Origin of the sequence: Streptomyces sp. NPDC102437, from assembly GCF_044765565.1 — a bacterium.
In the GTDB taxonomy this organism is placed as follows: Bacteria; Actinomycetota; Actinomycetes; order Streptomycetales; family Streptomycetaceae; genus Streptomyces.
Genome location: NZ_JBIWKI010000015.1, coordinates 56608 through 112567, shown reverse-complemented (window position 1 = coordinate 112567; position 55960 = coordinate 56608). Strand labels below are relative to the sequence as shown.

General features: G+C 70.2%; 54 protein-coding genes, 1 tRNA gene and 1 pseudogene (1 of these 56 cut by a window edge). 26 read left to right on the top strand and 30 right to left on the bottom strand.

Features of this window, described 5'->3' with window-relative positions; genetic code table 11:
* From ACIRJP_RS20950 to ACIRJP_RS20935, 4 genes are all read left to right on the top strand, one after another.
* Positions 1-987: the 3' portion of an NAD(P)/FAD-dependent oxidoreductase gene (locus ACIRJP_RS20950; protein ID WP_404176107.1), read on the top strand. 408 nt of this gene lie to the left of the window's left edge; 987 of the gene's 1395 nt are visible here — the last part of the coding sequence; the start codon falls outside the window, past its left edge; it ends in the stop codon at positions 985-987.
* Positions 988-1009: 22 nt separating this feature from the next.
* On the top strand, positions 1010-2245 hold the full coding sequence (locus ACIRJP_RS20945) for a cytochrome P450 (RefSeq protein ID WP_404176104.1): 1236 nt from the start codon (positions 1010-1012) through the stop codon (positions 2243-2245).
* A gap of 55 nt (positions 2246-2300) precedes the next feature.
* The gene (locus ACIRJP_RS20940; RefSeq protein WP_404176102.1) at positions 2301-4031 is read left to right on the top strand and encodes a PucR family transcriptional regulator; all 1731 of its coding nucleotides are present in this window, start codon (positions 2301-2303) and stop codon (positions 4029-4031) included.
* A 133-nt stretch (positions 4032-4164) separates the two neighbouring features.
* Positions 4165-5523, top strand: a complete 1359-nt coding sequence (locus ACIRJP_RS20935) for a diaminopimelate decarboxylase (protein WP_404176099.1) — start codon at positions 4165-4167, stop codon at positions 5521-5523.
* Positions 5524-5558: 35 nt separating this feature from the next.
* On the opposite strand, the gene ACIRJP_RS20930 is transcribed toward ACIRJP_RS20935, so the two are convergent.
* From ACIRJP_RS20930 to ACIRJP_RS20870, 13 genes are all read right to left on the bottom strand, one after another.
* Positions 5559-6374: a discoidin domain-containing protein gene (locus ACIRJP_RS20930; protein WP_404176096.1), complete on the bottom strand. Its 816-nt coding sequence runs from the start codon at positions 6372-6374 to the stop codon at positions 5559-5561.
* Between the two features lie 299 nt (positions 6375-6673).
* Positions 6674-7207: a phage tail protein gene (locus tag ACIRJP_RS20925; RefSeq protein WP_404176093.1), complete on the bottom strand. Its 534-nt coding sequence runs from the start codon at positions 7205-7207 to the stop codon at positions 6674-6676.
* Between the two features lie 5 nt (positions 7208-7212).
* A complete protein-coding gene (locus ACIRJP_RS20920) occupies positions 7213-9174 on the bottom strand; it encodes a putative baseplate assembly protein (RefSeq protein WP_404176090.1) in 1962 nt (653 codons plus the stop codon).
* A complete protein-coding gene (locus ACIRJP_RS20915) occupies positions 9171-9584 on the bottom strand; it encodes a GPW/gp25 family protein (RefSeq protein WP_124720016.1) in 414 nt (137 codons plus the stop codon). Before ACIRJP_RS20915 ends, ACIRJP_RS20920 begins: the two co-directional genes overlap by 4 nt.
* Before the next feature lie 6 nt (positions 9585-9590).
* Positions 9591-9872: a PAAR domain-containing protein gene (locus tag ACIRJP_RS20910; protein ID WP_404176087.1), complete on the bottom strand. Its 282-nt coding sequence runs from the start codon at positions 9870-9872 to the stop codon at positions 9591-9593.
* Positions 9873-9908: 36 nt separating this feature from the next.
* Positions 9909-11906 carry a VgrG-related protein gene (locus tag ACIRJP_RS20905; protein ID WP_404176085.1) on the bottom strand — a complete coding sequence of 666 codons (1998 nt, stop codon included), beginning with the start codon at positions 11904-11906 and terminating at the stop codon, positions 9909-9911.
* Positions 11906-12712, bottom strand: coding sequence for a peptidase M23 (locus ACIRJP_RS20900; RefSeq protein WP_404176082.1), 807 nt, complete (start codon positions 12710-12712; stop codon positions 11906-11908). The genes ACIRJP_RS20905 and ACIRJP_RS20900 overlap by 1 nt, the downstream gene beginning before the upstream one ends.
* Positions 12713-12717: 5 nt before the next feature.
* Entirely contained in the window at positions 12718-13155 is a 438-nt protein-coding gene (locus ACIRJP_RS20895; protein ID WP_266731122.1) for a phage tail protein, read from the bottom strand.
* Positions 13156-13211: 56 nt separating this feature from the next.
* Positions 13212-14978 (bottom strand): hypothetical protein, encoded by a 1767-nt coding sequence (locus tag ACIRJP_RS20890; protein ID WP_404176079.1) that lies wholly within the window; start codon positions 14976-14978, stop codon positions 13212-13214.
* 29 nt (positions 14979-15007) lie between these two features.
* Positions 15008-15151, bottom strand: coding sequence for a DUF6760 family protein (locus tag ACIRJP_RS20885; RefSeq protein WP_093549683.1), 144 nt, complete (start codon positions 15149-15151; stop codon positions 15008-15010).
* A complete protein-coding gene (locus ACIRJP_RS20880) occupies positions 15148-15603 on the bottom strand; it encodes a hypothetical protein (protein ID WP_404176076.1) in 456 nt (151 codons plus the stop codon). The genes ACIRJP_RS20885 and ACIRJP_RS20880 overlap by 4 nt, the downstream gene beginning before the upstream one ends.
* Positions 15603-16046: a phage tail protein gene (locus tag ACIRJP_RS20875; RefSeq protein ID WP_072488539.1), complete on the bottom strand. Its 444-nt coding sequence runs from the start codon at positions 16044-16046 to the stop codon at positions 15603-15605. Before ACIRJP_RS20875 ends, ACIRJP_RS20880 begins: the two co-directional genes overlap by 1 nt.
* Before the next feature lie 55 nt (positions 16047-16101).
* A complete protein-coding gene (locus ACIRJP_RS20870; RefSeq protein WP_404176073.1) occupies positions 16102-17652 on the bottom strand; it encodes a phage tail sheath family protein in 1551 nt (516 codons plus the stop codon).
* Between the two features lie 233 nt (positions 17653-17885).
* Here ACIRJP_RS20870 and ACIRJP_RS20865 point away from each other — a divergent pair, with 233 nt between their 5' ends.
* Together ACIRJP_RS20865 and ACIRJP_RS20860 are read left to right on the top strand one after the other, a co-directional pair.
* Positions 17886-21260: a hypothetical protein gene (locus tag ACIRJP_RS20865; RefSeq protein WP_404176070.1), complete on the top strand. Its 3375-nt coding sequence runs from the start codon at positions 17886-17888 to the stop codon at positions 21258-21260.
* 65 nt (positions 21261-21325) lie between these two features.
* Positions 21326-21955 carry a hypothetical protein gene (locus tag ACIRJP_RS20860; RefSeq protein ID WP_404176067.1) on the top strand — a complete coding sequence of 210 codons (630 nt, stop codon included), beginning with the start codon at positions 21326-21328 and terminating at the stop codon, positions 21953-21955.
* Between the two features lie 173 nt (positions 21956-22128).
* On the opposite strand, the gene ACIRJP_RS20855 is transcribed toward ACIRJP_RS20860, so the two are convergent.
* Positions 22129-23463: a hypothetical protein gene (locus ACIRJP_RS20855; protein WP_404176064.1), complete on the bottom strand. Its 1335-nt coding sequence runs from the start codon at positions 23461-23463 to the stop codon at positions 22129-22131.
* A 25-nt stretch (positions 23464-23488) separates the two neighbouring features.
* Positions 23489-23881 carry a hypothetical protein gene (locus tag ACIRJP_RS20850; RefSeq protein ID WP_404176061.1) on the bottom strand — a complete coding sequence of 131 codons (393 nt, stop codon included), beginning with the start codon at positions 23879-23881 and terminating at the stop codon, positions 23489-23491.
* 314 nt (positions 23882-24195) lie between these two features.
* Here ACIRJP_RS20850 and ACIRJP_RS20845 point away from each other — a divergent pair, with 314 nt between their 5' ends.
* Positions 24196-24417 carry a hypothetical protein gene (locus ACIRJP_RS20845; RefSeq protein WP_404176059.1) on the top strand — a complete coding sequence of 74 codons (222 nt, stop codon included), beginning with the start codon at positions 24196-24198 and terminating at the stop codon, positions 24415-24417.
* A 1510-nt stretch (positions 24418-25927) separates the two neighbouring features.
* On the opposite strand, the gene ACIRJP_RS20840 is transcribed toward ACIRJP_RS20845, so the two are convergent.
* The 4 genes from ACIRJP_RS20840 to ACIRJP_RS20825 form a co-directional block, all read right to left on the bottom strand.
* Positions 25928-26272 (bottom strand): toxin-antitoxin system, toxin component, PIN family protein, encoded by a 345-nt coding sequence (locus ACIRJP_RS20840; RefSeq protein WP_404176056.1) that lies wholly within the window; start codon positions 26270-26272, stop codon positions 25928-25930.
* A 31-nt stretch (positions 26273-26303) separates the two neighbouring features.
* Positions 26304-26951: a DUF433 domain-containing protein gene (locus ACIRJP_RS20835; RefSeq protein WP_404176053.1), complete on the bottom strand. Its 648-nt coding sequence runs from the start codon at positions 26949-26951 to the stop codon at positions 26304-26306.
* A gap of 149 nt (positions 26952-27100) precedes the next feature.
* Complete coding sequence (locus tag ACIRJP_RS20830) at positions 27101-28381, bottom strand: cytochrome P450 (RefSeq protein ID WP_404176050.1); 1281 nt, start codon at positions 28379-28381, stop codon at positions 27101-27103.
* On the bottom strand, positions 28378-29157 hold the full coding sequence (locus tag ACIRJP_RS20825) for an alpha/beta fold hydrolase (protein WP_404176047.1): 780 nt from the start codon (positions 29155-29157) through the stop codon (positions 28378-28380). Before ACIRJP_RS20825 ends, ACIRJP_RS20830 begins: the two co-directional genes overlap by 4 nt.
* Before the next feature lie 245 nt (positions 29158-29402).
* Here ACIRJP_RS20825 and ACIRJP_RS20820 point away from each other — a divergent pair, with 245 nt between their 5' ends.
* Entirely contained in the window at positions 29403-29768 is a 366-nt protein-coding gene (locus tag ACIRJP_RS20820; protein WP_404176044.1) for a type II toxin-antitoxin system RelE/ParE family toxin, read from the top strand.
* Positions 29765-30082: a helix-turn-helix domain-containing protein gene (locus ACIRJP_RS20815; protein ID WP_404176041.1), complete on the top strand. Its 318-nt coding sequence runs from the start codon at positions 29765-29767 to the stop codon at positions 30080-30082. Before ACIRJP_RS20820 ends, ACIRJP_RS20815 begins: the two co-directional genes overlap by 4 nt.
* A 69-nt stretch (positions 30083-30151) precedes the next feature.
* Here ACIRJP_RS20815 and ACIRJP_RS20810 read toward each other — a convergent pair whose 3' ends face one another.
* From ACIRJP_RS20810 to ACIRJP_RS20795, 4 genes are all read right to left on the bottom strand, one after another.
* Entirely contained in the window at positions 30152-32185 is a 2034-nt protein-coding gene (locus ACIRJP_RS20810) for an ATP-binding protein (RefSeq protein ID WP_404176038.1), read from the bottom strand.
* Positions 32182-33009, bottom strand: a complete 828-nt coding sequence (locus ACIRJP_RS20805) for a DUF4255 domain-containing protein (protein WP_404176035.1) — start codon at positions 33007-33009, stop codon at positions 32182-32184. The genes ACIRJP_RS20810 and ACIRJP_RS20805 overlap by 4 nt, the downstream gene beginning before the upstream one ends.
* Positions 33010-33109: 100 nt before the next feature.
* Positions 33110-35194, bottom strand: coding sequence for a VWA domain-containing protein (locus ACIRJP_RS20800; protein ID WP_404176031.1), 2085 nt, complete (start codon positions 35192-35194; stop codon positions 33110-33112).
* A gap of 152 nt (positions 35195-35346) precedes the next feature.
* Positions 35347-35973 carry a response regulator transcription factor gene (locus ACIRJP_RS20795; RefSeq protein ID WP_266731142.1) on the bottom strand — a complete coding sequence of 209 codons (627 nt, stop codon included), beginning with the start codon at positions 35971-35973 and terminating at the stop codon, positions 35347-35349.
* A gap of 210 nt (positions 35974-36183) precedes the next feature.
* Between ACIRJP_RS20795 and ACIRJP_RS20790 the strand changes: the two genes are divergently transcribed.
* On the top strand, positions 36184-37506 hold the full coding sequence (locus tag ACIRJP_RS20790; RefSeq protein WP_404176028.1) for a hypothetical protein: 1323 nt from the start codon (positions 36184-36186) through the stop codon (positions 37504-37506).
* A gap of 139 nt (positions 37507-37645) precedes the next feature.
* Here ACIRJP_RS20790 and ACIRJP_RS20785 read toward each other — a convergent pair whose 3' ends face one another.
* Positions 37646-38464 (bottom strand): DUF4157 domain-containing protein, encoded by an 819-nt coding sequence (locus ACIRJP_RS20785; RefSeq protein WP_404176025.1) that lies wholly within the window; start codon positions 38462-38464, stop codon positions 37646-37648.
* Between the two features lie 210 nt (positions 38465-38674).
* On the opposite strand from ACIRJP_RS20785, the gene ACIRJP_RS20780 reads away from it, so the two are divergent.
* Positions 38675-39343, top strand: coding sequence for an HhH-GPD-type base excision DNA repair protein (locus tag ACIRJP_RS20780; RefSeq protein ID WP_404176022.1), 669 nt, complete (start codon positions 38675-38677; stop codon positions 39341-39343).
* A gap of 16 nt (positions 39344-39359) precedes the next feature.
* On the opposite strand, the pseudogene ACIRJP_RS20775 reads toward ACIRJP_RS20780, so the two are convergent.
* Positions 39360-39911, bottom strand: a pseudogene (locus ACIRJP_RS20775) (helicase HerA-like domain-containing protein).
* On the bottom strand, positions 39851-40216 hold the full coding sequence (locus ACIRJP_RS20770; protein WP_404176019.1) for a helicase HerA-like domain-containing protein: 366 nt from the start codon (positions 40214-40216) through the stop codon (positions 39851-39853). Before ACIRJP_RS20770 ends, ACIRJP_RS20775 begins: the two are co-directional and overlap by 61 nt.
* A gap of 161 nt (positions 40217-40377) precedes the next feature.
* On the opposite strand from ACIRJP_RS20770, the gene ACIRJP_RS20765 reads away from it, so the two are divergent.
* A complete protein-coding gene (locus tag ACIRJP_RS20765; RefSeq protein ID WP_072488263.1) occupies positions 40378-40674 on the top strand; it encodes a type II toxin-antitoxin system VapB family antitoxin in 297 nt (98 codons plus the stop codon).
* Between the two features lie 219 nt (positions 40675-40893).
* Positions 40894-41490 carry a LytR C-terminal domain-containing protein gene (locus tag ACIRJP_RS20760; RefSeq protein WP_404176282.1) on the top strand — a complete coding sequence of 199 codons (597 nt, stop codon included), beginning with the start codon at positions 40894-40896 and terminating at the stop codon, positions 41488-41490.
* Between the two features lie 72 nt (positions 41491-41562).
* On the opposite strand, the gene upp is transcribed toward ACIRJP_RS20760, so the two are convergent.
* Complete coding sequence (upp, locus tag ACIRJP_RS20755) at positions 41563-42198, bottom strand: uracil phosphoribosyltransferase (RefSeq protein ID WP_266731152.1); 636 nt, start codon at positions 42196-42198, stop codon at positions 41563-41565.
* 103 nt (positions 42199-42301) lie between these two features.
* On the opposite strand from upp, the gene ACIRJP_RS20750 reads away from it, so the two are divergent.
* The 9 genes from ACIRJP_RS20750 (at position 42302) to ACIRJP_RS20710 (ending at position 48041) form a co-directional block, all read left to right on the top strand.
* On the top strand, positions 42302-42565 hold the full coding sequence (locus tag ACIRJP_RS20750) for a hypothetical protein (protein WP_404176015.1): 264 nt from the start codon (positions 42302-42304) through the stop codon (positions 42563-42565).
* Between the two features lie 256 nt (positions 42566-42821).
* The gene (locus tag ACIRJP_RS20745) at positions 42822-43400 is read left to right on the top strand and encodes a hypothetical protein (protein WP_404176012.1); all 579 of its coding nucleotides are present in this window, start codon (positions 42822-42824) and stop codon (positions 43398-43400) included.
* A gap of 81 nt (positions 43401-43481) precedes the next feature.
* Positions 43482-43910 carry a tRNA adenosine(34) deaminase TadA gene (tadA, locus tag ACIRJP_RS20740; RefSeq protein WP_376417833.1) on the top strand — a complete coding sequence of 143 codons (429 nt, stop codon included), beginning with the start codon at positions 43482-43484 and terminating at the stop codon, positions 43908-43910.
* A 45-nt stretch (positions 43911-43955) separates the two neighbouring features.
* Positions 43956-44043 (top strand) — tRNA-Ser (locus ACIRJP_RS20735).
* Between the two features lie 519 nt (positions 44044-44562).
* Positions 44563-44727 carry a hypothetical protein gene (locus ACIRJP_RS20730; RefSeq protein WP_356089745.1) on the top strand — a complete coding sequence of 55 codons (165 nt, stop codon included), beginning with the start codon at positions 44563-44565 and terminating at the stop codon, positions 44725-44727.
* 9 nt (positions 44728-44736) lie between these two features.
* Entirely contained in the window at positions 44737-45030 is a 294-nt protein-coding gene (locus ACIRJP_RS20725; protein WP_404176007.1) for a Dabb family protein, read from the top strand.
* Between the two features lie 204 nt (positions 45031-45234).
* A complete protein-coding gene (locus ACIRJP_RS20720; RefSeq protein WP_266914311.1) occupies positions 45235-46080 on the top strand; it encodes an RNA polymerase sigma factor SigF in 846 nt (281 codons plus the stop codon).
* A gap of 236 nt (positions 46081-46316) precedes the next feature.
* Positions 46317-47183 (top strand): RNA polymerase sigma factor SigF, encoded by an 867-nt coding sequence (locus tag ACIRJP_RS20715; protein WP_404176003.1) that lies wholly within the window; start codon positions 46317-46319, stop codon positions 47181-47183.
* A gap of 66 nt (positions 47184-47249) precedes the next feature.
* Positions 47250-48041, top strand: a complete 792-nt coding sequence (locus ACIRJP_RS20710; RefSeq protein ID WP_404176000.1) for a hypothetical protein — start codon at positions 47250-47252, stop codon at positions 48039-48041.
* 40 nt (positions 48042-48081) lie between these two features.
* Here ACIRJP_RS20710 and ACIRJP_RS20705 read toward each other — a convergent pair whose 3' ends face one another.
* Positions 48082-48294, bottom strand: coding sequence for a hypothetical protein (locus ACIRJP_RS20705; RefSeq protein ID WP_351260271.1), 213 nt, complete (start codon positions 48292-48294; stop codon positions 48082-48084).
* 518 nt (positions 48295-48812) lie between these two features.
* Here ACIRJP_RS20705 and ACIRJP_RS20700 point away from each other — a divergent pair.
* The 4 genes from ACIRJP_RS20700 to ACIRJP_RS20685 all read left to right on the top strand — a co-directional run bounded on the left by ACIRJP_RS20700 (position 48813) and on the right by ACIRJP_RS20685 (position 53401).
* A complete protein-coding gene (locus ACIRJP_RS20700; protein ID WP_404175997.1) occupies positions 48813-49334 on the top strand; it encodes a MarR family winged helix-turn-helix transcriptional regulator in 522 nt (173 codons plus the stop codon).
* 23 nt (positions 49335-49357) lie between these two features.
* Positions 49358-51844, top strand: coding sequence for an MFS transporter (locus tag ACIRJP_RS20695; RefSeq protein ID WP_404175994.1), 2487 nt, complete (start codon positions 49358-49360; stop codon positions 51842-51844).
* A gap of 165 nt (positions 51845-52009) precedes the next feature.
* Positions 52010-52825 (top strand): YceI family protein, encoded by an 816-nt coding sequence (locus tag ACIRJP_RS20690; RefSeq protein ID WP_404175991.1) that lies wholly within the window; start codon positions 52010-52012, stop codon positions 52823-52825.
* A 105-nt stretch (positions 52826-52930) separates the two neighbouring features.
* Positions 52931-53401, top strand: coding sequence for a PPOX class F420-dependent oxidoreductase (locus tag ACIRJP_RS20685; protein ID WP_404175988.1), 471 nt, complete (start codon positions 52931-52933; stop codon positions 53399-53401).
* An 84-nt stretch (positions 53402-53485) separates the two neighbouring features.
* Here the strand turns inward: ACIRJP_RS20685 and ACIRJP_RS20680 are convergent, their stop codons facing one another.
* The gene (locus ACIRJP_RS20680) at positions 53486-54244 is read right to left on the bottom strand and encodes a TetR/AcrR family transcriptional regulator (RefSeq protein WP_404175985.1); all 759 of its coding nucleotides are present in this window, start codon (positions 54242-54244) and stop codon (positions 53486-53488) included.
* A 100-nt stretch (positions 54245-54344) separates the two neighbouring features.
* On the bottom strand, positions 54345-55874 hold the full coding sequence (locus ACIRJP_RS20675) for an MFS transporter (RefSeq protein ID WP_404175982.1): 1530 nt from the start codon (positions 55872-55874) through the stop codon (positions 54345-54347).
* Positions 55875-55960 lie beyond the last annotated feature (86 nt).

The window sequence follows — 55960 nt, the reverse complement described above, 5'->3', positions numbered from 1 at the left end:
CTGCGCACCCGCGACGACGCGGCCCGGCTCCATCGGCGGCTGGCCGCGTCGCCGCGCCGGGTGCTGGTCATCGGCGCGGGCTTCACCGGCTCGGAGATCGCTTCGGCCTGCCGCGAGCGCGGGCTGGCGGTGACCGTCGCCGAACGCGGGGCGGCGCCCCTGGTGGGCGCGCTCGGCGGGGTGGTCGGCCAGGTGGCCGCGGAACTCCAGCGCTCACACGGGGTGGACCTGCGCTGCGGAATCATGGTCACCGGTCTTGAGGGCGACTCGGCGGGCCGGCTGCGGCGCGCCCACCTGTCCGACGGCACCACCCTCGACACGGATGTCGCCGTCGTCTCGCTCGGCGCGACCCGGAACACCGAGTGGCTGGCCGGATCCGGGGTCGGCGCCGGTCCACGCGGAATCGCCTGCGACGCGGGGTGCCGGGCCTTCGACATCCGGGGCATCGTGACCGACGACATCTTCGTCGCCGGTGATGTCGCCCGGTCCCCGCACGCGATCTTCGGATACCAGTTCCTCTCCCTGGAGCACTGGGGCAACGCCGTCGCGCAGGCCGAGACCGCCGCGCACAACATGATCAGCAGCAGTTCCGAACGCCGCCCCCATCTGTGGGTACCGGCCTTCTGGTCCTCCCAGTTCGGCGTCAACATCAAGTCGGTCGGCGTCCCCTCGCTGGGCGAGGAGGTAATCGTCGCCCAGGGCTCACTCGCCGACCACCGCTTCACCGGCGTGTACGGGTACCAGGGCCGGGTCATCGCCGCGGTCTCCTTCGACCAGACGAAGTGGCTGGAGTTCTACCAGCGGCAGATCGAAACGGCCGCCCCGTTCCCGCCCGAGTACCCCTCGGTGGACCGCCGCCCCGAAGGCCTGCGGCCGGTCCCGGCCGACTTCCCGGACCCCTCCCTGCCCACCCACGGGCCCTCCGTCACCGTCAGCGGCTACTCACCGACCGACCAGCGGATCACCTTCACCCCCGCCCGGGCCTGACCCCAGCAAGGACCCCGCCACCATGACGCAAGACACACTCCTGCGGCAGATCACCGACTACGCCAACCGTGCCGACCCGTACCCGCTCTACACCGAGCTGCGCAAGAAGCCGGTACGGCAGGAGGGGGACGAGCTGTTCGTCGTCAGCACGTACTGGGAGATCAAGAGTCTGCTGCACGACCCCCGGATCAGCTCGGACGCCCGCAACCTCTCCCCCGGCGCCGCGGGCACCCTGCTCCAGGAGGAGGAGGCCTCACCGCTGCCGCCCGCCTTCCTGCGGCTGGACCCTCCGGAGCACGACCGGCTGCGCCGGATGACGATGCGCCCGTTCGGGCCGCCGGAGACGCCCCGGCGCGTGGACGGCATGCGCGGCGAACTGACCCGGATCGTCGACGGCCTCATCGACGGGTTCGGGGACCGGAAGCAGGTCGACATCGTCGACGACTTCTCGTACCCCTTCCCCGTCACCGTGATCTGCCGGCTGCTGGGCATTCCGCGCGAGGACGAGGCACGCTTCCACGCCTGGGCCGACACCATCGCCGCCGGACTCGACCCGGACCCGGGCGGGGACCCCGGTGAGCAGCGCCGCGCCACCCACGAGGCCCGCACCGAACTGGGGATGTACCTCTCCGGGCTCATCGACGAACGCAGCGGCGCCCCCGGCGACGACATGCTCTCCGCGCTGGTCACCCAGCACGGCCCGGACGGGCAGATGACCCGGATGGAGGTGCTCAGCACCGCCGCGCTGCTCCTGATCGCCGGTCACGAGACCACGGTCAACCTCATCACCAACGGGACGCTCACCCTGCTGCGCAACCCCGACGTCCTCGAACGGCTGCGCGACGACCCGCGGTTGGCCGTCCGGCTCGTGGAGGAGCTGCTGCGCTTCGAGCCGCCCGTGCAGTTGCTCCCGCAGCGCACCACCCTGGCGGACATCGACATCGGCGGCACCACCATCCCCAAGGGCGCCTCCGTCTGGCTCGTCCTGGCCGCCGGGAACCGGGACCCGAAACGGTTCCCCGACCCCGACCGCTTCGACCCCGACCGCCCGGACATCCAGCACCTCGGCTTCGGAAGCGGCATCCACAACTGCTTCGGCGCACCCCTCGCCCGGCTGGAGGCCCAACTCGCCCTGACCGCGCTCGCCCGGCGGCTCGACGCCCCACGGCTGGTGGAGGACCCGCCCCCGTACCGGCAGAACGCCGTGCTGCGCGGGCCCCGTCATCTGAACGTCTCGTTCGACGGGCTCCGTTCCTGAAGCCGGCCCGACGGGCTCCGTTCCTGAAGCCGGTCGTCCGGACGATGATGAGCGGATGCCGACACACGGACCGGACCGGCACGAGACCGGGCCCTCGCTGGAGCAGATCCTCGGGCTGATCGACCCCGGAATGCTCGATGTCGTCGTGGCGCCGCGCGGTACCGGTGTGCCGGTGACCGATGTGGTGCTGCTCGACCCGGGCGAGGTGCGGGAGGACGAAGACGGCGCGGAGTGCGAGGACGGTGACCCGGAAGGGCTCGACGACGCGTGGGCGGCGGCCGGGCCGGTCCTGCTCGCGGTCGGTGTGGAGGTCGCCTCGCCCGAGGCGGTCGACGTGCTGCGCGCCGCCGACCGGGCCGGGGCGGCAGCTGTGGTGATGCGGCGGGGCGCCCGGGGGCCGCGGGCCGCGCTGCTGGAGGCGGCGGGCCGGGGGCGTACGGCGTTGCTGGCCCGGCGGCCGGGGCAGGGCTGGACGGAGGTGCTCGGCCGGCTGCGGACCGCCCTGGTGCACAGCGCCCCGGCCGGGGCCGCCGGAAGTGCCGGGGTGGGGGCGCTGCGGCTCGGCGACCTGTCCGGGCTGGCCAATACGGTGGCGGACCTGGTCGGCGGGGCCATCACCATCGAGGACCCGCAGTCGCGGGTGCTGGCCTATTCGCGGCTGGACCACGAACCCGATCCGATGCGCCGGCTGACGATCCTCGGGCAGGAGGTCCCGCGCTGGCGGGTCGTCGAGCTCCGCGAGAGCGGCTTCTTCCGGGCGCTGTGGAGCACCGAGGACGTGGTGCGGCTGCCCGCCGACGCGCGGTACGCCGAACGGCTGGCCATCGCGGTCCGCCATGGGCCCGAAGTGCTCGGGTCCATCTGGGCCGCCGCCGACGGACGGCCGCTCGCCGGGGACGCGGTGGCGGCGCTGCGCACCGCGGCGAGGGCCGCCGTGCCCCATCTGTCCCACCACCAGACCTGGGGCCGGGCGGCGGCCAGGGCCCGGGAAGGGGCGGTGCACGCGCTGCTGAAGGGCAACGTCCGGGCCGCGCACGAGGCCGGAATCACGGCGGACCGGCCGTACGCGGTGGTGGTCGCGGAGGCGTACGACGCGCACGGAGAGCAGGCCCTCTCCACTGTCACCGCAGGGCAGCGGGTGCTGGACGTGCTCGCGCTCCAGGCCGCCGCGTACCGGCCGGGGTGTGTGACCGCGCGGTCCGGGCGGCAGCTGTACGTGCTGGTCCCGGCCGGGGACGGGGAGGCCGACCCGTCGCGTTCCTTGCTGGCGACCGTACGGTCGGTGCCGCGCGAGGTGGTCCTCGCGGGTGCCGGGCCGGTGGCGGCCGGGCTGTCGGGGCTGCCCGCCTCGCGGGAGGCCGCGGAGCTGGTGGTGCGGGTGCTGCGGGACCGTGCCGCGGGGCGGCCGGCCGGGGAGGTGGTGTCGGCGGTGGCGGCGTACGACGATGTGGTCCCCGAGGCGACGGTGCTCCGGCTGCTCGACCGGGTGGAGCCGTTGTGGGGGTCGCTGTCGGGGCCGGTGCACGCGATGGTGGAGCACGACCGGGCGCACGGTTCGGCGTACGGCGACTCGGTCACCGCGTACCTGGACGCGTCCTGCGACACGGGCGCGGCGGCGCGGCGTCTCAATGTGCACCCCAACACCCTGCGGTACCGGCTGCGCCGGGCCCGGGAGCTGTTCGGCGTCGATCCCGCCGACCCCGCCGTGCGGCTGCTGGCGGACATCGGGCTGCGGCTCGCGGCCCGCCGAGGGCCGCTCCGTACGGACCGTGCGCGCCGCGGTTGATCGTTCGGTTGTCCGGCAGGGCAAAGGCTCCGGACAGGCGTCGTCGTGTCGGTCGAAGACGCTCCGGGCCCCGCGCGCCGAAGCTGTCCGTAGGTGACGGCGAGACAGACGGAGGGGCGTTGTGATGGTGGGCATGACTTCAGGCTCGGCGGCCGGGCGGCGCGGTGACCGCCGCACGGTGGCACTGGCGCGTGCCGTCGAGGACGGGCTGCTCGGTCCGCACTCGCCCGTGGTCGGTCTGCTCGACGTGGACGGTGTGCTCGCCGCGGTGGAGGCGCTGAACGAGGCGTTCGAGGGGCCGTTCGAGGGCCCCGCCCCGGTGCAGCACACGTTCGCGGCCAAGGCGTGCGGCCTGGTGCCGGTGCTGCGGCTGCTCGCGGACGCGGGGATGGGGTGCGAGGTGGCCTCGCCCGGTGAGCTGGAGCAGGCCCTCGCCGCCGGGTTCCCGTACGAGCGGCTGGTCTTCGACAGCCCCGCGAAGACGGTCGAGGAGCTGGTGTTCGCGCTCGCCCATGGCATCGCGGTCAACCTGGACAACTTCCAGGAACTGGCCCGGGTGGACCGCCTGCTGGCCGGCCGGGAAGCCGCCGGACCCATCGGTATCCGGGTGAACCCGCAGGTCGGGGCCGGGGCCATCGGCGCCATGAGCACCGCGACCGCGACCTCGAAATTCGGCGTCGCGCTGCGTGACGCGGGGGCCGAGGACGCGGTGATCGAGGCGTTCGAGCGCCGCCCGTGGCTCAACCGGCTGCACGCGCACGTCGGTTCACAGGGCTGTCCGCTGCCGCTCGTCGCCGAGGGCATCCGCACGGCGTACGAGCTGGCCGAGCGGATCAACACCCGGCTGGGCCGAGCCCGGATCACCGGGATCGACATCGGCGGCGGCCTGCCCGTCAACTTCGACGGCGAGGAGGACCGGCCCACGTATGCCGATTACGTCGCCGGACTCCGCGAGGCCGTACCCGGGCTCTTCGACGGCCGCTACACCCTCGTCACCGAGTTCGGCCGCTCGCTGCTCGCCAAGAGCGGAACGATCGGCACCGTCGTCGAGTACACCAAGTCCGCGGGCGGCCGGCGGATCGCGGTCACGCACGCGGGCGCCCAGGTCGCCACCCGTACCGTGTTCATGCCCGGCTCCTGGCCGCTGCGCGTCGGGGTCTTCGACGCCGCGGGCCGCCCCAAGCAGGGTCCGGCCGAGACCGTCGACATCGCGGGCCCCTGCTGCTTCGCCGGGGACCTCACCGCGACCGCGCGCGAACTCCCCGCCGTCGAACCCGGCGACGTGGTGGCGCTGTACGACACCGGGGCGTACTACTTCTCCTCGCACTTCTCGTACAACTCGCTGCCCCGGACCGCGGTGTACGGCTACCGCACCGACGCCGAGGGGCGGGTGCGGTTCGCGCTGGTGCGCGAGGCTCAGAGCGTGCGCGAGGTCGTCGAGGAGAGCGGTCTCGCGCAGGCCGACAACCTGGTGACGCTGTCCGCTGGATGAGCCCGCGTCAGGGCCTGCGGCTCAGGACTGCGGCCTCAGGGCCTCCGGCCGAAGAACTCGATCTCGGCGACGGCGAGCCGCCGGCCGGGGCCCGCTCCGTACGTGGTGTCGGTCGTGAGCCGGGCCCTGACGATCTCCGAACCACGCAGGTCGAAGGTCTGCTGGCCCGGCTGGTCCTTGACCCGCAGCTTCTTGCTGACGCTGGTTCCGTCGGCGGAGGTCAGCACAACGGTGACCTTGGCCGGACGGGCCTGGGTGAGGAACTCGTCCATCTTGGCCGACGTGCCCGAGAAGACCACCAGCTTCAGTACGCGCACCGGCTGCTCGAAGTCGCACTCCACGTACTGGCCCGCCCCGGTGTCGGGTCCGGCGGCCGAGGGCGCCCAGTAACGGTTGTTGAAGCCGTCGAACGCCGCACCCGCCCCGTGCCCCGGAGCTGTGCTGGAGGCCCGGAACCGGGTCGGCGGCACCGCCTCGGGCGTACCGGTCTCGTCCTTGGCGAAGCCGAACCAGGCGGACAGGTGCGGAAGGGCGAACCAGACTCCGCACGCCAGCACGATCAGCACGATCGGCAGGGCCAGACCGGGGCGGCGCCACAGCCGGCGCCTCGGCCGGGTGCCCGCGGTGGGCGCCTGACGCGGTCGCCGCCGGAAGATCCGGCGCCACCAGGGCGGCCGCACATCGGGCGGCGGGCCCGGGTCCAGGAGCAGCGCGCAGCGGATGCACAGGGTGCGGTCCGGTGCATTCTCCGCACGGCAGTTGGGGCAGCGGACGGGCACGACGGGTGACGGGCCCGGGGGTGTGTTCGCGGTCTCGGGCGGTACGTCGGGCAGCGCCTCGGGCCCCGGCACGGGCTCGCTCGTCTCGTCACCGGGGCGCCGCGGGGCGGCGGTCGCGGCAACGGGGGGCTGGGGTGAGGGCTGCGGCGCCGGTTGCGGCTGAGGCTGCGGGGACGGCTGAGGCTGCGGGGACGGCTGGGGCTGCGGGGACGGGGCGACCGGAGGAACGTGGGGAGCCCAATGTGCCCGGGGCGGCCGAGTGGTGGAAGGCGCCGGGGTCCCGCTCTCCGGCTCCTCCCACTCCAGGAACGCCTGGCACGACGTACAGAACTGCGTCCCCGGCGCGTTGTTCTGCCCGCACGACTCGCAGATCACAGGACCTCCAGGTCGAAGCCCACATGTGCCGGGATCTCCGTACGGATCAGCTCCTCCAGCCGCACCCGGTCCACCTGGTACGGCTGCGCGGCCCGGACCCGGACCGTCACCCACGGCAGCGGGCCGCCCGGGAACCGGGTCTCCGGTGTCGTCGACCACGCCGTGCCGCCGCTCTCCACGATCTCCGGCTCGATCCCGGTCTCCAGGAACACCGCCTCCGCGAGACCGCGCCGGGTGCCCCGCCTGCTGTGCCGCTCGACCGCGCCGCGCACCGTCGCACGCCGCTGCTCGACGGGATGGTCCGAGCGGGTGTCGACGGCCACCCACTGGGCCAGCCAGGCGAGGAAGTCCTCGGGCGCGCTGCGGGGGTCGAGGTGGGCGGGCAGGTTGTCGATGGAGAGCAGGACCGGGGCGAGCACGTCGTCGAGCGCCGCGAGGAACCGCTGGAGGAAGTCCTGCTCCAGGTAGACCGCCGGGAGCTGTTCGATCAGCGGGTGCGGTGTCGGCAGGCCGGTCACGGCTGTGCGCATGGCGTTCAGGCCTCCCGTACCCGGAGCTGGTGCTCGTAGCTGAAGACCAGCGCGTGCCGGTCCAGCGCGATCTTGGTGGTGGGCTCGCCGCGCTGCCCGTTCACCGGGTCGGCGGGGAAGAGGCGTACGTCCTCCACCAGGTCCACGCCCGCCACCTGCTGCAGCACGGCGAACGCCTCGCCCGACTGGATGGGCCGCCCGAACGGCCAGCCGTCGCGGCCCGGTCCGCCGCTCAGCGGGTTGAAGTAGCTGTAGAGCGCGGTCAGCGCCTCCTCGCGCACCCGCTCCAGCACGACACCCCTGCGGGCCTGGACCGTGGCGACCACCGTGACCCCCTGGTAGAAGGGCCGCTCGACCACCAACCGGGCTCCGATCGGCCTCCGTTCGTCCAGATGGCCCGCGATCAGGGCGAGGGTGTGCTGCGGCGGGACGAGTTCGTCGAACCGGATCCGGCCCTGCTCGTCGCTGCGCCCGGCCGGTACGACGAGCAGCCGCACCCCGCCCGCCTCGACGGCCGAGTCCTCGCCGGCCGGGATGCACTGCACCCGGGCCGCGTCGGGTGCGACCTCGCGGGCCAGCAGTTCGTAGTCGTGCGGTACGACGGCCCGGTGCAGGGTCCGCAGCGTCATCGGTCCGCGCACCCGGGCGCTCTCCACCGTCTCGCCGTCGACCCCGCCCAGCGCCGGGCTGCGGTTCTCCACCCGGGCCACGTACGGGATGGCGCTGCGCAGCACCCGGAGGGTGGAGCGGGCCACATTGCCGCGCACGCCGCCGCCGGTGCGGTACGAGCGCACGCGTACGGTGGCGCCCTTCGGCGGCACCTTCCCGTAGTAGCGGATCGAGCCGTCCCGCTCCCGTACCGCCGGACCGAACTCGACCCGCCCCGAGTTGGGGTCGAGCGTGATGTGCCGGTCCTCGGGGCCGGAGTGCGCGAAGTCGTCGACCCGGGTCCATTCCGTGTCCTGCGGGCCACTCCCCGCCGGATCCGCCACCTCGACGACGAACTCGCCGGGTACGACGGGCGGGCGGCTGATCGTGAAGGTCTGGCCGGGTACGCCCTCGGCCGGGCCGAGCACCTCGTCGGTGACGGTCTCGGCGTGCACCGCGCCGACGGTCGCGCCGATCGTGAACGCGGTGATCCGGCGGACCACCGGGGGCGCCATGTACGTGGGCTGGCCCGGGTCCGCCTCCACCAGGCGGCAGCGCAGCCAGCCACCCGTCCGGCGCACGACGACGGCGGGCGTGTGGCCCTGCGGCAGATGCAGGATCAGCTCACCGGACCGGTTGAAGCCGCCGGTGTCGTCCTTCTCGACCTCGCAGGCCGCCCAGGTGCTGCCGTCCCACGCCTCCCAGATCAGCGGCGGCCGCAGCGGGTCCACGCCGACGCCCTCGACGGCGCAGTCCAGCCGGAGCACGACGACCCCCGAGGGGACGGCCGCGGACAGCCCCACGTAGAGCGCGTCGCCGGGCGCGGGCGTGGTGCCGAAGCAGGGTACGGACCGGCCGAGCGCGAGCTCCTCGGTACGGTCCAGGGCGTCGCCGGACGTCGGCCAGGTGGCGAGGTGCGCGAACTCGCAGGGCACGATGGACAGTTCCCCGACGGTCGTGAAGACGACCGCCTCCTCGGTCTCGGTGCGTACGGTCGCGACCTCTGTGCCGGCCCGCACCCGTACCGGATCGGGCTGCGGCGCGGAGAGCCGGAACGTCACATCGGTGTGGGCGGCCGTGGGCGGGTGGAGGCGGACCCCGATCAGGTCGAGGAAGGTCAGATAGCTCTTCTCCGGGACACGGTTCACCCGGTAGACGAGCTGGTCGACCATGGTCGCGAAGGCCTCGATGAGGGTCACCCCGGGGTCCGACACGTTGTGGTCGGTCCACTCGGGGCAGCGCTGCTGGACGAGCCGTTTCGCCTCGTCGACCAGGCCCTGGAAGCGGCGGTCGTCCAGATACGGGCTGGGCAGCGTCACGCGCCGTCCACCTCCTCGTGCTGCGGGATCACATAGAACGGGAAGACCAGGTTCCGGGGGTCGTTGGCGCCCCGCACGGTGTAGCCGATGTCGATGTACAGGACGCCGTTGTCCGCCTCGTCGAACCGGACGACGACCTCGGTGACCTCGATCCGGGGCTCCCACCGGTCCAGCGCGAGCCGCACCTCGTACGCGAGCTGCCCGGCCGTGCCCGCGTCCGCCGGGGCGAACACGTAGTCGTTGACGGCGCAGCCGAACTCGGGCCGCATCGGCCGCTCGCCCGGTGACGTCGCAAGGATCAGCCGGATCGACTCCTCCAGCTCGTGCTCGCCGCGCACCAGGGCGATGGACCCGGTGGCGTCGGTGCGCGGCGGGAAGGCCCAGCCCGCGCCGATGAACTCCTGTCCCATGGCCGCTCAGCCTCCGATCAGCACCGTCGGACACCCGGACACGATCGGTGCGCCGCAGGCGGCCCGGTCCCCGACCCGGGCGGCGGGCCGCCCGCCGATCAGCACCGTGGTGCTGCCGGACGGGGCGATCGCGGACGGGGCGTGCACCGCGGGCGGCGGCGACGCGCACAGGTGCGGGGTGCCGACCGTGGCGGCGGGGAGCCCGCCGATCAGCACGGACGGGACGCCGGGAGGCCCGACCGTGCCGGGGTGTCCGGTGGGGTCACCGACCCGTGCGGCTGCTGACATGGCAGTGCGTTCCTCTCGATCGGCGCGTCCGCGCGGTCAATTGATCTTCACCATGGGTGCGTTGATGGACAGGGACGAGCCGCCCTTGATCTCGGTGCGCTGCGTTCCGTCGACCGCGACCTGGGCGCCCCGGACCGCCACCGTGCCGCCGGTGGCGAGCTTGACCTCGCCGTTCCCGCCGTCGACGCTCACTCCGCTGCGGGACTTCAACGTGACGCTGTCGCCGCTCAGTTCGAGGACTCCCTGGCCGCCGTCCAGCGCGACCCCGCGGGCCGCCTTGATGGACACCTGCTGCTTGGCCTCGATGTTCACGCTGCCGTCGCTGTTGATCACGATCACGGTGCCCTTGCGGTCCAGATCGATCTTCAGCTTTCCGTCGCCGGTGAGCAGGCGCACGCCCTGCGGGCCGTTGGCGTCGTCCAGGATCTCCAGCTGGTTGCCGCTCTTGGAGGCGATCGAGCGACGGTTGACGGCCCCGCTGGTCGGGTCGACGAGCGGGGCTCCCGGGGCCGGTTCCGAAGCGGGTCCCGAGTCGGACGACTCGCCGGTCACGGCTCCGGCCACGGCCCCGGCCGCGCCGCCCGGCCCACCGCCGGCCGGTCCCCCGCCACCGCCTCCGCCTCCGCTGCCGCTTCCCTGGGACGGCCGGTCCTTCCCGTTGTACAGACCGGCGAGGACGTACGGGCGGTCCAGGTGCCCGTGCTCGAACCCCACCAGCACCTCGTCGCCCACCTCGGGGATGAACGCCTCGCCGCCGCTCGTCCCGCCGGACTGCGCCGTGCGCGCCCAGTCGCTCGCGTACTCGTCCGACAGCCAGGGGAACCGCACCTTGACCCGGCCGGAGCCCTCCGGGTCGTGGGTGTCCGTGACCGTCCCGCTGACCAGCCCCGCGCACCGCGAACCGCCCCCGCCACCGGCCCCGCCGGAGCCCGGCCCACCGCCGGTCAGCCCGAACAGCGAACGCTCCTGCTGACCGGAGACGGTGAGCCAGGTCTCGTACCCGCGCACCGGGTCGAAGACGTGCCGGGACGACGTGACCGTGTACCGCCCCTCGAACGGCGCCCCCACCGCGTTGAGCGCCACCGCGCTGCCGGCCCGCACCTCAGGATTCCCCCGGATCACCGCCTCCAGCTCCGCGAACGACCCGGCGATCCGCTCCGCCAAGGCCTTCGCCGCCTGGTCCACCTGCGCCTGGGCCCCGTACGCCGCGTCCGTGACCACGAAGCGCGCCTCGCCGAACGGGGCGGTCACCTCGGCCGCGCTCACCCCCAGCTCCAGCGTCGCCGATTTCCCGGCGGGCGCCCGCCCGACGAGCGGCTGCTTGGCCTTGACGTCCCAGCCGCGCACCTCGACCTCGGAGACCTGCTCGGCACAGGACACCCCGGCCCGGCAGCGCAGCAGGTTGCTGCCCATCTCCAGGACCAGCGGATCTCGGTCGGCGCGCGCCGAACCGTCCGGGGCGCCGCTCGCCTCCGCGGGCCGGGTGATGTGCAGCCGGCCGTCGAGCACATACGCCTGGGCGCCCGCCTCCTCGGCCAGGTCCCGGATGAACTCCCAGTCAGTGACGTTGGGCTGGGCGATGTGTTCGAGCACCGGACCGGCCACGTCGACCGTGCCCGGCCTGAGGCCGGCACGCTGGGCGACCTGGGCGCAGATGTCGGCGAGCGTCATGTTCTGGTAGCTGGCCACCCGGCGCCCGCGGAACAGCCGGTGCGACTCGTCGAGCCCGCGTACGACGGTGAACGTGCCGGTCTCGTCGAGCTCCACCTCCAAGGCGGTGACGACCCCCTTGAGCAGCGGTTTCGGTGCCGAGTCGCCGCCCGCGCGGGCCAGCAGCCGGGCCTCGCTGCCGATCTTCAGCCCGGTCTGCTCCAGCAGCACCCGGTCCGGGTCGCGGAACCGCAGGAGAAACAGGTCGGGCAGCGTCCGGCTGTCGTCGACGTACCCCTCGACCAGCGTGTTCACGAACTTGGGCGGCAGCGGGCTGCCGCCGAACTCCACCACCAGCGCCGTCGCGACGCCCGGCTGCGCCATCAGGACCGCCCTCCGTCCCTGGCAGCCTCTTCGAGCCGGTTCAGCTCGTCGAGCGCGGGGAGCAGCAGCTGCCGTCCGGGGGCCAGCCGCAGCGGGTCGTCGATCCCGTTCGCCTCCGCGATCACCCGCCAGGCCGCCGGGTCGCCGTACTCGCGCTGGGCGAGCGAGGGCAGCGAGTCCCCGGCGCCCAGCCGGTGCACCCGGCGGGCCGCGAGCGCGCCCGAGGTCGGGTTCTGGCCCGGGGTGTCGCCGCTGATCTCCTCCATCGTCACCTGGCAGACGGCCCGGATCGGCACGCCCGACGTGGTGAACAGGGTGTACTTCGCCTGTACTTGGCTGACGTAGCCGGGGAACCCGGTCAGCCCGCCCCAGTGGAAGACCACCCACGGCGGCGAGGACCGCTGCTGCTGCCGGGTCTCGTTGGTCGGCACGCAGCAGGCGAAGAGCTGCTCCACGGAGGTCACCACCCGGGTGTCCTGGGTGTCGCTGGCGTCGAAGAACATCTCCACGGTGAGCTTGCTGGGCTGCGAGCCCTGGTACTCCGGCGGGCCGGAGCTCTTCGCGCCCTTGGCCGGACTCCGTTTCCAGGAAGCGGCCTTGGTGAGGCTGAGCTCCTTGGGGTTGAACTGGAAGTCGATCCGCCCGCACGGGCCGCCGGGGGTGAGGCCGCCGCCGGTCGGCGGGGTCCGCAGTTCCAGATAGGCGTGCTCCAGCTTGGGCCGGGCCGAACCTCCCCTGCCCGCCTTCGCGGCCGATGCCCCCGACGTACCGGCGGCGCTGAAGGCGATGGGACCCGCACCGCTCACGACGCTCAGCCCTCCATCACATAGCCGTGATGGGCGATCTCGATCGTCTCCATCGCGACCTTGGGCGATTCGGGGGAGAAGGAGGGCCCGGTCCAGCGGACCGGCACGACCTCCAGCAGCCCCCACTGGGCCACCTTCTGCCCGTCCCCGGTCCGCGCCTCGATGTGCGCCGTCTTGCGGCTGAACCCTGTGGTCATGGTGGCGAACCAGCGCGCGACCTTCTCGGTCTCCTTGGTGAGCGGCCTGGACAGCTTGACGTTCGAGTACTTCAGGCGGGTCGGCAGCTGCCACAGATGCCCGTTGTTGCCGCCCTCCTCCCGTGTTTCGAGCACCACTTCACAGCCCAGCCCGTCGCATGTGTTGAACGATCCGAGCTCGATGTCGTCGATCGTGACGACGAAGCAGACACTGACGGCGGGGTCGTTCTCCTGGGCGGTGGCCATGGTCCGTACCTCTCGATCTCAGTGCCTGGTGTGGGTCCCAGTGCCTGGTGTGGATCTCAGTGCCTGGTGTTGATGAGGAATCCCGCTCGTTCGCGTTCCAGCCGCAGATCGGCCTTGAAGAGCCTGCTGAGCGGCGCGTACAGGGCGCGCACCAGCTCGTCGGTGACTACGGGCGCTCCACCGGCGGCGGAACCGGGGGCGGAGGTGGCTGTGGAAGCGCCCGGCGCACCGGGGGCGTCGGCCGTGGGCCCGGGTTCCGGTTCCGGCTGGGACTCGGCTTCGGCCGCGGCCTCCTGGGGCGGATCCGGAGGTGGTGGTTCCTCACTCTCCGTCTCGCGCTGCACGACGGGCGTCGAGTACGACGGCGGTGGCGACCCGAAGACGACGCTGCCGTCCGCCATCCGCTGGGCGACCCCGGCGGCCACGGCGGCCGAACCGGCCGTGGTGAAGGAGGTCGGCTCCGGCACGGAGGTGGTGGACGGCGCTGCCCGGCTACCGGAACCCGGCAATGAACGCGGCACCGGGGGCCCGCCAACTGCCTGACGCTGCAAGGCGGTACGTGGCGGGGGCGACGTACGCACCGCCTCCCCCGGAGCCATGGCCGTACGTTGCAACGCCGCCGGAAGGGACGGGGACGGCGTCACCGAGGGCACGCCCTCCCGGTCGGACGTCCAGCGCACCGGAACGGAGGCCGGCGGAGAGGACTGCGGATGGGACGGTGGCGAGTACGGCGACACCCCGGACATCGCCCCCGTACCGGCCGGAGAAACCGCTGCCGACCCGTCCACGGCCGACCGCTGTACGGTGCCGCCGCCCGCACCGCTACCCGGCCCGGCCTGGAGCGTCACGGGCCGGTCGGCGAGCAGGGGCGCGACCGGGCCGGTGGGCGGGGGCGGCGAGAGCGGTGCCCCCGCGGGCACGGCGGACGTCCGCTGCACCGCCGGTGCGGGGGCCGCCGGTACGGACTCCGACGCGGCAGGCAGCAGAGGCGAGTCGCCGAGCAATGGCGCAGTGGGCCCCCCGGTATCGGCGGCCGCCTCCGGCACCCCGGACGCCCCGTAGAACACAGCGCTCCCAGCGGCCTCGACGCCCTCGGTCACCTCACCGGCTCCTCCGCCCGTCCCCGCCCCTGCCGTCTCCGGACCGTTGTGGGCGGTCTGCCGCTGCGCCGTGGGCGGCAGCGCGGACATCGGCACACCGAGACCGGGTGCCCGCCGGGGCCGGTCCCGGGCCGCAGGCAGCACCGAACGCTGAACGGGCGGGGCCGTGGACGGCGACGGGACCTCGGACTCCGGCGCCGGCTCAGGAGCCACGGCCGGTACGAGCGGCTGCTCGCCCACCAACCTCCGCACCGGCAACTCGGCCACGGCCGACTCCCCGGCCGACGTCATCGCGGGCGCACCCCCCGCGACGGCACGCTGCACGGCCATGGGAACGGGCATGGACACGGACAGGGGTACGACCCCGGTCCGGACCGGCGGGTCCCCCGGGCGTTCCACGGACCGCTGCACCGGCGACGGGTGCTCCGCGGTGACCGGGGCGGCCGGGGCGGTGATCCCGTGCACCAGCCCCGTGGGCGCGTCCGGGCTGACCAGGTGCCCGAGGGGCGCACCGAGCGAGGTGTCCTGCCGGGTGGAGAGCGACCCCTGGAACCCGGAAGGATCGATCACCAGATCCTGAGCGCCCAAGGTCCGCTGAATGGGCGGCAGTTCGGCCGGATCGACCCGCTCGCGCGGCGCGGCCACCGGACCGGCGCCCGAGCCGCCCGCACCCGCGCCCGCCTCCGTACGCCCGCCGCCGCGCAGCCAGGACATCAGGCCCATGGATTTTCCCGCCCTCCCTGCGCTGTTCGCTACTGCCCGTTGAGGCGAGCGACCTGTGCGACGAACCTCAGTCGTTCCGGGTGTTCCAGGTCCAGCAGCTCATCGAGCGGCCAGTGGAAGTGATAGGCGAGGTACGCGACCTCCTCGTAGAGCAGGTCGGCCGCGTACGTCACGATTCCCCCAGGCGGCCACCGGCGAGATTCACCGCGAACTCCTCCTTGCAGGCCGGGCAGGAGACGGCGGCACGGGTGTGCCCCTCGGCGTTGATCCGCCGGTAGAAGTCCTGGAGGAAGGCCAGGTCGGAGGCGAAGAGGTCCTCGATGATGCCGGGGTGGATGTCGTCGATCGTGCCGATCCGGGTGACGACCCTGGCGATGAGCACGACCGAGAGGTAAGCGGAGTTCTCCCGCACCCGGTCGTCCCGCAACGGCACGAGTTCGTCGCGCGCGGTCGCGAGCCGCATGACGCCCGTGTGGTGCACGGCGCCCGTCTCGTCGACGTACCCGCGCGGCAGCTCGAAGGCGAACTCGGTTCGCAGCGGCTCCCGTTGGCCGGATCGCCGTTCCGTCCCCCCGGCCGTGTCCGAGGCCGGGGCCGGAGCGGGCGCCTGTGTCGTACGTCGCATCAGTCGAGTTCCATGCTTTCGTACGTGATCGCGAGCTTCTCCGTCAGGACCGAGGTGTCACCGGCCTTGAGGGTCCCGATCTCCAGGGACTTCGGCCAGGCGTTGATGAGCTTGTAGCGCTTGATGGCGATGCCCTCGTGGTCGTACACGATGACCGCACCGTTGCGGCGGGCCGCGGTCATCCGGCCGAACCGGGAGTCCTTGATCCACCGTTCGAAGCTGTTGTCCTCGGTGAGACCGCGGGTCACGGTCACCTCACCGGCCTTGGGCCTGCCGGGGAGCTTCTTGATGGCGTAGCGGCCGTCGGCGGTGTTCTGCTTCAGCTCGATGACGTCCTGCTCCATCTTCAGACCGCTGACCTCGGTGATCTGCTTGATGACGACGCTGTCGAATTCGAGGCCGAAGGAGGCCCCGACGGTGCTGTCGAGATCGGGAAGTGGCACAACAGGCTCCTTTACGGCTCTTACCGCTTGGTGGACCTAGGGGGACCGGGCCCCGCTACTCGTCGACGCCGCCGGTGCCCCCGGTCAGCTGGGAGAGGCGGAAGACCACGAACTCGGCCGGCCTGACCGGTGCCACCCCGATCTCACAGATGACCTGACCTGCGTCGATGCTCTCCGGCGGGTTGGTCTCGCGGTCACACTTGACGTAGAACGCCTCTTCCGGGGTGAGCCCGAACAGCGCCCCCTTACGCCACTCGTTGACCAGGAACGCCGACACCGTGCGCCGGATACGGGCCCACAGTGCGTCGTCGTTCGGCTCGAAGACGACCCACTGCGTACCGGCGAGGATCGACTCCTCCAGGTAGTTGAAGAGGCGCCGGACGTTCAGATAGCGCCAGGCCGGGTCGGAGGCCAGCGTGCGCGCGCCCCAGACCCGGATGCCGCGCCCGGGGAAGGACCGGATGCAGTTCAGTCCGATCGGGTTGAGCAGATCGTGTTCGCCCTTGGTCAGCTGGGTCTGCAGGGCGACCGCACCACGTACGACCTCGTTGGCGGGGGCCTTGTGCACCCCGCGCGACTCGTCGTTGCGGGCCCAGACCCCGGCGATGTGGCCACTCGGCGGTACGAGCCGGGCGCGCCCGGACGAGGGGTCGGCGACCCGGATCCAGGGGTAGTAGAGCGTGGCGTACTTCGAGTCGAAGTTGGCGCGGTCGGTGCGCCAGGCACGGATCTGCTGCGGGCTCAGTCCCGGCGGCGGGTCGAGGATGGCGACCCGGTCGCCCATCAACTCGCAGTGGCTGATGAGCCCTTGCTGGACGGCGATGACCGACTCCAGGTCCAGCAGACCGCGTTCGTACGCGCTCATCAGGTCCGGCACGGCGATGGTCGTGACCTCTTCGACCGCTTCGAGCCCGCCGAGCCCGGTCCGCCGGTCGGGATCGCCGACGTACAGCTCGGGGGTCAGCGCCCCGGCGGCGGGCGTTGCGGGTGCGGCCGGGGCCAGTGTCACGCTCTGCGTCGTGGGCCTGGCCGGGGCGGCACCGCGCCCGGTCTCGCGGATCTCGATGAGCTCCGACTTGGCGTTGACCCGGGTGGCGACGTTCTCCTTGCTGCGCTTGGTCGTGACGCTCGCGTAGGTCTCCGCGACCTGCCCGTCCCGCTTCACGACCAGCTGGAAGACGTCGGAGGGCGGATCGTCCCCCTCCACCTCGGCCACTTCCACGGTGATCTCTCCGGCCACGCCGGGGCGGGGCCTCACCGCGTACGGCCCAAGCTGTGTCTCCGATCCGGCGGGCAGCTGCCCGGCGCTCCGTTCGTCGTCCCCTTCTGCCGGCGGCTCGGTACCGTCATCGATGCGCACCACGTAGCAGACTCCGCCACCGTTGGCGAAGAACCCGTACACGGCGGACGCCAGATACGTACCGTCGACGAAGTCACCGAACGTGCCGGCGAACTGGCTCCAGTTGGTGATCAGCGTCGGCTCGTCGAACGGCCCCTTGCGGGCGAAGCCGACGAAGGCGGCGACCGAGGTGCCCACCCCTTCGATCGGCCGGGATCCGGACTCGATCTCTTCGACGTAGACGCCCGGGGACAGGTACGACGGCATGTGAGTCTCTCCTTGGCCGGGAACGCCCGCAATTCTCGCGACACCGGCGATCACCGGGAACGGACACACGGCCGCCCACCCGTGCACCGGCCCCTGCCCGATCAGGCAACACCGTCGTGCTGTACGTGCCGCCGGGCGCTGCCCCGGACCGCGGTGCGCCTGCCCTGCGTACCCCGCGAGCACTGCGCACACCCTGGGACACCGACAGGGCACATGCGCGGCCGGGAGGGCGGATGAAGGCGGTTACGGAGAAGGACCCCGCCCCTGCTCGCCCCTCTCCCGCCCACCCGGACGTCTCCCGCACAACGGCGCCGGCACCGGAACGCCCTGCGGGCGACCGCCCCGCCCCCGACCCCCGCAGCCTGCAACGCCTGCAACGCGCGGCGGGCAACGCGGCCGTTTCCCGCCTGGTCGCCCAGCGCTACACGGCCCCGGTGAAACCGTCTCCCGCCCAGGCCCCCGGCTTCCGCAAGGTCAGGGCGGACGTGGCGGCCAAGAAGGTCCGCCTGGCCGCGCACACCCCCGCCGCCGCCGAGTCCAGATCCGCGCAGGACGCGGCCGTCGCACCCCCCGACGACAAGGAGGCCCAGGGCAAGGCGGCCAACGCCGAGAAGATGAATGCCGCGAAGCCCGGCGAGTTCAACAAGCAGGCGTTCATCGACGCGGTCAACAAGGCCATCGACGCCCAGGCCCCGAAGAACCTCGACCAGGCCGACAAGTTCTCCAAGTCCGGCAAGGCCGACCAGATCAAGGACGAGGTCGACGGCAAGGTCAAGGACGGCAAAGACTCCTCCGCCAAGGACATCGACACGGCGACGAAGGCCCCGCCGGACACTTCGGCGGCCAAGGACAAGCCGGTCACCCCTCTCACCCCGGACCAGCCCCCCGCCAACCCCGGCGCCCCGTCCGCGGCCGACGCGATCCCGGAGAAACAGCCTGCCGCGGTCACGGACTTCTCCCAGGGCCCGGCCGCCAACAACCGGGCGATGGCGGACGCCGAGGTCACCGAGGACCAGCTCGCCAAGGGCAACGAGCCGGAGTTCGACCAGGCCCTGTCCACGAAGAAGACCGCGGAAGCCGACTCCGCGAAGGCCCCCGCCAAGGGCAAGGCAGCCGAGGCCCAGCAACTCTCCACCGCCAAGGCCGGCGCAGCAGCCTCCGGCACCCAGGCCCTGAACGCCCTCACCGCGACCAGGGCCTCGGCAGGCAAACAGGTGGACGGCGGCAAGGGCGAGACGAAGTCGAAGGACGAGAAGAAGCGCGCCGAGGTCACCGCCAAGCTCCAGAAGGTCTACGACGGGACGAAGAAGGACGTCGAGGAGACCCTGTCCGGGCTCGACAAGAAGGTCGACGACAAGTTCACCTCGGGCGAGAAGGCGGCCCGCGACGCGTTCACCGCCGACCACAAGCGCCGCATGAAGAAGTACAAGGACAAGCGCTACTCAGGCATGTTCGGCGGTGCGAAGTGGGCCAAGGACAAGCTGATGGGCATGCCGAAAGAGGCCAACGACCTCTTCCAGGAAGCCCGCAAGCTCTACGTCGCGAAGATGCAGACCGTCATCTCGTCCGTCGCCGACATCATCGGCACCGAACTGGGCAAGGCCAAGGCCCGCATAGCCAAGGGCCGCACCGAGCTGAAGGCCGAGGTCGACAAGCTCCCCGCAGACCTGCGCGAGTTCGGCCAGGAGGCCGCCACCGACTTCGCGGGCAAGTTCGACGACCTGGAAGCCACCGTCAACGAGAAGTCCGAGCAGCTCGTCCAGGACCTCGCGACGAAGTACACCGCCGCCCTGAACAAGGTCGACGAGGAGATCAAGAAGCTCCAGGAAGCCAACAAGGGCCTGGTCCAGAAGGCGAAGGACGCGATCGTCGGCGCCCTCAAAACAATCAACGAACTGAAGAACCTCCTCCTCGGCATCCTCGCCAAGGCCGCCTCCGCGATCATGAAGATCATCAAGGACCCCATCGGGTTCCTCGGCAACCTCGTGCGCGCGGTCGGCGCCGGGCTTCAGCTCTTCGTCACCAACATCGCCACCCACCTCAAGACCGGGGTTGTGTCCTGGCTGCTGGGCACCGCGGTCAAGGCGGGTCTCGAACTCCCCCAGAAGTTCGACCTCAAGGGCATCATCCAGCTCATCGCCTCCCTCCTCGGCCTGACCTGGGAGAACATCCGCGCCCGCATCACCCGCAAGGGCATCCCCGACCAGGCCATGACCGCCGTCGAGTCCTCCGTCCCCGTCGCGAAGAAACTCGCCACCGAGGGCCCCGCGGGCGCCATCAAGGAAATCACCGAGGAAGCAGGCGACCTCAAGGCGACCATCCTCGAAAAACTCACCAGCTACCTGATCCCCACCGTCATCATCGCCGGGATCACCTGGATCATCTCCCTTCTCAACCCCGCCTCCGCCTTCGTCCGCGCGGTCAAGGGAATCATCGACATCGTCACGTTCATCGTGAACCAGGGCGCCCAGATCATCGACTTCGTCAACGCCGTACTCGACGCCGTCATCGCCATCGCCAACGGCGGCACCGCAGGCGTCCCCAAGATGGTCGAAACCGCCCTTGCTGCCAGTGTGCCGTTGCTGATCGGCTTCCTCGCCTCCCTCCTCGGCATCGGATCCCTCGCCAACAAGGTCAAATCCGTCTTCCACGCCGTCGCCAGACCCGTCAACCGCGCCATCGACAAAATAGTCGGCTTCATCGTCAAGAAGGGCAAAGCCCTCTGGAACAAGCTCAGGGGCGACAAGAAGAGCGAGGAAGGAAACCAGAAGAAGGATACGGATTCACCCGATGCCAAAGTATCGGTCACAAAACAGCTGAATATGAATGGGGAACCACACACTCTCTACGCTGACACGACAAAAGGCAGAACCACCGTCGGCATGGCCTCGAAGAAGATAGAGAAGCTGCAAGATCTCACAAACCAAGCCATAGCCGAAGTTTCCGGAAGCGACCGCGACGACAAAGCCCAGATCGCCGCCCAGCTCAGAGTTCTACTAATGGAACTGAACAAGCTGGACAAGGAGTCCGTTTACATGAAGGAAAGGAAGCACTTGGAAGACGAGGTGAATGCCAGGGTAAACGACATAGCAGAGTTGCTGGAAAAAGCTGGCCGAGAACATGCGATCACCAGCCTGAAGTCACTGGGACACGCATCAACCTGGGTAGTGGACGGCGAACTCAAAAACGAATACCGTGGCAAAAACTTCCGTACGCGAGTCTACGGGGGATGGCGGGACTCAACCATATCTTGGCGAGAGACCAACCGGGCCCGAATGAAGGCGGAAAAGAAGAGTTCTAACCGCTGGAAGACCGATTCACTTTACGGCACGGCAGAGAGTTACGTCTGCCCGTCGTACGGAGGAAGGCCCAAACATTTGGCCGACCCGTCAGAAGACAAGGGGCTTCTGAGCCTCGATCACAATTCGCCATCAGTGTCGGTCCACTGGATGACGATAGGGAGAGATTCCACACATCCCACGAGAACGGATTTCTACAATGAAATATCCAACCTGGTGCCCATGTGCAAGAGCTGCAATTCAAGCAAGGGCGGCGATGCCATTGACGACTATTCAGTGACCTCGAAGTTCCGCGGAAATGGACAATAACAGGACGGGGCAAAAAGATTTCAACCCACGATATTCAATCTGCGAACTTCGAACTGTGGCACCCTGTGTGCCAGCCGATCGATTCTGGAGCGTTGTGCAGCTTCGACGTCACCTCCCCAGATTTTCTCGGCATTAACGAAGGGACCATCGAGCTGGTCACAGGGTTTATGAATTCACTAGGCATCTGCATCGGAGAAGTTGAGCGCTGGACCGTCTCTCGATTCGCCAGTCCATACTTCGCGAACGACCGCGCATTGAACGAATGGCAATCTCTGTTCGGCCTTGCGTGGCGATTCTCCGTGAAGATGGTAAATGTTCGTAAATATCGCCCCTGTGGGGGAGTTGGCCCCTACCCTGCCCACGGGGTGGATTCAACATGGAGAAGTGAAGTATCCCCCATCAAGAACGAGCGAGAAAGGTGCATTGTAATCGCCGCCGAGGGGCCCGACAGGGATTTCTCTGCGTTGGCGAAATACGCAGCGGATGAGGGGCTCGAAATCATCACGTATCGTCTCCCTCACGCCGACGTACGTGAAGCGAGAGTCGATCTGGGGGAGGTTCTACTTCCTGAATCCATCGAAGTCATCGAGCATATTCTGAAGCAATCAAAATCCCGATTCATGACCACCCACTGGTCGGATGCGACTGAACGCACGGCGTGGCAGAAGTCCGCCGATTGGGTCGAGCAGGATTAGAAGCCAAATCGATTACATGAACACAGAGATCGAGCTGACCTGCTGCGGCAGGACCACCCTGTCCTGCAGGCCCCCTGCTCGGTGCTCCACGTAGGAAGTGCCTGGAGCACCAGGCCACGGAAGGTCGAGGATAGTGAGATCACCAATTCGTGGATCAGGGGCCCAGCTCGCTGCTACTGGCCCAGTGTGTCCATAAGGTGGTCGGTCAAGTCCGCGACGAATTTCTCTCGGCGCCACGGTCGCAGTTCCCGGCGGGCCCTCCGTAGCCGGATCAGTGGCACCCTTCCGCCCGTCGAAACCGCCGCTGTGACGCATTGGTGCAGCAGGTCAGTTGCTGCTTGTGGTTCACCCAGTTGGATTCTCGCCAGTGCCTGATCCGTGGTGACGATGACGCGCTGAACCTTCTGCCGGGGTGATCTCAATGCGCTGGCCGAAGCCGCGAACTGATCGTGCGCTGCGGCCGGGTCACCCACGTACAGCTGACACACGCCCTCGAAGCCGCGCAAGTACTCCGCAGAGAACGCACCGGGAAGGGGTTCATCCGCAGGCTCCCTCTCGATGTCGTACCAGGCCAGACCAAGCGCATTCCAGGACTGAGGGCCCTGGCCCGAACGGGCGGCGATCTCCGCCTCCAGCGCATGCGCACGCGCACGGAGAAGAGGGCTCTGTCCACCCCCAGCTACTCGTACCGCCCTCGCGACGAGCTGAACCGCAGGCCCAATATCGGGCGACGCATAAAGGACCGTGAGCGCATGGCTCAGGTGCACCGCTGCCTGCCGCCAAGGTTGGTGCAGGCGGGCGGCTTGCCTGGTCGCCTCCTCGTACAGAGCCCTGCTGGCGGCATCGTCACGCGTCTCGAACGCGAGGCGGCCTGACAGCACCGCCGCCTCCACCCACGTGCTCCGCAGGCATTCGCGTACCGGCTCCGGCGGCCCACCGGCCATCAGCCGACGGCACGCTTCCAACACCGGAGCGAGCATCAGTTGCAGGCGCACGAAGGGAAGGCTGCCCACCTGGGCGTTGACGTCCGTGACAACCGAGGCGAGCCCTGCGACGGTCTCCGCATCCAGGAGTGAGGCATCCGCAAGAGCCTGGACCAAACCACGACCGGCTTGGGGTGCAAGCAGCGCCAGTAGACCGCCGCCGTCATCCGTCACCGACCGCACCAGCGTGCTCCGCAGCTCCGCGATCCGACGGTCGCTCTCGCCGAGCTCCCCCAACGCATCGAGGTACTGCGCGAAGTCCGACCCCGCTCCGAGTGAACGGCTTCCGCCAGGCGTAGCCGCATACAGATGGGCGAGCAGAAGTTGGTAGCGCTCGTCCGGCATCGTCCCCGACTTCGACTCCCAGCGTGCGATCGAACGCTGGACGCTCCCGACCTGCGGCAGCCTGGGCATGCCCAGATCCTGAGCGATCTGTGTCAAGGCGCGCGCCGCGTCGGCCAGAGACAGGCCGCGTCGAGTCCTCAGCCTCTTCAGCGCCGCCGCACCCACGGTTGAGCTGTCCATCCCGTCATCGTGACGCAGATCGACGCTACACGGGGACGATCAGCCGCGGTTTCCCCTGATCTGCTGCGTAGCCAATGGTTTGCCACGTCCCCGATGACGGGTCCGCGCTGTGGGGGAACCCGATCGTCAGCTCGGAACGATCAACCATCCAACGGTTGCGTGCGTGGTATGCCTCGGCGGAGAGGTCAGGAGCTCCGAGTTCGACGATCTCCTTGATGCGCTTCAGGTTGCGGGCATGGGAGATGGCCTGCCGAGCCTCCTCCGGTTGCTGGGCAACCGTGCCCGGAACCACGACAGTGACGTCCGCATGCGTACTGTCCGCCAACCAGCGCAGAGTCAATGAATCGATGCCCTTCGCGCCGCCTACATAGAAGGCGCTGTGGGCGAACGCCCCGAGGTACGTGGCGAAGAGCGTCATGTACTCGTCTCGCGGGCGGTGGTCCGTGGACCTGGTGCCCGTGATCGCCACGGCGTGCATGATCAACTCCGTGTCATAGGTTGTCGTCTCCCATCAGGCTCCCACGCTTGGGACCGTCAGTGCGTGGACACCTACAAGGCTCACTGCGATACGCACGACTCCAGAATGCTTCCGGATCCTGACTTCCTCTCGCAGGACCAGCAACGCGGCGCACATTGCGTGTGGTGTGACGTCATCCTCTCCCCGAGCACGGCGGTGGACCTCGGCCCGCGGCGTCGGCACAACCGCGATGGCGCCACTGTCTGGTTCCCCCGTTGCTGCAACACCTGCGGGAAACGAGCGGCGACATGAAGATCTGCTTCTACTGCCAAGAACTCATCGAAGGCGCAGCCGAAGTGGTCGGCGACGGCTTCTCGATGAGCGGGGCACGACCTGATGTCCATGCCCATCCCGAATATGCGCCGTTCAGCGCCTCTGGTGCGGATGGACCTCACCCCAGCGTGCCGGGGCGGATCTCGGACACAGGTCGCCCGTGAGCGACTCGGCGCCCAGGCTGGGCTCTCATGCCGCTTATAGATCCCCCGAGTGCAGAACTTCAGGCACCGAATGGCTTGAGGGACACCGGCTGTGCCACGGCGAGCAGGTCATTCGTGTCAGGCCGGACGAGGCACCTGTCGAGCACCTGCACTGTGCCTGTAGTTGCCATCGTGCCGGGCGTCCGGCCTCTACCTGAGGGATCGATCGTCAGGCCCCGTCCACCCGCACCGGCAGCGACTTCACACCATTGATGAAGTTCGACGCCAAGCAGCCCAGCGGGGCCGCGAGTTGGAGTCGAACGGACGGTAGAGCCCGGCACACCTCCTCGTGCAGCGTCCGCAGCCGGAGCTGCGCGAAGTGCGCACCAAGGCAGACGGGCGGGCCGTCACCGAAGGAGACGTGGGGGTTCAGGATGCGGGTGAGGGCCAGGGCGAACGGGGCGGGGAAGAAGCATTCGCCGTGGTTGGCTGGTCGAGCGGCAGTTCACCGCCACAGCCCCGAACCAGTTTGAACCGTCGACGTCACCTGCATCAGAACGTTCTCCGGCTGGGCCTACGCCGCCTTCGTCATCCATGTCTTCCTCCCGCACGGCCGTCGGCCGGAAGGGCGCCACCGGCCTCTGCGCCGGCCTCGTCCTCGGCCCGCCAGCGGTGGCGGCCCGGCGCCGTCGGCACACCTGCACCGAGCTCAGCGGCCCTGCGACCGCCGCCCGTCCCGGACTTGTCCCGGACGGGAGATTCAGTTGCCCGGCGTCGGCAAGCGCCTGAGTCTGTGGTTCCAGGCGCACCGCTGGTCCTGAACGCCGTGAGTGAAATGCAGCGCGACCGCAAACCCCCGCTGTCAGACGCAGGGCTCGCTGCACACACCTGCTGCACAGACGTCTCAGGGCCGGATGCTACCGAGTCAGAAGAGTGACCACGTCTACTCGTTTGCCGGCCGCTCAACCAGAAGTTTCGTGAGGGAATGAGAGTGAAGTGAAAGAAATGGTGCACCTCGCTGGGCGCTGTGATCGCTGCGCGGGTCCTTCTGCTGTTGTCGAATCCGTCGGTGACTCCAGCGTCCAGCGCAATCAGCACATTCGGTCAGCTCGACTCAGGGCAACTGGCGGAAGGTTCCTCTCCGAGGGGCGCTGTCCCTGGGGTCGGAAGGCCGTCTTCCCGAACCGCGCGGCGATCGCACGATGTGGAGCTGGTTCCACGATGCCGCCGCCGTACCCTCAGCATCGGCGTCCACGCCAATTTCTCTGATCAGGCTCTGGTTCGCGCCGACCTGACCACCAGGCGAACTTGCCGACTCCACCGACCTGCTGGCAGAGATGGGCCCTGCCGATACCGGACGCCGGTGTCGGCGGGGCCCGCTCCCCGTGGACAGTCCGACAGAAGATCAGACGGACAATACGTACAGCAATGACTCACGCTGCGCGGGCCCCCGCGTCGAAACGCGCTCGGGCGCCGGAGCGTGCAACACATACCCCTGGCACCAGTTTGCGGCCCGCAGAGCTCCTCGCCGTCAAGACCAGGTCAGCCGGAGGCCATCTGCTCCGATCGCGTAGGCCGCCGGTCCCTTCCTCGTGGCCATGCGGTAGATCTCGTCCTGTGCCGCATGGATTCGGCGCACCATCTCGGCAATCGGTAACTGCTGATTGTCCAGGTAGAAGAGGACACCAGCCCCATCCACAAGCGGTTGCCGCTCGTGGGCACGAGTCTTGATCCGGCCGTCCTTGCACAGCGGATGCCACCCGCGTTCAAGGCCGTACGCGATCCATGCCTCATCAGGGATGTCCTGGGCATCGTCCGGGAACTCTTCGGCGATCAAGTGGATGCGCCATCCGAGCTCGGCCAGCCGGGTCGGCACCGTCCTGCCGAGGTTGCGGTCCAGCAGGAACTCAGGCCGATTGGGCGGCTCGGAGAATGGCCTCGACCTCGTCACGCGACATGCCGAACTCGTCGCCGACGACCTCCAACGGCTCGCCCGCTCGCCAGAGGTCGACGATCGCATCCACCTGAACCTTGTTGGACGCGACGACTGGTGCTCCCCAGCCGAACCGTGGATCGATGATCACCGGGGCGACATCCGGATACTGCATCAGGCGCAGCCGCTGCGGGGTCCGCCCGTCGGCTTCCCACGTGATGTAGCGCAGGTAGTCCTCGATGACTTCGCGGATCGGCCGTTGCCCATCGCGAGCCCGTGCCAGATCGCCTGCGTGGTCCACAAAGATTTCGACGCCGTCGGTCGCGATCCTGCGTGTGGCCAGCCCGTAGGGTTCGCCGAACTCTCGCCGAACAGCCTCCGCTGCCTCGCGAATCTTGTGGAGGCTGAGTCCCAGGTCCCGAAGCGCGTGCAAGACGTACGCCTCGACCACGGCGACGAACGGTACCGACGGCCCGCCCCTCTTCTCGGCCTCGACAGCATGGACCAGCGGCTCGCCGGCTGCCTTCTCGTGAAGCCAGCGGTACAGCGTTCTCTCGTTGATTCGAAGATGCCGCGCGGTCTCCAGCGGCGTCATGATCGGGTCCCGAAACTTGTTCACCATCAACGGCACCTCCCTCAGGCCCAGCGTTGCACATCGAGTGGCTCACCCCCAGACTCAAGCGGTTCAGGAACCGTACGTTTGGTCGGAATGCCGCCAGACAGCTTTCTCAGTCCGGTCACCCGTGGGGGTGAGGCCAGGGTCGGGACCAGCTACCAGGCGCCACCCACCCGCACCGGCAGCGACTTCAGACCGTTGATGAAGTTCGACACCAGGCGCCTCGGTGGACCCGCGGGTTCGAGCGGTGCCGGAAGAACGCGGCCCGTCTCCTCGTACAGCGCCCGTAGTTGCAGCCGTGCGAAATGCGCTCCCAGGCAGACGTGCGGGCCGTCGCCGAAGGAGACGTGGGGGTTCGGGGACCGGGAGAGGTCCAGCGCGTACGGATCGGGGAAGACTCGTTCGTCGTGGTTGGCGGAGGCGTGGAAGACGACCACCTTGTCGCCGGTGCGGATGCGGGTGCCCGCCAGCACCGTGTCCTCGCGGGCCGTGCGGCGGAATGTCAGGACCGGGGGGTGACGGCGGAGGAGTTCGTCGACGGCGGTCGCGAACCCCACCTCGCCGTTGCACAGTCGGCGGTACTCCTCGGGGTGCTCCGCCAGGAGGTGCAGGCCGCCGGGGGCCGCGCTGCGTACAGTGTCGTTTCCGGCGATCACCAGCAGGAAGAAGAACATCTCCAGCTCGGGGGCGGTCAGTTCGGGGTCCGTGGCCAGGGACGTCATGACGTCGTCGGCGGGGTGGCGGCGCTTGTGGGCGGCCAGGGCGTGGGCGTAGTCGAACATGTCGCGCAGGGCGGACGGGGAACGAGGGTTGAGCGGTTTGCCGTCCGGGCCGAGTTCCGGGGTTCCGGCCTCGTCGGGGTCCTGGTAGCCGATGACGCGCTGCGTCCAGTGGAGGAGGAGAGCGCGATCCGTGTCCGGTACGCCGAGCAGGTCGGCGAGGTTGAGCAGGGCGTAGTCGTCGGTGACCTGGGTGACGAGGTCGCTGGTTCCGTCGCCGGCCCGCGCCTCGGCGACCGCGCGCGTGAGCAGGGAGCGGGCGCGTTCGCGGACGACGGTCTCGAAGCGGTCGATGCGCTTCGGAGTGAAGGCGCGGCTGACGAGTACGCGCAGGCGGCGGTGGTGCGGCGGGTCCTGGTTGAGCATCATGCGGCGGATGAACGGCAGGTCGGCGGGGTCCGGGTCGCGGATCTGGGTGGCGCCCAGGTACGAGGAGTACGTCGCGGAGTCCTTCAGGACCCGGACCACGTCCTCGTGCCGGGTGACCGCCCAGAAGCCGGGGCCCGCCGGCCAGCCGAGCACCTCCGGTTCCTCCTGCCATGCCACGGGGTGGTGGTCGCGCAGATGGCGGCAGTGGGCGTGGGGGATGCCCTGCCCGTACTGCCTGGGGTCGAAGACGTCCGGGACGGGCGTTTCGGCGGGGGCGGAACCGCTCATGCCTCCGCGTCCGCCCGCAGGAAGTCCTCCACCACGCGGATCAGGTCGAGCGGGGCCTCGTCCATCGCGTAGTGGCCGCACGACGGCAGCTCCACCAGTTCGGCCCGGGGGAACCAGCGCATCCAGGTGGCGCGCTGCAACTCGGCGGAGAGGGCCGGGTCGAGCGCGCCCACGACGGCGAGGGCGGGCACGAGCGAGCCCTCGACCTGGTCGTGGAAGTCCTCGCCCGCCCAGGAGTCCAGCCAGGCCCGGAACGCCTTGGCGTCGCTGCACGCGACCGAGCGGCGCACCATGCGGTCCAGCCAGCCCGCGGGTCGCCGGCCTCCGGTGGTGGTGTCGAGGATGATCCGGCGGTTCTGCGGGGTGTGCGCCGCCGCGGCGAAGAGCTCCCACTGCTCGGGCGGGAGCGGCAGGCCGGACGCGGGGACGGGCGAGACCCCGACGATCCTGCGTACCCGGCCCGGCGCGGCGGCGAGCGTCCGCTGGATGACGGAGCCACCCATCGAGTGACCGACCAGCGAGAACCGCTCCCAGCCGAGCCGGTCGGCCAGTGCGAGCACGTCCTCGGCACCCTCGGCCGTGGTGTACGAGCCATCCGTGTCCCGGGCCTCGCCGTACCCCCGCAGGTCCACCACCGCGTACTGGAACGAACCGAGGTCGAGGTCCGGCAGCACGGGGGCGTACGCGGAGCGGTCGGCGAGCCAGCCGTGCACCGCGATCACCTTGTGCGGGCCGTCGCCGTGCAGTTCGTGGGGCAGAACAGGCAATGCGGTCACGCTGACTCCCGTCACAGTGCGGAGAGGACCGGTCGGCCACCGGCCGACCCTGCCCACGGTGGCGGCAACCCCGATTTCGCGCAAGGCTCCACGCGAATGCCCCTGAAGCCAGGCCGGCAGCAACTCGGTGCGCCACCCGTTCGAGGGACAGCTGGCACGTTTCGGCCTCACCTCGCCCACAGCATGCCAGCGTACTAGTATGTATACGTACTACGCGGCGAGGGCACATGTCCTGGAGCCTTGAAATGGTGGGCGAGGTTCGCGAGTGGCTGCTCGGCTTGCGAAAGGCTGATCGGGACACGGCTCGGCTTGTGGGGCAGGCTCTCCAAGCGCTCGTCGAGGAAGGGCCCGACCTTGGACGCCCTCTGGTGGACAGGATCAAAGGGTCGTCGATACACAACCTCAAAGAACTGCGGCCCGGCTCTGGCGGGACGAGCGAGATTCGCATCCTGTTCGTCTTCGACCGCGACCGCAACGCGGTTCTCTTGGTGGCCGGCAACAAGTCGGGAAAGTGGCGTGAGTGGTACAGCCAGTCGATCCCCGTAGCCGAGGGGCGCTACGACGACTGGTTGACACACTTGGCTCAGCGGCAGAAGGGCACGTCGAAATGACTAGTTTCCATTCCTGGGACGAAGTGAAGAACGAGGTCTTCGATGCCGAGGATCTTGAGGAGATCGAGCGCGGAGCCCATCGCATGGTGGCCGAGGCGCGAGCGCATCGACTGGTCGAAATGCGGAAACAGCTGGGTCTGACCCAGAGCGAGATCGCTGATCGTATGCACGTGCGGCAGGAGCGGGTGTCGGCCATCGAACGTGGGAAGACCACAGCCACGGAGGTCGGAACCATTGCCGCGTACATTGCCGCGCTCGGCGGGCAGTTGGAGATCGTGGCCAACTTCAATGGCTCCCGTGTCGTGATCGTCTGACGCTGTGCCCGACCGGCTCGTCCGGGCACAGTGAGCGGGTCTTCCAGGCGGTCGACAGATGTCGCGCGCTCAGGTCAGCAGCTCCAGGTACGGGCCGAACTCCGACGCCAGGGTCAGCCGGCCCAGCTTCTGGTACTCGCGCTGGATCGCGTGGATCAGCGTCGGCATCGTCACCGGCTCGCCCGTGTCCGCCGCCAGGTACGCGGACGTCACCGCGACCGAGCGGATGTTGCCGCCCGCCAGCTCGAAGTTCTCCGCGCAGAAGGCGAGGTCCAGGTCCTTGCCCCGGGGAAGTACGGGGCCCAGGCAGCGCTCCCAGAGGACCAGGCGCTGTTCAGGATCCGGGACCGGGAAGTCGATGACCAGGTCCAGGCGGCGGGTGAACGCGTCGTCCAGGTTGGCCCGGAGGTTGGTGGCGAGGATGGCCAGACCGTCGAAGGACTCCATGCGCTGGAGGAGGTACGCGCTCTCGACGTTCGCGTAGCGGTCGTGGGCGTCCTTCACGTCGGAGCGTTTGCCGAAGATCGCGTCCGCCTCGTCGAAGAGCAGGACGCCGTTCACACCTGCGGCCTCCGAGAAGATGCGCTCCAGGTTCTTCTCCGTCTCGCCGACGTATTTGTCGATCACCGTCGCCAGATCCACCGTGTACAGGTCCAGGCCCAGGTCCGCGGCGATGACCTCGGCCGACATCGTCTTGCCGGTGCCGGAATCGCCGGCGAAGAGGGCGGACACGCCCCGTCCCCGGCCGCCGCCGGGGCGCATGCCCCACTCCCCCAGGACCCGGTCGCGATGTCTCGCGCGGGCGGTGAGTTCGCGGAGCTGGGCGTGGGTGTCGGGCGGGAGGACCAGGTCGTCCCAGGTGACCGTGGGTTCGATGCGGCGGGCCAGGCGGTCCAGGCCCGCCGCGTTCTGGGCGCGGGCGCCCTGGCGGACGTGGTCGGGGGTGAGGGTGCCGCCGTCCAGGTGGGTGGTCTGGGCGGCGCCCCGGGCCGCGCGGGTGATCTGTTCCGGGGTGAGGAGGAACGGCGCGAGCAGCCGTTCCACGTCGACGGTCCCGGGTACGGGCGCGTCGTACGCGTCGGTCCAGAGGGCCGCCCTGGTCGAGGGTTCCACGCGTGGGGCGTGCAGGAGCAGCGGCGGGGCGGCGGACCAGGACGCGTCCCAGGGGGCCCGGCCCACCAGGATCGTGGGGACCGGGGTGCCGGTGAGCAGCCGGAGGAGCTCCGGGTGTTCGCGGCAGACCGCGTCGATCGGGGCGCAGACCACGCCCGCACCGGTCAGCCTGGCCTCGCGGACCAGGGAGCGGACCGCCTCGGCCGGTGACGGGTCCTCGGCGAGGTGCGCCAGGTCCAGGCCCAGGACCCGGTGGCCCGCACGGGTCAGCGCGGAGGCTGCGAGGGCGGTGCCCGCACCGCCCTGGTCCTCGCGGAGGTAGGCCAGCGAGGCGCCGTGGGCGAGGGCCCCGGCGAGCGGCGCCGGGTCTCCGACGCCCGGTACGGCGTGCCAGGGGGCGAGGAGGTCGGCCAGCCGGGGGTCGGGGGTGTCGTCGCCCAGGAGGTGGGCGGTGACCCTGTCGGGGACGCGCAGTGCCCGGCTCAGGAACGGACGGTCAAGGTCCTCGACCAGGAGGAGGCGGCCCTCGCGGAGCGGGGCGCGGGCCGCGAGCCGGCCGCGCGCCACCTGGTCGGCGGGGGAGAGCCCGCACAGGCCGAGCGCCAGTCCGATGGACGGGCGGCGGCGGGTGACGTCGTCGTTCAGGTAGCCGTAGAACGCCTCGAAGCGGTCGTCGAGGTCCGGTACGAGCGCGATGAGGAGGATCTCGACGTCGAGGGCGGTGAGGCCGAACTCGGCGGCCAGGGACGTGAGTCCGGTCTGTTCCGCGGGCGCCTCGACGGGGTCCGGTACGGGGTACGGGAAGGCGCGGGCCTCGTCCTCGTCCAGCAGGCGGGCGATGTTCTCGTCCGTGAGGTAGAGGCCACGGAAGGCGTCGTCCGGGTCCGGATCGGTGAGCTGCCGGGCCTCGACCGCCCGCCGGATGCGCTGCTCCACCGCTACGGCGCGGGCGAGGAGGTGACGCAGGTTCGGATCGCCCGCGGTGGTCATTCGGCGCTGTCCTCCGTAACGGCCTGGTGGGACTTCGTACCGGACTCCCGGGATCCCGCACCAGTACCGGACTCGCGTGGGTCCCCGCCGGCTCCCCGGGTCTCCACGATCCGGAGGGACAGGCCGCGTCGTCGTTCCGCGTCCGGGATGCGCGAGGCGGTGCCCCCGCCCGGCCGCCCCGGGCGTCCGCCGTACACCGGGAGGCCCCCGCGGCCCGGCATCGGCTCCGATACGGGCTCGGTCGGCTCGGGTACGTCCCCGAAGCGGGTCTGCAGCCCCTCGTCCCCCACCGGCGGACCCACCACATAACTCGGCGACGCCGTCACCGGCACGCTGACCACCAGGTCGAGCGAGGGCTTCAACTCGCCGCCCAGCGCGCTCCACACGTCGGCGAACGAGCGGTCCTCCGGCGGCGGCAGCGCGATCGACATCGGTACCGGCGCCCCGATCTCGGCCAGGGTGCCCGCCAGCCGCTCCGGGGGCAGCGCCTCGTAACGAAGCAGGCAGCCGAGCAGCGAGGAGAGCAGCCGGTGTTCGTCCTCCGGGCGCTTCGTCCATGCCGTGATCAGGTACGACAGCTTGAAGAACCGGGGCGGACGGCGGCGGGCGATGATCGTGCCGCGTTCGTCGTAGTCGTTGTGCAGACCCCGCTCGCGCCTGCGCATGTCCTCGCGGATGTCGTAGAGATACAGGTTGACCATGGGCGCGTTGACCTTCGCCGCCCATTCCCGGGTCGGGGCGTCGAAGACCACCGCGATCTGTCCGCCTTCGAGCACCTCCGCCCTGATCAGCGCCCGCAGTACGTCGTCGACCTCGTGGATCACCCGATCACTCCCGTGCGGTCATCAGCCGTGCGGTCATCGGCCCTGTCACCGGTCCTGCGGCCACCGGCCGTACGGTCACCGGCCGTACGCTCACCGGCGCTCATGCGCGGCCCGCGAAGTCCGGTGGCTGAAGATTCCGCTGCACCACCAGGACCGGTTTCTTCAGCCGGGCTAGGTCGCGCGAGTCCGCCCGCAGCTCGCGCGGGCCGAGCTTGTCCTTGCGCAGGACCAGGACCTGGACCTCGAAGGTGCCGTCGCGGCCCACCGTGGCCGTCGCTCCTCCGGGGGTGATCCCGGTGTTCCACGTGAAACGTACGGTCGCGCCCGGCGGGTAGTCCTTGCCGCGGGCCAGCACCGGCTGACCCGGCTTGGCGACCTGCGGGGTGACGGTCAGGGAAGGTTTCAGTACGCGCAGCCGGTCGGTGTCGTGGTTGTCGGCCTTGCGGCGGTCCGGCAGCGTGCCGCGCACGGTGGCTTGTACGTCCCCGGTGACCGCCGCTCGGTACGTACCGGTCTGGGTCACCTCGATGCGGCCGCCGGCCGGGATGGTGCACGGGTTCGCCGCTGTGCACCGGGTCAGGGCGGGCAGGCTGCGGTCCTTGCCCTTGGACGTTTCGGGCCAGGCGGAGCCGATGACCACGCCGGTCGCCGGGTCCGGACCGGCATTGGTGACGACGAAGCGGGCACGGGCCGGGCGGCCGGTGTACGTACGGTCGGGGCTGACGTCGACCTTCATCGCCACATCCGCCGAGGGCGGGACGGGGGCCTCCAGGACCTCGATCTCCGCCGTGTCCGTCCCCGTGTTGCCCGCCGAGTCCGTCGCCGAGCAGGTCACCGTGGTGCGGCCGACCGGGAAGAGCGAACCGGAGTCAGGGGTGCAGGTCACCGGGAGCGTGCCGTCGGTGGCGTCCTGGGCGGTGGCGGCGTACGTCACGCGCGCGCCCTCCTTGTCTTTGGCCCGGACGGTCAGATCGTCCACGGTGACGACCGGCGCGTCGATGTCGTTCACATCGATGTTGATCTGCTCCTGGAAGTCGGGATCGGCCGCCGCGGCCGGCCCGATCGTTTCCGCACCCGGTGCCTGGGTGCCCATCAGGAACTGAACGGTGCAGCTCAGCCGGGTGCCCTGGGGCGCGTCCGCCGAGACGTCGATGTTCTCCGCGAAGTGCGCAGTTTCCCCGCTGGTCAGCTGCTGGGTGGGTGGGTCGAGGCTGACGGACAGATGCGGATCGCAGTTGTCCAGGCGGTAGCTCACGCTGGTGGGAAGGTTGTTGAAGCCTTCGATGATGGCGTCGGTGACACCGTCTCCGGGAATTCCGTTCAGCATGCGGCCGTTGGTGGCCTCGGCGATCCGTTTGGCCTGGTCCGGCTCGTGGTACGGGTCCTGGTAGGTCGGGCTGCTGTATCCGTTGCCGTTGAGCCCGTCACCGTCCTCGGTCGTCACGTCGACGGCGATGACCCGTACCCCCTTGTCCTGGAGCGCGAACACCGCATCCTCGTAGGGGATCTTGTTGCTGGGGTTGTGGCTCGACGCGTCGCCCACCAGGACCACGACCGGGCTGGCGCCCTCTCGGAAAGCCGTACCGCCGTCCGCGCCGTTGGCCACTTTCCACAGCGCGTAGATCCAGTCCTCCGACGGACCTTTGCTCTTGTATCCGCGGGAGGTGTTCAGGCCGTCGACACCCTTCTGCACGTCGACCAAGTTCGTTGTCAGCCCTTGGAGAACAGCGAACTCCGCCGTCGGATCGTCCTTCTCGTCACCATAGGTGGCCACCGCGAAACGGGAGTCCGGCTGCTGTCCAAGGACCTTCGTCGTGATGTTCTTCAGACCTTTCTGCACATCGCCGATCGGTTTGCCCATACTCCCGGTGCCGTCCACCAGCAGCACCACATCGGGTTTCGGCGGAATGGCGGGCGTACGCACCTGCTTATCCACCCCCGTGGAACCACCGGGGTCGACCGCGTCGGTGAACTCGGCAGGGGTGACCCAGGGTTCGGGCACCGCCACCGCCGGCGCACCGGAGGTGACGGCCGAGCCGGGGGCGATGCCGCCGGCCACGAGAAGCAGTGCGAGGGCCGGAATCCGGAGCGCGGTGAGGGTGCGGCGCGAGGCGGGCGGCCGCGCCCGGACCGATCCGTCCCGCCGCGACCGCGGCGCCCGCCGAAGCGGCTGGTACCAGCGCACGGAAGTCCTCCCCCACCCTCGCCCGATCCGGCACACCGGACGTCAGGGTCCTGTACCGGCCGCGGACGCGCAGCGGTGCGGAAGTCACACCCTCGGGAAGCCCCCGCTGCCCGAAAGGGCACCGGGGGGATCTGCCGGAACTGCGGGGCGGCTCAGATCAGCCCCTGCCGCATCGCGTACGCCACCGCGTGCGACCGGTTGCGCAGCTGCAGCCTGGTCATCACCGAGTGCAGCACGTTCTTTATGGTGCGCTCGGAATAGGCCAGCTTCGTCGCGATGTCCGCGGTGTCGTACCCCTCCGCGACCAGTCTCAGCACATCCACTTCGCGCGCCGCGAGACCGGTGAAGTGCAGGCCACGCGGGCCGAGCACCTGCCCCTGGAGGCGGCCCACCTCCTCCAGCAGCCGCCCCAGCAGGTCGGACGGGAGATGGCCCTCGCCCCGCGCCACCGTCCCGATGACCTGCACCAGATGCTCCGGGGTCGCTTCGGAGCGCCTGACCACACCGGCGACACCGCACTCGGCGGCGCTCACCAGCTTCTGCTCGTCGATGTCCGTGGTGACCAGAACGGTGCGTGAGGTGCTGGTGCGCTGGATGTGGCGCAGCATCGTCAACACCGCCTCGTCGACCGCGTCCACGACGACGACCACGATCCGGGGAGAGGCCTCTCCCTCCCCCCACTCCGTCACGCTGACCTCGGGCCGGGTCCGCAACTGGCTGGCCACGCCCGCTTGTGAGATCGGATCCTGGGCCCGTAATGCAACAGTGATGCGCTCCATGGCAATGCTCCCCCTGGGCAACAGCCGATGGCGTCACGTCGATCACAACCAGCACGGCTGTTTTCGTATGCCTCAATCGTCTGAGGCGGTCAAAAGATGCCCGCGTATCCCTACAGGGAAACAAAAAGGCCGATCCGGGCACAGAATCTGCCCGGAAGTGTTCCTTCACGGCCGATGTCGGCGTTCAACGGCGAACCTACGGTGCCGCCTATGAGTCTCACGGCAAGCCTCGACGATTCGTCCGTCACTGCCGCACCGGGCGAGGAGACGGCCCTCCCCCTGCGGATCCTCAACTCCGGCAGCACCGTCGAGGAGTACCGCTTCGAGGTGGTCGGCGCGTGTGCCGCCTGGTCGACGGTCGAGCCGGCGACGCTCTCCCTCTATCCGGGCGACTCGCAGACGGTCTCCCTCGTACTGCGTCCGCCCCGGGACTCGACCGTACCGGCGGGCGAGACGCCCTTCGGGATACGGGTGGTGCCCACCAGCGAGCAGGGCGACACGGTGGTGCCCGAAGGGCGGGTGACCGTACTCCCCTTCACCGAGACGACCGCCGAACTGGTGCCGCGCAGCTCGCACGGCGCCTGGCGCGGCAGGCATCAGCTCGCCGTCGACAACCGCGGGAACGCCCCCCTCACCGTGCGGCTGGGAGCCCAGTCGGGCACGGAGCGGGCACGGGTCTCGTTCGTGGCGGACACACTGTTGATCGCGCCCGGCCGGGCGGAGTTCGGGAAGGTACGGATCCGGCCCGCCAAGCGCGTGTGGCGCGGCATCCCGGTCACGCATCCCTTCCAGGTGGTCGCCACCCCGGAGGTGGCCGAGGGCGAGGCCCCGGTCGCACCCGTGGTCGTGGACGGCTCGTACCAGCAGGAACCGATCCTGCCACGCTGGCTTCCCCGGGCGCTGATCACCGCGGCCGTTCTGCTGATCGCGCTGGTGGGCCTCTGGTACGCGCTGCTGCGCCCGGCCGTGAAGTCGGCGGCCCGCGAGGCGATCACTCCGGACGCGGTACGGTCCGCCGCCGCGGCCGACAAGAGCAAGGCGCCCGAGAAGGGGTCCTCGGCCGGTGCGGCGTCGGGCGGGGGCGATTCCTCCGGGGCGGACGGGGGCTCGCCGAAGCCCAGCCCCTCACCGAGCCCCGGTGCGGACTCCGACGCGTCGGCCGCCGCCCCGACCAGTGCTCAGGTGCAGGTCAAGGACTCGGTGGGCAGCGGGTCGAACACCTCGACGGCCCTCCAGGTGCCCGCCGGGCACACGTTCCAGCTGACCGACATCGTGGTCCAGAACCCGCAGGGCGACGCAGGGACGGTCGTGGTCTCCTCGGGCCGGGACGCGCCCGTGCTCCGGCTGGCGCTGGAGAACTTCCGGGACTCGGACTACCACTTCGTCACGCCGATCCTGGTGCCCGCCGGGGGCAAGGTCACGATGACCGTGGACTGCCGGAAGGTCGGCAAGCCGGTGAACGCGCCGACGCCTTCGCGGTGCTCGGAGTCGCTGTTCCTCGGCGGCACGATGAAGACGGACACGGCGGACTGACGGGGCTGGGCGGGGCGGAACAGGATTGGGCGGTCGGGGCAGCGCGGCCCGCAGCAGTGGGCGCCGCCCGCCAGGGCGCTGCCCGCCGAAGCCCCGCCCGCCGAAGCCCGGCCTGCCGGGGCTCCGACCCCGCCCTCCCTCACTCCGGCGGAGCCTCTTCCTCCTCCTCGGCCCCTTCCTTCGCACGCTGCACGAACGAGCCCTGGACATCGGCCGGTTGCTCGTCCTCGTCCTCCGTCGCGGCCCGCTGCACGGACGCCGCCGGAGCCGGCGCCGAAGCGGGAGCCGAATCCGAAGCGGGGGCCGACGCCTGGGCCGGGTCCGACAGCACCCGGTCGGCATTCGCGACGGCCTCCCGCTCGAACCGGTCGGAGGGGTCGCTCACCCGGATCCCGCCCGCCGCCTCCGTACCGTCCACCGGGCCGTTGCGCTGCTGGATCACATGGGTCAGCTCATGGGCCAGCGTGGTGCGGCCCTGCGGCGAGGACGGATCGTAGGCGTCCCGCTGGAAGACCACGTTGTTGCCGACGGTGTAAGCGTGGGCGCCCACGCCCTTCGCGGACTCATGGGCGGCGGAGTCCGTGTGGATGCGTACGTCGGAGAAGTCCGCCCCCATCCGCCCCTCCAGGTCGGCGCGGGTGTCGGTGTCCAGCGGCTGTCCGCCGCCCGACGAGACCACGTCGTGCACGGGGGAGCGCTCTTCCTCCTCCTTGCGCTGAAGCATCGACCCCACGGCGCTGTTGCCGACCGCCCGTTGGAGCACGCTCATGCCGCCGGCCCCGACGACATCGGGCCGCCCGGACGCCGCCGCACGGTAGAGGTGCGGGGTGCCCGCCGGCTCCCGGCCCTCGGACGCCCGCGACGCGTGCATCGGCTCGTCGTGCTCATGCCCGTGCCCGTGATCCCGCTCGTGGTCGTGGTCGTGTTCCTGGTCCCAATCCGGTGCGTGCATCGTCATCTCCCCTGGCCGCGCCCCGGTCGAAGGCGCGTCGTGATGGCCTCACCACTCCACCTTCACGACGCCCCACAGCCCCGTCCAGCCCGGACCCCGCCGGCCGGGGGCAGCCGGTGCTGCCCCTTCGGGCAGCCGCTTCGTCCGTACGGCAAACGGCTGCACCGGCGGGCAGTGGAGTGGCCGGGCCGCACCGCCGTCGGGATGATCGGTGGCATGACCAAGAGCGACGTGGCCAAGAGCGACAAGGGCAGCGACAACGACAGCCACGAGAACAGCGACAAGGACCAGGGCATCACCCTGCGGATCGCCCAGGAGCCGAAGGCGGACGAGCTCCTCGCTCGCAGCCCGCTCGCCGCGCTGGTGGGCATGCTGCTGGACCAGCAGGTGCCGATGGAATGGGCCTTCTCCGGCCCGTACTCGCTGGCGCAACGGATGGGCGGCGACGATCTGGACGCCCATGAGATCGCCGTCCACGACCCGGAGGCGTTCGCCGAGCTCTTCACCACGAAGCCCGCCCTGCACCGCTATCCCGGCTCCATGGCCAAGAGGGTCCAGCAGTTGTGCCAGTACCTGGTGGCGGAGTACGACGGCGACGCGAGCGCGGTGTGGACCGATGTCTCCGACGGTGCCGAGCTGCGCAAACGGCTGAACGCGCTGCCCGGGTTCGGTACCCAGAAGGCCCAGATCTTCCTGGCGTTGCTGGGCAAGCAGTTCGGGGTCCGGCCGAAGGGCTGGCGGGAGGCGGCGGGACCGTACGGCGAGGCCGGCTCGCACCGGTCGGTCGCCGACATCACCGGCCCGGAATCGCTCGCCGAGGTCCGCGCGTACAAGCAGCACGCGAAGCAGGCGGCCAAGGCCACCGACCGCGCCACCGAGAGGTAACCCCCGCCTCCCCCTCCTACCGCCTGCGGCCGGCCGTGCCGAAGAGTGACCGCGAGATCTCCCGGCCCAGCCGCGTACCGACGGACCTGGCCAGCGACCGGAACACCCCGCTCGCCACCGCCTGCTCCCCCAGCGAGGCATGCTCCTCGGCCACCTTCCCGGCCCCGCGCGCCCCCTCACCACGGACCGCCCCCTCCACAGCGGCCCGGTCCGCGGCACTGGCCGCCTCAGCCTCGGCCTCGGCCTCGGCTTCCTGACCGGCGCTCAGCTTCTCGTACGCCGACTCCCGGTCCACCGCCTGCGCACAACGCCCGTACGACGACGCCCCCTTCACGGCCGCTTCGAGCTCCGCCGCCGGCCACGCCCATCAGCGACCGCGGCGCCCGCCCCGGGTCGCGGCGACCGGCGCTGGCGCACCGTTCTCGCTCAGCACCGTGATCACGGCCTCGCCGATGCCCAGCAGCGTCAACAACTCCTCCAGGTCGTACTGCGAATGAGGGAATGTCTTCACCGTCGACCGCAGCGCCTTCGCATCGTGCGGGGTAAAAGCGCGCAGCGCGTGCTGCACCCGGTTCCCGAGCTGGCGCCAGCACCTCCGCCGGCACGTCGCGGGGCGTCTGCGTGACGAAGAAGATGCCGACGCCCCTGGAGGCCCCGTCGAAGAGCAGGTGCGCCTCGTCGAAACCCCGATCCCTTTGATCTCGGCCTTTCCGGCGTCCGAGACAAGGAAGGCGACCACGGACCCTGGTCGAGCTCCAGCACCTTGGACAGGAGTGCGGGGCCGAAGCTGGTGACCGTCGCGCGCAGCGGGATGCCGGGGCCGATGCCGCCGAGCGCGTAGAACTCGCACGGGAAGCCCTCGGCCTCCCACACCTGCCCGCCGGCTCCGGCAGCAGACCGGCACTTTCGGCCGTGTTCTCGCTGTCACTCATCAGGGTCCCATTCCGGAATGCATGGATTTGCGGCATTCTTACCAGGATCGCAGTACTGCCCCATGGCTGCGCCCGGAGGCTCCTGCCCGGTAGGCTTTCCGTGTGATCTTCAAGCGCATCGGAAATGGGCGGCCTTATCCCGACCACGGCCGGGAAAGCACCCGGCAGTGGGCGGACGTCGCGCCGCGCCCGGTCCGCCTCGATCAGCTGGTGACCACCAAGGGCAACCTGGACCTCGAAACCCTCCTCGCCGAGGATTCGACGTTCTACGGTGACCTGTTCGCGCACGTCGTGAAGTGGCAGGGCGACCTCTATCTGGAGGACGGACTGCACCGCGCGGTCCGCGCCGCGCTTCAGCAGCGCCAGGTACTCCACGCCCGCGTGCTCGAACTCGGCTGACCGGAGCGAGTCCCGTCCACGGACCCGGCTGTCCCGTCAACGGACCGTCCCGTCCATGGGCCGTCCTGCCCCTGTGCGACCCACGGGCCGCTCGGGGGTCCGTCCGGGGTTCGTTCGGGTGCTTTCGCACTCGGACGGGTGCGATCCATTGATCATTTAGTAGGCATCATCACCGGGCCGCACTACGCTGCGCCCATGAGCATGCTCACTCCCCCCGGCATGGGCGGAAAGTACCGCATCACGGGCGACAAGTACCCGCGGATGCGCCGCCCCCGGCGTCGCGGCAAACTGATCCTCGCTGCCACCGCCTCCGTGGTCGCCCTCGGGCTGGCCGGATGGGGCACGATGCAGCTCATCGACGTCTTCACCGGCGGCAACCGGAAGGCCAGCGCCGCCGACCACAAGACGGACTGCCCGACCGCCAAACCGTCCGCACCCGCGAAGGTGCTGCCGAAGCCCGCGAAGATCACCGTCAACGTCTACAACGCGACACCACGCAGCGGGCTCGCCAAGAAGGCGGCCGACGAGCTGAAGAAGCGCGGCTTCACCATCGGCAAGGTGGGCAACGCCCCGGCCGCGTACGACAAGAAGGTCCCGGGCTTCGGGGTGCTGCTGGGCGCCCCCTCGGCCACGAACGGCCCGTTCCCGGTCCTCGGCACACAACTGGTGGGCGCCACGCCGAAGACCGACGCCCGCAGGACGGCGGACGTCGATCTGATTCTCGGTACGAAGTTCAAGACGTTCAACACGCCCCAGTCGGCGGCCGCGGCCCTCGCCGCCCTGACGAAGCCGGCCCCCGCACCGTCGTCCTGCTGACGGCTGCCGGGCCACCCGGCTGCCGTCAGCGCGAACCACTGCGGCCCCAGGGCGTGTCCGGCGGATCAGGGCCTAGTCGGCCGTGCCGTACATCCGGTCACCCGCGTCGCCGAGGCCGGGGACGATGTAGCCGTTCTCGTTGAGCCGCTCGTCGACCGAGGCGGTGACCACGGTCACCGGCGTACCGGCCAGCTCGCGCTCCATCACCTCGACGCCCTCGGGCGCGGCGAGCAGCACGACCGCGGTGACGTCGTCCGCGCCACGCTTGATCAGCTCCTGGATGGCCGCGACCAGCGTGCCGCCGGTGGCCAGCATCGGGTCCAGGACGTACACCTGGCGGCCCGAGAGGTCCTCCGGCATCCGGGTGGCGTACGTCTCCGCCTGGAGCGTCTCCTCATTGCGGATCATGCCCAGGAAGCCCACCTCGGCGGTCGGCAGCAGCCGCACCATGCCGTCGAGCATGCCGAGGCCGGCCCGCAGGATCGGCACGACCAGCGGCCGCGGGTGCGACAGCTTCACACCGGTCGTCGGTGTGACCGGGGTCTCGATGTCGACCTGTTCGGTGCGCACGTCCCGGGTGGCCTCGTAGGCGAGCAGGGTGACCAGCTCGTCGGCGAGCCGCCGGAAGGTCGGGGAGTCGGTGCGCTTGTCGCGCAGGGTGGTGAGCTTGTGCGCGACCAGTGGGTGGTCGACGACGTGGATCCGCATGGGCTCAACAGTAACCGTGCCTCCCGCACCCGTGCGCTGGCATCAACCGCATGTTCGGGGGGAAGGTGGGGGCATACGGACCCAGCCTTGGGGTGATGAGCCGATGCCGGACGGGGAAAATCGGAAGTGGGACCAGCGGGACGCGCCGGGCCTGAGGGACCGGCGGGACACGCCGGACCCGCGGGACCGGCAGGACTCACAGGTCCAGCAGGACCCGGAGGAGAGCGACGCGGCACGCCGCAGGCGGCGCGCCCAGTTCCTGCGCGAGCTCCACGAGGCGAAAGCCCTCCGCGACCGGGTGCAGCCCCGCCGGGCCAGAGCGGCCCGGATGCGCCAGGCCATGCGCATGCGCACCTTCCGCTGGTAGCCGGCGACCGTCCTCCGACACCCCCGGCGCCGGCCCCCCGTCATTCCCCGGTGGCAGCGCCCGGCACCCCCGGCGACAGCGCCCGGCATCCCCCTGGTGGCGGCGTCCGGCAGAACTGATGGCCGACTCAGCCGCCGAACTCCTCTCGCGAAGCCCTTGTTTCTGCCACGATTCCGATGGGCGGGACCCAGGACAGCCGGACCACCGACTGCCCTCCCGCCGGACCGACGCCCCTAAGACCAGTGGGAGAGTCACGGTGTACTTCGCCGCACTGCTCGCGCGCACCGAAGACGGGTGGGAAGCGAGCGACACGGAGCTCGACGATGTGGAGACCCTGTCCGACCTGACGGATCTGGCCCGTGATGCCTCGGTGGACGAGGACACGGTGCTCGTCTTCATCGAACAGGAGGACGCCTGGTTCGGCGTCGTCCGGGTGGACGGCGAGGACGATCCCCGGATCTTCGTCTCCGACGCCACCGCCGCCGCACGCTCCTCGTACGGGGAGATCCTGCTCACCGACGAACTGCTCGGCCGCGAACCCGGGGCCGAGGACACGATCGCCGCCCTCGAAGAGCTCGTCGGCCTCGACGACCCGGAGGACGGCGACCCGGACACCACCCCCGACAACGACAACGCCGACACAGACGACAACGACAACGATGACGACGGCTTCGACGCCGACGCCGACGCCGTACCGGCGGGCCCGCTCGGCGACACCCGGATCCTGGCCGACCTCGGACTCCCCGAGGCCGAACTGCTGATGCTGCGCACGGACGCCATGGTGGAGATCGCGGACGCGCTGGGCGCGGCCGAGGTCCTGGAGACCGTCCGTTAGGGTCCGCGGGTGAGCGAACCACCGCACCCGCAAGGACCACCGGAACCGCACGATCCCGTACGAGACCCGTGGCGGGCGCACATGCGCCGCGCCCTGGCCGAGGCCGAGCTGGCGGCGGCGGCCGGCGATGTGCCGGTCGGCGCCGTCGTGCTCGGCCCGGACGGCGCACTGCTCGCCACGGGCCACAACGAACGCGAGGCCACCGGCGACCCGACCGCCCACGCCGAGGTCCTCGCCGTCCGCAGGGCGGCGGCTGCCCTCGGGCAGTGGCGCCTGACCGGCTGCACCCTGGTCGTCACCCTGGAGCCCTGCACGATGTGCGCGGGCGCCCTGGTCCAGTCCCGCGTGGACCGGGTCGTCTACGGCGCCCGCGACGAGAAGGCGGGCGCGGCGGGCTCCCTCTGGGACGTCGTACGCGACCGCCGCCTCAACCACCGCCCCGAGGTCATCCACGGCGTCCTGGAGCAGGAGTGCGCGAGCGTCCTGACCTCCTTCTTCCGCACCCCCTGAGAACCGATTTCTGTCCACGGCCCGCCATGGTCTAAGCTCTCTCTCGGTAGCGTGTCCGAGCGGCCGAAGGAGCTCGCCTCGAAAGCGAGTGTGGGGAGACTCACCGAGGGTTCAAATCCCTCCGCTACCGCCATCGACGCCCTCCCGAACTGCGGAAACGCAGTTCGGGAGGGCGTTCGCGCGTTACGGGGACGGCGAGACCGCCCCACCGGCTGCCGCGTGGACGATGCGCGCCCGGACCCTTGCACACGACCGTGGCCCCGCACGACGGATGTCGTGTCGGGGCCACGGTTCCCCCGGTTCTTCCACGCTCAGGTCGGGGGAAACGGCATCGGGGGGACAAGCCGCTTCCCCCGGTGAGAACGGGCCTTTGGCCCTCGTCGCGGTCAGGGGGGTGACCTGCGGCGGGGATCCCACAGTGGGGCCCGTTCCGAGCCCTTCGGATTCCTGCCGTGTCCGCCGGGCTCACCGTCCATCCTGCTCCCGCTCAGTGGTCAAGCGGGCGGGCAAAGGGCCTCGATCGCCGGGTCCTTGGTCCTTAAAGGCTGTGTGAGGGGTCGGAAACCTCCCCGGGAGGCGGTCATTCGTGTGGATAGACTCGCCCGACTGCACAAAGGATCGAAACAGGGGACCGAAGGGGAGGCGGGGGCTGATGGTGCAAGCGAAGAAGATAGCTCTCTACGTGATAGTTGTCTTCGTGGCGTACACGATCATCACGTCCCCGGAACGGGCAGCGGATCTCGTCCAGGTAGGGTTCGAGGGCGTTTCGAGTGCCGCACAGGGCGTCGGAGACTTCATGTCCGAGCTCGTGAAGTAGGAGTACAGCGTGATCCGCCATCTGGTCCTGTTCAAGCTGAACGACGGCGTCGAGCGGGACGACCCGCGGGTCGTCGCCGGGGCGAAGGCCTTCCAGGAGCTGGAGGGGCAGATCCCCGAGCTCGCGTTCTGGGAGTGCGCCTGGAACATCACCGACCGGCCGATCGCGTACGACTTCGCCATCAACTCCGCGGTCGCCGATCAGGACTCCCTGAAGCGGTACATCGAGCATCCCGCGCATCAGGCCGCCGCCGGGCAGTGGCGCGAGTTCGCCACCTGGGTGATCGCCGACTACCCGTTCTGATCCGGTCCGGCCCGGCATACGGGCCGGACCGTACCGCCACTGAGCCCCTCACCATTGCGGTGAGGGGCTTTTTTAGCGTTTAAACCAAGTTGAACCCAACACGACGCTATACGGTGCTTGCACACAGTGGACATGTCTTGTGATGCTATGACCGCTTTTGACGGATGAGTTGACCGAAGTTGACCGCAAAGGGGTGGCCTCATCGTGCCGGCCAGTACAGCGCCTCAAGTGCCTCCCCAGTCCGTCCAGACCGAGGCGCCCGACAGTACGACGACGCCCGCCAGGACCCGCGGCGCGGACACCCGGGCGCTCACCCAGGTGCTCTTCGGCCAGCTCAAGAACCTGGAGCCGGGAACCCCGGAGCACGGCCGGGTGCGGGCGGCCCTCATCGAGGCGAACCTCCCGCTGGTGCGGTACGCCGCGGCGCGGTTCCGCAGCCGCAACGAGCCGATGGAGGACGTCGTCCAGGTCGGCACGATCGGGCTGATCAACGCCATCGACCGGTTCGACCCCGAACGCGGTGTGCAGTTCCCGACGTTCGCGATGCCCACCGTCGTCGGCGAGATCAAGCGGTACTTCCGGGACAACGTACGGACCGTCCACGTCCCCCGGCGCCTGCACGAGCTGTGGGTCCAGGTCACCGGCGCCACCGAGGACCTGACGACCGCTCACGGACGCTCGCCCACCACCGCGGAGATCGCCGAGCGGCTGCGGATCTCCGAGGACGAGGTGCTCGCCTGCATCGAGGCCGGCCGCTCCTACCACGCGACCTCGCTGGAGGCCGCACAGGAGGGTGACGGGCTGCCCGGACTGCTGGACCGGCTCGGCTACGAGGACCCGGCGCTCGCCGGGGTCGAGCACCGCGACCTCGTCCGGCATCTGCTCGTACAGCTGCCCGAGCGCGAACAGCGCATCCTTCTGCTGCGCTACTACAGCAATCTGACCCAGTCCCAGATCAGTGCCGAACTGGGTGTCTCCCAGATGCATGTGTCAAGACTGCTGGCCCGAAGCTTCGCCCGACTTCGATCCGCAAACAGGATCGAGGCCTAACCGGATCGGGTAGAACACCAGAAGTCCCCTTCTCCGCGGCACGAATGACCCACACCACCTGTTAACTGCGCAGACGTCACAAAGACTTGTCGACATGTCACTACAGCGTGTTGCCGACATGTGACATTCTGCGGGAACCGCGTTTGCCGTGGCCTCGCCTCCGGTATTCAGGTGGAGGCTGCGTTCCTCCGATGGTCGCGGCTCGACGCGACCGTCCGCGACCTCAAGGGGGTGGCATGTCCGCAGAACAGGGCAGCTCGAAGGTGCTCACGCTCACGAAGAGCGAACCCGCACCCGTTGTGCTCACCAGCTCGCCGGAAGCCATCGACACCCGCACTCTGTCCCGCTCCCTGTTCCTGCGGCTCGCCGCGCTGGGGCCCGTACCCGGCCCGGATGGAACGGACAGCCCGGAGCGTGCCTACGTACGGGACACACTCATCGAGCTCAACCTCCCACTGGTGCGGTACGCCGCGGCGCGGTTCCGCAGCCGCAACGAACCGATGGAGGACATCGTCCAGGTCGGCACGATCGGCCTGATCAAGGCGATCGACCGGTTCGACTGCGAGCGGGGCGTGGAGTTCCCGACGTTCGCGATGCCGACCGTCGTCGGGGAGATCAAGCGGTTCTTCCGCGACACCTCGTGGTCGGTGCGCGTCCCGCGCCGGCTCCAGGAGCTGCGGCTCGCGCTGACCAAGACCAGCGACGAGCTCGCGCAGAAGCTCGACCGCTCGCCGACCGTGCCCGAGCTGGCCAAGGCGCTCGGGGTCTCCGAGGAGGACGTGGTCGACGGGCTGGCCGTCGGCAACGCGTACACCGCCTCCTCGCTGGACTCGCCCTCGCCCGAGGACGACGGCGGCGAGGGCTCCCTCGTGGACCGGCTCGGCTACGAGGACTCGGCCCTGGAAGGCGTCGAGTACCGCGAATCGCTCAAGCCGCTGCTGGCCAAGCTCCCACCGCGCGAGCGCCAGATCATCATGCTGCGGTTCTTCGCCAACATGACCCAGTCACAGATCGGCGAGGAGGTCGGCATCTCGCAGATGCACGTCTCGCGCCTGCTGACCCGTACGCTCGCCCAGCTCAGGGAAGGACTCATCGCCGACTGACGTCGTGGACTCCCGTACCGGAGCACAAGGGTTCCGATTTGACAGACCGTCAGCCACACTGGCGCGATGCGACGTCAGATGCTCGGCTCGAACGGCCGTCGGGGCACCGTGATCGCCGCCTCGGCGGCTGTGCTGTGCCTGGGTGGCGTGCTGGCCGCCTGCGGCGGAGGTGCGCCGGACGAGGGCTACGTGGCGCTCGGCGCGGCGGGAACGGACACCGGGAGAACGCCGGGCGGGGCGGTGGCGCCTTCGGGGAAGGTGACGCTGGTCCCGCTGGACCGGGAAGCGAAGGGCCGCGACCCGGGTGGTGACCGCGGCCGCGACTCCGGCGCGGGGCGCCGACCCGGCGAGAGCCGTGATCCCGGCAGCGGTAGCGGGGGTGGTGATGGAGGCCCGGCCCGTGGCTCCGGGGGCACGGGCGGTGCGACTCCCGGGGCGTCCGGCTCGCCTGCCGCACCCGGCACACCCTCCGCACCCGGCACATCCGGCCCCGGAGGGGGTTCCACCGGGCCCGTGACCCCTTCGGCACCCGGATCCGGCACACCCGCAGGTCCCGCCGTGCTGGCGGTGGGCGACCCCGTGCGGGCGGCCGCGGACGAGCGCTGGTGCGAGAAGGTGACGGTGGAGTTCCGGAACACCGGAGGATCACCGGCGCGGTCGGGGACCGTCACCTTCGCCACGCATGTGATCGGCGCGCTGGGGGTCGACTGGGCGACCATCGAGTCGACCGGGCCACTGCCCGCGCCGATCGGCGCGGGCGCGGCGCGGACGGGGACGTACACCGTCTGTGTGGACGCCTGGCGGGTGCCCCTGGGGATGCATGTCGAGACCCGGGACGTGACCGCCGTATTGAAGTGACGGGTGGACGGGGGCGGGGTGCGGTGACCGGCGGCGCCGGTCAGCCGAGCGCGAGCCAGGCGACCGCCGCGAGGGCGACGATCACCACGACGACGGCGGCGATCACCCCGACGCGCGGTCCGGACGAGGCGGCGGGCTGCTGCTGACGGCGCTGCGGCTCGCCCTCGTCGACGAAGGCGCGGAACATCTGGGTGCTGCCGGCCGGGTCGTGGTTGCCCTCGGGGCCCTGCGGGGCGTGGGGGTTGTGTGCCATGTGCCAGGACCCTAGCGAACTCGGCGTTGCGGCCCAACCCCCGGGTCGGGGAAGGGTCGAGGCCAAGGCCGGGGGCCGCTGGGGAAGTGGCCGGTACGCCGCTGCCGAGCGGGGTCCTGCGCAGTGGGCCGCGAGGGCGTGCCGGGCCGGATTCAGGAACGTACACAGGTCAGTTGTGGGATTCGGTGCGGGCACCTTTCAGCAACTCACTTTTTCCGTGCGGCACTTGCGGGGCGTGCCGGTCCCGCGCGGGCGCGCGTCCCGCTGCCCGTACACCGGGAGTGCCCGTTCCTTCACGCAGCGGCCCCGTCCGGAGCGGGCACCGTCCGTCTCGTCTGTGGCACGACACACACCCCGCACCACCCGCACCCCACACGCTGGGACTTTGACCCGAGCCGTACGCAGCCTTTTGCTTTCCTTTACTTCTGCAAGCCCCCTTTTCGTTTGCCTGCAGCAACCAACGGCTTCTATGGTTGCCCTAAGCAACAAGATGAACCGGTGAGATGTCTGGGGGTCCCATGGCCGCACGGAGTCAGTACGAAGAACTGGCCCGGCAGCTGAGTGCCGTAGGGGCTGTCAAAAGGGGTCTCGCCCGTATCCTGCCCGCCGAATGTCCGGGTGGCTCCGCCGCCGTGCTGGCTCTTCTCAGGCAGCACGGTGAGATGCGGATCACCCGACTGGCCGAACTGATGGACGTCGACATGTCGGTGACCAGCCGTCATGTCGCCCATGTGGCAGAGCGTGGCTGGATCGAACGGTCCCCGGATCCGGCGGACAAGCGGTCCCGCATCCTGCGGCTGACCCCCGACGGACAGGACGTGCTCGGCGACCTGAACCGGCGGACCACCGAGATGTTCGCCCACAACCTCTCCGACTGGTCGGACGACGAGGTCGGCCAGCTCAACACGCTGTTGGCCCGGCTGCGCGACAGCTTCGTCTGTCGCGCGCCCAGCGAGTGCGGCCCCGGAAAGCACGGCGGCGACTGCCGTTCCCGGCACGTCCACAGCGGCAACGACGCGCACACCCGTACACCCGTGTAACAGAAGCAAAGACAAGGACTTAAATGGCTACGACCACACCAACCGGTGTGCGGGGCGGCCACGCCAAGCACGGGGGATCATCCGATTCCCCGTCCGGCGCGCCGATGACACACCGGCAGATCATGGAAGCGCTGGCCGGGCTCATGCTCGGCATGTTCGTCGCGATCCTGTCGTCGACCGTCGTCTCGAACGCACTGCCCGAGATCATCTCCGACCTCGGCGGCGGCCAGAGCGCCTACACCTGGGTGGTCACGGCCTCGCTGCTGGCGATGACCGCCACCACCCCCCTGTGGGGCAAGCTCTCCGACCTGTTCAGCAAGAAGCTGCTGGTCCAGATAGCCCTGATCATCTACGTCGCGGGCTCGGTCGTCGCCGGTATGTCGACCAGCAGCGGCATGCTGATCGCCTGCCGTGTCGTCCAGGGCATCGGCGTCGGCGGTCTCTCCGCCCTCGCGCAGATCGTGATGGCGGCCATGATCGCCCCGCGTGAGCGCGGTCGCTACAGCGGATACATCGGTGCGGTGTTCGCTGTCGCCACCGTCGGTGGACCGCTGCTCGGCGGTGTCATCACCGACACCAGCTGGATGGGCTGGCGCTGGTGCTTCTACGTCGGCGTGCCGTTCGCGGTCATCGCGCTGATCGTGCTCCAGAAGACGCTGAAGCTCCCGGTCGTGAAGCGTGAGGTCAAGGTCGACTGGTGGGGCGCGTTCTTCATCAGCGCCGCCGTGTCGCTGCTGCTCGTCTGGGTGACCTTCGCGGGCGACAAGTACGACTGGCTGTCCTGGCAGACCGCCGCGATGGTCATCGGTTCCCTCGTGCTCGCCGGGATCTTCATCGCCGTCGAGTCCAAGGCCAGCGAGCCGATCATCCCGCTGCGCCTCTTCCGTAACCGCACCATCACGCTGGCCTCGCTGGCCTCGCTGTTCGTCGGTATCGCGATGTTCGCGGGCACCGTCTTCTTCAGCCAGTACTTCCAGCTGGCGCGCGGCAAGTCGCCGACGATGTCGGGCGTCATGACGATCCCCATGATCGCGGGCCTGTTCGTCTCCTCGACCGTCTCCGGCCAGATCATCACCAAGACCGGCCGCTGGAAGGCCTGGCTGGTCAGCGGTGGCTTCCTGGTCACCGCCGGGCTCGGGCTGCTCGGCACCATCCGGCACGACACGGAGTACTGGCACATCGCGGTCTTCATGGCCGTCATGGGTCTCGGCATCGGCATGATGATGCAGAACCTCGTGCTCGCCGCGCAGAACCAGGTCGCCCCGTCCGACCTCGGTTCGGCCAGCTCCGTCGTGACCTTCTTCCGTTCCCTCGGTGGTGCGATCGGCGTCTCGGCGCTGGGCGCCGTCATGGCGAACCGTGTCACCCACTACGTCAAGGACGGTCTCGCGGAGCTCGGCCCCAAGGGTGCGGCCATGGGTCACGGCGGTACCGGCGGCGGGGGCATCCCCGACCTGGACAAGCTGCCCGCGCCGTTCCGTACGGTCGTGGAGAGCGCCTACGGGCACGGTGTCGGCGATGTCTTCCTGTACGCCGCTCCGGCCGCGCTGATCGCTTTCCTGATCACGATCTTCATCAAGGAGGTCGCCCTGAAGTCCAACGCTTCGAGCGAGGCCCCGGCCACCAAGGCGGCCGAGGCGTCCGAGGCTCCGGCCGCCGTCGCCGACGAGCCGGTCTCCCAGGCGGCCGCCACCGCCACGGCCACCTCGGTCGACACCCTGGAGGCCCCGGTCGCCACCCTGCACGGCACGTCCGTGCGCGGTGTGGTGCGCGGTGCCGAGGGCGCGCCCGTCGCACGGGCCGCCGTCACGCTGATCTCGCTGGCCGGCCGGCAGCTGGGGCGCTCCGTCGCCCAGGCCGACGGCAGCTACGGTCTGGACGCGCCGGGCTCCGGCTCCTACGTCCTGATCGCCTCCGCCGACGGCTTCCAGCCGCAGGCGTCCACGGTGGTCGTCGGTGACGAGCCGCTCGTGTACGACATCCTGCTCCCCGGTACGAGCGGACTGGCCGGCGTCGTGCGCGCCGCGGAGACCGCCGCCCCGGTGGACGGCGCCGTGGTCATCGTGACCGATGTGCGCGGCGATGTGCTGGCCACCGGCAAGTCCGGCGAGGCGGGCGAGTTCACCTTCGGTGAGCTGGTCCCCGGTTCGGTGACCGTTGCGGTGAACGCCGTCGGCTTCCGTCCGCTGGCGCTGCCGGTGGAGATCGGCGGCCAGGGCGTCACCCGGGTCGAGGCCGCGCTGCAGTCCGGTGCGCTGGTCCAGGGCGTCGTGCGGGCCGGTTCCGCGCGGCGGCCGCTGCCGGACGCCCGGGTCACGCTGGTCGACGCGGCGGGCAATGTGGTCGCCACCTCGACGACCGGGGAGGACGGGGCGTACGCCTTCACCGACCTGGACGCGGGCGAGTACTCGGTCATCGCGACCGGCTACCCGCCGGTGGCGAGCGCCCTGACCGTCGCCGGTCGCGGGGCCGACGGCCACGACATCGTGCTCGCTCACCCCGGCGAGTGATCAGCGAGTAATCACAGACCCCTGGCGGGTCGGCGTTTCGAGCGGAGACGCTGTACCGGCCGGTGGAAATGGGCCCCGGTGGCGCGGACGGCAGGCAGGGGACGGCCTGCCGTCCCCGCCCCGGGGCCCGACTCATTGAGTCATTGAGCAAGGAGAGAAAACGGGATGGGACTTCGCGCACAGGTACGGACGCGGGACGGCTGGGCGGTCCAGCACGCCGTCGTGACGGTCACCGACATGACCGGCACGCAGGTGCTGCGGGCCGATGCCGACGAGGACGGGGCGGTGCGGACCGACGCTCCGCTCCAGGCCGGCGCCTACACGGTGATCGTCACGGCGGTCGGGTACGCCCCCGCCGCCTCCACCGCCCTCGTCACGGCGAGCGGACGGGTCGAGGCCGGCACGGTGGTGCTGACCCGCCAGGGCGGCGTGGAGCTGCCGCCGCCGGGCCCCTGGTCGCTGGACCCGGCGCACTCCTCGGTGGCCGCGGTCGCGCAGCACCTGGGGATCTCCAGCGTGCACGGCCGGTTCACCGAGTTCAGCGGCCGGATCGAGATCTCGGAGGAGGTCCACCGGTCCCGGATCGACGCCGTCATCAGCGCGGCGAGCATCGACACCGGCAACGGCATGCGCGACAAGCACCTGCGGTCGCCCGACTTCCTCGACTCGGACCGCTTCCCCGAGATCACGTACCGCTCCATCGGGCTCACCCCCGCCGGCCCCGACCGCTGGACCGTCCACGGCCGGCTGTCGATGCACGGGGTCGAACGCCCGGTCGACCTGAACCTGAGCTACCTCGGCACGGGCCCGGACCCGTGGGGCGGGGTGCGTGCGGCTTTCAGCGCCACGGCGGAGTTGCGCCGCGAGGACTTCGCCATGAACTACAACCAGGTGGTGCAGGCCGGCATCTCGGCGATCGGTACGACGCTGCGGGTGGAGCTCGACATCCAGGCCGTGCAGGGTGAGTCCCTGCCGTCGTAGTCACCGTGCGGGGTGATTCCCTGCCGTCCTGGTCGGCGTGCGGGGTGATTCCCTGCCGCTGCACTCACCGCGCGGGGTGAGTGACCGTCGTCGTAGTCTGCGGACATGGCACCCAATATCGCGACGAACACGGCCGTGGAACTCGACGAGTTGCTGGCCTTCGTACGGCCCAGGCACCGGGCGATCCTGCTGACCACCCGGTCCGACGGCCGCCCCCAGGGCTCCCCGCTGACCTGCGGGGTGGACGACGCGGGCCGGATCGTCGTCTCGACGTACCCCGAGCGGGCCAAGACCCGCAACGCGAAGCGGGACGCGCGGGTCAGCGTGATCGTGCTGTCGGACGACTGGAACGGGCCGTGGGTCCAGGTCGACGGGTCGGCCGAGGTGATCGACTCGCCCGAGTCGGTCGAACCGCTCGTCGAGTACTTCCGGAACATCTCGGGGGAGCACCCGGACTGGGACGAGTACCGGGCGGCGATGGTGAAGCAGGGGAAGTCGATCATCCGGATCACTCCGGAGCGATGGGGGCCGATCGCCACCGGCGGCTTCCCGGCCCGTCTGGCGGCCGACGGCTGACCACGCGGGCAGGAGATCAAGGAGAAGGGGCGATGCGGGATCTCAGCGATCCCGCACCGCCACTCAGCGATCCCGCACCGCCACTCAGCGGTCCCGCATCGCCTCGATGCCCGCTATCAGCAGGTCCAGGGCGAAGGTGAAGTCCCGGTCGCGCATCTCCTCGACCGTGTCGCCGCCGCGGGCGTCCATCACTTCCTGGGAGGACTCCATGATGTCGCTGAGATGCGGCTGGTCGCGGATCGTGGCCATCGCCTGCTGGTAGTACTGCTCCTGGCTGAGTCCGGCGGCCGCGCTGCGCTGCGCGAAGTGGCCCTCGACCGTGCCGAATCCGTACACGAACTGGAAGACCGCGGAGAGCGCGCCGGTCTGGCGTTCCAGCGGCAGGCCGGTCGCCCGGATCACGTCCTGGACGGCGTACGACATCAGCATCGCGTGCGGGCCGATGTTGAGGAAGTGCCCGGCGAGCATCGACACCCAGACGTGCCGGACGAGCAGCTCCCGGTACTCGGTGGCCAGCCCGCGCAGCCGGTCGTGCCAGTGCGCGTCCTCCTTCGGAGGCGTGAACTCGCTGTAGACCGAGTCCAGGGCCAGTTCCAGCAGGTCGTCCTTGGTGTCCACGTACCAGTACAGGGACATCGCGGTGACATCGAGCTCGGCGGCGAGCCTGCGCATGGAGAACTTGGCGAGCCCCTCGGCGTCCAGCAGCCGGACCGAGGTCGCGGTGATCCTCTCCCGGTCCAGGCCCGCCGCCTGGTCCGGTTTGCGGGTGCGCGACGGTGTCCGCTGATCCAGCCACACGCTGGTCCTGGCGGGGTTCTTCACACGGTCGGCCGCGGACACCATGGCGCACTCTCCTCGTCTTGCCGGCGGGGCGGACCGGCCGCGTACGCGTGACCCGCGCGCGGAGCGGATCCGTTACGGTCCGGCGCGCCTCTCCCCGATGCTATGCCGCCTCCACGGTGCCGGTGGAGTCCGCCCGTGCGGATTCCGTCCGCTCCGCGCGGCGCAGCAGCACGGCGGCGAGCAGGCCGCCGACCAGCACCGCGACCGCTCCGAAGAGCTGGCTGGCCTCCAGCCCCGAGGCGAAGGCGTCGGTGATCCGGGCCCGCTCCCCGGCGTCGGCCGCGGAGGCGAGCGCGGCAGGCAGCGAAGCCGCCCCGACCGCCGCCGGCACCAGAGCCGCGAACCGCGAGTTGAGCACCGCGCCGAGGACGGCGACCCCCAGGCCGTTGCCGAACTCGGCGAGGGTCCCGTTGACCCCGGCGCCCACCCCCGCCTTCTCCGGCGGAATGGCGCTCATGATCGCGTTGGCCATGGCGGGCATGGCGAGCGCGATGCCGGCGCCCATGACGACCAGGCCGAGCAGCGTGCCGCCGTAGCCGTCGCCGCCCAGCAGAGCGATCGCGGCCAGGCCTGCGGCCAGCAGGCTCATCCCGGACGCGATGGTGACCGGCGTTCCCAGCTTGGGCACCAGCCTGGCGCCCAGTCCGGTGAGGTTGAGCGCGACGACGCTCAGCGCCAGCGGAGCGGTGCGCAGACCGGCCTCCAGCGGCCCGTAGCCGAGCACGAACTGGAGCTGCTGGGTGAGCAGGAAGAGCGAGCCACCCATCCCGAAGGCGACCAGGATCGCGCCCGCGACCGCCCCGATGAACTTCTGGTTCCGGAAGAAGTGCATGTCGAGCATCGGGTGGGGGATGTGCAGCTCCCACAGCACGAATCCGGTCAGGACGGCGACCCCGACGAAGGCGGTCAGCAGCACCTGCCCCGACGTCCAGCCGTGTCCCGGGCCGGAGATGATCGCGTACACGAGGGATGCCATGCCGATGGTGGAGAGCAGCGCGCCGAACAGGTCGGGGCGCTCGCCGCCGGCGCTCCTGGACTCCGGGACGAGCCGGGCCACGGCGACCAGTCCGACGACCGCGACCGGGATGTTGATCAGGAAGATCGCGCCCCACCAGAAGTGGTCGAGCATCACTCCGCCGATCAGCGGTCCGACGGCGAAGCCGAGCGAGCTGACGGTCGACCAGATGCCGATCGCCTTGACGCGCTCGGTCTCGTCGAAGATCTGCACGACGACGGCGAGCGTGGTGGTCATCAGCAGCGCACCGCCGATGCCCATGCCCGCGCGGGCGGCGATCAGCTGTACGGACGTCTGGGCCAGCCCGGCCACCAGCGAGCCGATGCCGAACAGGGCGAGCCCGGTGATCAGCATCTTCTTGCGGCCGTAGCGGTCGGCGGAGCTGCCGGCCGTGAGCAGCAGGCCCGACTGGACCAGCGAATAGGCGTTGATCATCCACTGCACATCGGCGGTGGAGGCGTCCAGCTCCCGGGTGAGGGAGGGGATCGCGACGTTGAGAACTGTGTTGTCGAGCAGCACGGTCAGCTGTGCCAGACAGATGACGCCGAGGATCAGCCAGCGTTGCGGATGGCTCGGCGACGAGAGGTGGTTCTGCTCGGCGGCGGTCGCCGTCATACGGGCTCCTGATCCCTTATACGGTGTACGGGTAGCAAACGTTGTACACCGTATAGCTTTCCCTGTACGGCGTACAACACAATTTC

Excerpts from the sequence above, each read along its gene's own strand:
- ACIRJP_RS20945 (WP_404176104.1), top strand. The coding sequence starts at position 1,010 with ATGACGCAAGACACACTCCTGCGGCAGATCACCGACTACGCCAACCGT.
- ACIRJP_RS20940 (WP_404176102.1), top strand. The coding sequence starts at position 2,301 with ATGCCGACACACGGACCGGACCGGCACGAGACCGGGCCCTCGCTGGAG.
- ACIRJP_RS20935 (WP_404176099.1), top strand. The coding sequence starts at position 4,165 with ATGACTTCAGGCTCGGCGGCCGGGCGGCGCGGTGACCGCCGCACGGTG.
- ACIRJP_RS20925 (WP_404176093.1), bottom strand. The coding sequence starts at position 7,207 with ATGCGCACAGCCGTGACCGGCCTGCCGACACCGCACCCGCTGATCGAA.
- ACIRJP_RS20915 (WP_124720016.1), bottom strand. The coding sequence starts at position 9,584 with ATGGGACAGGAGTTCATCGGCGCGGGCTGGGCCTTCCCGCCGCGCACC.
- ACIRJP_RS20910 (WP_404176087.1), bottom strand. The coding sequence starts at position 9,872 with ATGTCAGCAGCCGCACGGGTCGGTGACCCCACCGGACACCCCGGCACG.
- ACIRJP_RS20905 (WP_404176085.1), bottom strand. The coding sequence starts at position 11,906 with ATGGCGCAGCCGGGCGTCGCGACGGCGCTGGTGGTGGAGTTCGGCGGC.
- ACIRJP_RS20895 (WP_266731122.1), bottom strand. The coding sequence starts at position 13,155 with ATGGCCACCGCCCAGGAGAACGACCCCGCCGTCAGTGTCTGCTTCGTC.
- ACIRJP_RS20890 (WP_404176079.1), bottom strand. The coding sequence starts at position 14,978 with ATGGGCCTGATGTCCTGGCTGCGCGGCGGCGGGCGTACGGAGGCGGGC.
- ACIRJP_RS20880 (WP_404176076.1), bottom strand. The coding sequence starts at position 15,603 with ATGCGACGTACGACACAGGCGCCCGCTCCGGCCCCGGCCTCGGACACG.
- ACIRJP_RS20870 (WP_404176073.1), bottom strand. The coding sequence starts at position 17,652 with ATGCCGTCGTACCTGTCCCCGGGCGTCTACGTCGAAGAGATCGAGTCC.
- ACIRJP_RS20865 (WP_404176070.1), top strand. The coding sequence starts at position 17,886 with ATGAAGGCGGTTACGGAGAAGGACCCCGCCCCTGCTCGCCCCTCTCCC.
- ACIRJP_RS20855 (WP_404176064.1), bottom strand. The coding sequence starts at position 23,463 with ATGGACAGCTCAACCGTGGGTGCGGCGGCGCTGAAGAGGCTGAGGACT.
- ACIRJP_RS20850 (WP_404176061.1), bottom strand. The coding sequence starts at position 23,881 with ATGACGCTCTTCGCCACGTACCTCGGGGCGTTCGCCCACAGCGCCTTC.
- ACIRJP_RS20835 (WP_404176053.1), bottom strand. The coding sequence starts at position 26,951 with ATGGTGAACAAGTTTCGGGACCCGATCATGACGCCGCTGGAGACCGCG.
- ACIRJP_RS20830 (WP_404176050.1), bottom strand. The coding sequence starts at position 28,381 with ATGAGCGGTTCCGCCCCCGCCGAAACGCCCGTCCCGGACGTCTTCGAC.
- ACIRJP_RS20820 (WP_404176044.1), top strand. The coding sequence starts at position 29,403 with ATGGTGGGCGAGGTTCGCGAGTGGCTGCTCGGCTTGCGAAAGGCTGAT.
- ACIRJP_RS20815 (WP_404176041.1), top strand. The coding sequence starts at position 29,765 with ATGACTAGTTTCCATTCCTGGGACGAAGTGAAGAACGAGGTCTTCGAT.
- ACIRJP_RS20810 (WP_404176038.1), bottom strand. The coding sequence starts at position 32,185 with ATGACCACCGCGGGCGATCCGAACCTGCGTCACCTCCTCGCCCGCGCC.
- ACIRJP_RS20795 (WP_266731142.1), bottom strand. The coding sequence starts at position 35,973 with ATGGAGCGCATCACTGTTGCATTACGGGCCCAGGATCCGATCTCACAA.
- ACIRJP_RS20790 (WP_404176028.1), top strand. The coding sequence starts at position 36,184 with ATGAGTCTCACGGCAAGCCTCGACGATTCGTCCGTCACTGCCGCACCG.
- ACIRJP_RS20785 (WP_404176025.1), bottom strand. The coding sequence starts at position 38,464 with ATGACGATGCACGCACCGGATTGGGACCAGGAACACGACCACGACCAC.
- ACIRJP_RS20780 (WP_404176022.1), top strand. The coding sequence starts at position 38,675 with ATGACCAAGAGCGACGTGGCCAAGAGCGACAAGGGCAGCGACAACGAC.
- ACIRJP_RS20760 (WP_404176282.1), top strand. The coding sequence starts at position 40,894 with ATGGGCGGAAAGTACCGCATCACGGGCGACAAGTACCCGCGGATGCGC.
- upp (WP_266731152.1), bottom strand. The coding sequence starts at position 42,198 with ATGCGGATCCACGTCGTCGACCACCCACTGGTCGCGCACAAGCTCACC.
- ACIRJP_RS20750 (WP_404176015.1), top strand. The coding sequence starts at position 42,302 with ATGCCGGACGGGGAAAATCGGAAGTGGGACCAGCGGGACGCGCCGGGC.
- tadA (WP_376417833.1), top strand. The coding sequence starts at position 43,482 with ATGCGCCGCGCCCTGGCCGAGGCCGAGCTGGCGGCGGCGGCCGGCGAT.
- ACIRJP_RS20730 (WP_356089745.1), top strand. The coding sequence starts at position 44,563 with ATGGTGCAAGCGAAGAAGATAGCTCTCTACGTGATAGTTGTCTTCGTG.
- ACIRJP_RS20715 (WP_404176003.1), top strand. The coding sequence starts at position 46,317 with ATGTCCGCAGAACAGGGCAGCTCGAAGGTGCTCACGCTCACGAAGAGC.
- ACIRJP_RS20710 (WP_404176000.1), top strand. The coding sequence starts at position 47,250 with ATGCGACGTCAGATGCTCGGCTCGAACGGCCGTCGGGGCACCGTGATC.
- ACIRJP_RS20705 (WP_351260271.1), bottom strand. The coding sequence starts at position 48,294 with ATGGCACACAACCCCCACGCCCCGCAGGGCCCCGAGGGCAACCACGAC.
- ACIRJP_RS20700 (WP_404175997.1), top strand. The coding sequence starts at position 48,813 with ATGGCCGCACGGAGTCAGTACGAAGAACTGGCCCGGCAGCTGAGTGCC.
- ACIRJP_RS20695 (WP_404175994.1), top strand. The coding sequence starts at position 49,358 with ATGGCTACGACCACACCAACCGGTGTGCGGGGCGGCCACGCCAAGCAC.
- ACIRJP_RS20690 (WP_404175991.1), top strand. The coding sequence starts at position 52,010 with ATGGGACTTCGCGCACAGGTACGGACGCGGGACGGCTGGGCGGTCCAG.
- ACIRJP_RS20685 (WP_404175988.1), top strand. The coding sequence starts at position 52,931 with ATGGCACCCAATATCGCGACGAACACGGCCGTGGAACTCGACGAGTTG.
- ACIRJP_RS20680 (WP_404175985.1), bottom strand. The coding sequence starts at position 54,244 with ATGGTGTCCGCGGCCGACCGTGTGAAGAACCCCGCCAGGACCAGCGTG.
- ACIRJP_RS20675 (WP_404175982.1), bottom strand. The coding sequence starts at position 55,874 with ATGACGGCGACCGCCGCCGAGCAGAACCACCTCTCGTCGCCGAGCCAT.